The organism is Novosphingobium sp. BL-S-34, from assembly GCF_056857015.1.
Window position 1 is genome coordinate 1,361,200 of record NZ_CM166473.1, and the last position, 57,671, is coordinate 1,418,870.

Annotated in this window: 48 protein-coding genes, 1 pseudogene and 1 riboswitch (2 of these 50 only partly in view); of the genes and pseudogenes, 22 read left to right on the forward strand and 27 right to left on the reverse strand. The window is 65.4% G+C overall.

Annotated features, from left to right (window positions below; all coding sequences use genetic code 11):
• Positions 1–795 carry the 3' portion of a M28 family metallopeptidase gene (locus AC1VV3_RS19805; RefSeq protein ID WP_482962232.1) on the forward strand. 900 nt of this gene lie to the left of the window's left edge, so only the last 795 of its 1,695 coding nucleotides appear in the window; its start codon lies off the left edge, out of view; the stop codon is at positions 793–795.
• Between the two features lie 715 nt (positions 796–1,510).
• On the forward strand, positions 1,511–2,170 hold the full coding sequence (locus AC1VV3_RS19810) for a Crp/Fnr family transcriptional regulator (RefSeq protein ID WP_482962233.1): 660 nt from the start codon (positions 1,511–1,513) through the stop codon (positions 2,168–2,170).
• 18 nt (positions 2,171–2,188) lie between these two features.
• Here the strand turns inward: AC1VV3_RS19810 and AC1VV3_RS19815 are convergent, their stop codons facing one another.
• From AC1VV3_RS19815 to AC1VV3_RS19825, 3 genes are all read right to left on the reverse strand, one after another.
• Complete coding sequence (locus AC1VV3_RS19815) at positions 2,189–3,661, reverse strand: TRAFs-binding domain-containing protein (protein ID WP_482962234.1); 1,473 nt, start codon at positions 3,659–3,661, stop codon at positions 2,189–2,191.
• Between the two features lie 27 nt (positions 3,662–3,688).
• Positions 3,689–4,168 carry a nucleotide synthetase gene (locus AC1VV3_RS19820; protein ID WP_132269249.1) on the reverse strand — a complete coding sequence of 160 codons (480 nt, stop codon included), beginning with the start codon at positions 4,166–4,168 and terminating at the stop codon, positions 3,689–3,691.
• Between the two features lie 73 nt (positions 4,169–4,241).
• Entirely contained in the window at positions 4,242–5,828 is a 1,587-nt protein-coding gene (locus AC1VV3_RS19825) for a toll/interleukin-1 receptor domain-containing protein (protein ID WP_134093673.1), read from the reverse strand.
• Between the two features lie 263 nt (positions 5,829–6,091).
• On the opposite strand from AC1VV3_RS19825, the gene AC1VV3_RS19830 reads away from it, so the two are divergent.
• From AC1VV3_RS19830 to AC1VV3_RS19845, 4 genes are all read left to right on the forward strand, one after another.
• Positions 6,092–7,063, forward strand: a complete 972-nt coding sequence (locus AC1VV3_RS19830) for a GAF domain-containing protein (protein WP_431567712.1) — start codon at positions 6,092–6,094, stop codon at positions 7,061–7,063.
• Between the two features lie 166 nt (positions 7,064–7,229).
• A complete protein-coding gene (gene adh, locus AC1VV3_RS19835) occupies positions 7,230–8,750 on the forward strand; it encodes an aldehyde dehydrogenase (protein WP_132269244.1) in 1,521 nt (506 codons plus the stop codon).
• A gap of 97 nt (positions 8,751–8,847) precedes the next feature.
• Entirely contained in the window at positions 8,848–9,879 is a 1,032-nt protein-coding gene (adhP, locus tag AC1VV3_RS19840) for an alcohol dehydrogenase AdhP (RefSeq protein WP_482962235.1), read from the forward strand.
• Between the two features lie 57 nt (positions 9,880–9,936).
• Complete coding sequence (locus AC1VV3_RS19845; protein WP_134093670.1) at positions 9,937–10,317, forward strand: DUF779 domain-containing protein; 381 nt, start codon at positions 9,937–9,939, stop codon at positions 10,315–10,317.
• 170 nt (positions 10,318–10,487) lie between these two features.
• Here the strand turns inward: AC1VV3_RS19845 and AC1VV3_RS19850 are convergent, their stop codons facing one another.
• On the reverse strand, positions 10,488–13,637 hold the full coding sequence (locus AC1VV3_RS19850) for a glycoside hydrolase family 2 TIM barrel-domain containing protein (protein WP_482962236.1): 3,150 nt from the start codon (positions 13,635–13,637) through the stop codon (positions 10,488–10,490).
• Positions 13,638–13,704: 67 nt separating this feature from the next.
• Here AC1VV3_RS19850 and AC1VV3_RS19855 point away from each other — a divergent pair, with 67 nt between their 5' ends.
• Positions 13,705–14,211, forward strand: coding sequence for a VOC family protein (locus AC1VV3_RS19855; protein ID WP_482962237.1), 507 nt, complete (start codon positions 13,705–13,707; stop codon positions 14,209–14,211).
• A 54-nt stretch (positions 14,212–14,265) separates the two neighbouring features.
• On the opposite strand, the gene AC1VV3_RS19860 is transcribed toward AC1VV3_RS19855, so the two are convergent.
• From AC1VV3_RS19860 to cbiE, 10 genes are all read right to left on the reverse strand, one after another.
• Complete coding sequence (locus AC1VV3_RS19860) at positions 14,266–15,009, reverse strand: SDR family NAD(P)-dependent oxidoreductase (protein WP_482962238.1); 744 nt, start codon at positions 15,007–15,009, stop codon at positions 14,266–14,268.
• On the reverse strand, positions 15,006–15,758 hold the full coding sequence (gene yaaA / locus AC1VV3_RS19865) for a peroxide stress protein YaaA (RefSeq protein WP_134093667.1): 753 nt from the start codon (positions 15,756–15,758) through the stop codon (positions 15,006–15,008). Before yaaA ends, AC1VV3_RS19860 begins: the two co-directional genes overlap by 4 nt.
• 64 nt (positions 15,759–15,822) lie before the next feature.
• On the reverse strand, positions 15,823–16,245 hold the full coding sequence (locus AC1VV3_RS19870; RefSeq protein ID WP_134093666.1) for a hypothetical protein: 423 nt from the start codon (positions 16,243–16,245) through the stop codon (positions 15,823–15,825).
• 160 nt (positions 16,246–16,405) lie between these two features.
• Positions 16,406–18,646, reverse strand: coding sequence for a catalase (locus tag AC1VV3_RS19875; protein WP_482962239.1), 2,241 nt, complete (start codon positions 18,644–18,646; stop codon positions 16,406–16,408).
• Positions 18,647–18,793: 147 nt separating this feature from the next.
• Positions 18,794–19,594 (reverse strand): type I methionyl aminopeptidase, encoded by an 801-nt coding sequence (map, locus tag AC1VV3_RS19880; protein ID WP_482962240.1) that lies wholly within the window; start codon positions 19,592–19,594, stop codon positions 18,794–18,796.
• Positions 19,591–19,809 carry a ParD-like family protein gene (locus tag AC1VV3_RS19885; RefSeq protein ID WP_482962241.1) on the reverse strand — a complete coding sequence of 73 codons (219 nt, stop codon included), beginning with the start codon at positions 19,807–19,809 and terminating at the stop codon, positions 19,591–19,593. The genes map and AC1VV3_RS19885 overlap by 4 nt, the downstream gene beginning before the upstream one ends.
• Positions 19,810–19,900: 91 nt before the next feature.
• Positions 19,901–20,671, reverse strand: a complete 771-nt coding sequence (cobF, locus tag AC1VV3_RS19890; protein WP_132270065.1) for a precorrin-6A synthase (deacetylating) — start codon at positions 20,669–20,671, stop codon at positions 19,901–19,903.
• Entirely contained in the window at positions 20,668–21,477 is an 810-nt protein-coding gene (gene cobM, locus AC1VV3_RS19895; protein WP_482962242.1) for a precorrin-4 C(11)-methyltransferase, read from the reverse strand. Before cobM ends, cobF begins: the two co-directional genes overlap by 4 nt.
• Positions 21,474–21,854, reverse strand: a complete 381-nt coding sequence (locus tag AC1VV3_RS19900) for a cobalamin biosynthesis protein (RefSeq protein ID WP_431568230.1) — start codon at positions 21,852–21,854, stop codon at positions 21,474–21,476. Before AC1VV3_RS19900 ends, cobM begins: the two co-directional genes overlap by 4 nt.
• Positions 21,836–23,041 (reverse strand): precorrin-6y C5,15-methyltransferase (decarboxylating) subunit CbiE, encoded by a 1,206-nt coding sequence (gene cbiE / locus AC1VV3_RS19905; protein ID WP_482962243.1) that lies wholly within the window; start codon positions 23,039–23,041, stop codon positions 21,836–21,838. The genes AC1VV3_RS19900 and cbiE overlap by 19 nt, the downstream gene beginning before the upstream one ends.
• On the opposite strand from cbiE, the gene AC1VV3_RS19910 reads away from it, so the two are divergent.
• Entirely contained in the window at positions 23,040–23,789 is a 750-nt protein-coding gene (locus AC1VV3_RS19910) for a cobalt-precorrin-6A reductase (protein ID WP_482962244.1), read from the forward strand. The genes cbiE and AC1VV3_RS19910 overlap by 2 nt on opposite strands.
• On the opposite strand, the gene cobJ is transcribed toward AC1VV3_RS19910, so the two are convergent.
• The 5 genes from cobJ to AC1VV3_RS19935 form a co-directional block, all read right to left on the reverse strand.
• Entirely contained in the window at positions 23,765–24,514 is a 750-nt protein-coding gene (gene cobJ, locus AC1VV3_RS19915) for a precorrin-3B C(17)-methyltransferase (protein WP_482962245.1), read from the reverse strand. The two genes, AC1VV3_RS19910 and cobJ, sit on opposite strands and share 25 nt — an antisense overlap.
• The gene (cobI, locus tag AC1VV3_RS19920; protein ID WP_134093657.1) at positions 24,511–25,260 is read right to left on the reverse strand and encodes a precorrin-2 C(20)-methyltransferase; all 750 of its coding nucleotides are present in this window, start codon (positions 25,258–25,260) and stop codon (positions 24,511–24,513) included. Before cobI ends, cobJ begins: the two co-directional genes overlap by 4 nt.
• Positions 25,257–25,886, reverse strand: a complete 630-nt coding sequence (locus AC1VV3_RS19925) for a precorrin-8X methylmutase (RefSeq protein WP_431568233.1) — start codon at positions 25,884–25,886, stop codon at positions 25,257–25,259. Before AC1VV3_RS19925 ends, cobI begins: the two co-directional genes overlap by 4 nt.
• Positions 25,887–27,020 (reverse strand): cobalamin biosynthesis protein CobG, encoded by a 1,134-nt coding sequence (locus AC1VV3_RS19930; RefSeq protein WP_482962246.1) that lies wholly within the window; start codon positions 27,018–27,020, stop codon positions 25,887–25,889.
• A gap of 176 nt (positions 27,021–27,196) precedes the next feature.
• Positions 27,197–27,424, reverse strand: a riboswitch (cobalamin riboswitch).
• 122 nt (positions 27,425–27,546) lie between these two features.
• A complete protein-coding gene (locus AC1VV3_RS19935; protein ID WP_132270057.1) occupies positions 27,547–28,266 on the reverse strand; it encodes a DUF899 family protein in 720 nt (239 codons plus the stop codon).
• A gap of 286 nt (positions 28,267–28,552) precedes the next feature.
• Between AC1VV3_RS19935 and AC1VV3_RS19940 the strand changes: the two genes are divergently transcribed.
• From AC1VV3_RS19940 to AC1VV3_RS19960, 5 genes are all read left to right on the forward strand, one after another.
• Complete coding sequence (locus AC1VV3_RS19940) at positions 28,553–29,725, forward strand: glycerophosphodiester phosphodiesterase (RefSeq protein WP_482962247.1); 1,173 nt, start codon at positions 28,553–28,555, stop codon at positions 29,723–29,725.
• A gap of 94 nt (positions 29,726–29,819) precedes the next feature.
• Positions 29,820–30,488 (forward strand): glutathione S-transferase family protein, encoded by a 669-nt coding sequence (locus AC1VV3_RS19945; protein ID WP_465127178.1) that lies wholly within the window; start codon positions 29,820–29,822, stop codon positions 30,486–30,488.
• Between the two features lie 129 nt (positions 30,489–30,617).
• The gene (locus AC1VV3_RS19950; protein WP_482962248.1) at positions 30,618–31,229 is read left to right on the forward strand and encodes a GAF domain-containing protein; all 612 of its coding nucleotides are present in this window, start codon (positions 30,618–30,620) and stop codon (positions 31,227–31,229) included.
• A 5-nt stretch (positions 31,230–31,234) separates the two neighbouring features.
• Complete coding sequence (locus AC1VV3_RS19955) at positions 31,235–31,423, forward strand: hypothetical protein (RefSeq protein WP_482962249.1); 189 nt, start codon at positions 31,235–31,237, stop codon at positions 31,421–31,423.
• 206 nt (positions 31,424–31,629) lie between these two features.
• Positions 31,630–33,777, forward strand: coding sequence for a putative bifunctional diguanylate cyclase/phosphodiesterase (locus AC1VV3_RS19960; RefSeq protein ID WP_431568239.1), 2,148 nt, complete (start codon positions 31,630–31,632; stop codon positions 33,775–33,777).
• A gap of 572 nt (positions 33,778–34,349) precedes the next feature.
• Here AC1VV3_RS19960 and AC1VV3_RS19965 read toward each other — a convergent pair.
• Entirely contained in the window at positions 34,350–34,544 is a 195-nt protein-coding gene (locus AC1VV3_RS19965; RefSeq protein ID WP_431568240.1) for a sugar transferase, read from the reverse strand.
• A 43-nt stretch (positions 34,545–34,587) separates the two neighbouring features.
• On the opposite strand from AC1VV3_RS19965, the pseudogene AC1VV3_RS19970 reads away from it, so the two are divergent.
• Positions 34,588–34,848, forward strand: a pseudogene (locus AC1VV3_RS19970) (glycosyltransferase); the annotation flags it as partial.
• A gap of 73 nt (positions 34,849–34,921) precedes the next feature.
• On the opposite strand, the gene glgX reads toward AC1VV3_RS19970, so the two are convergent.
• Genes glgX through AC1VV3_RS19995 form a run of 5 tightly spaced genes read right to left on the reverse strand, consistent with a single transcriptional unit; the run spans position 34,922 to position 44,078 of the window.
• Positions 34,922–36,727, reverse strand: coding sequence for a glycogen debranching protein GlgX (glgX, locus tag AC1VV3_RS19975; RefSeq protein ID WP_482962250.1), 1,806 nt, complete (start codon positions 36,725–36,727; stop codon positions 34,922–34,924).
• A complete protein-coding gene (gene glgA / locus AC1VV3_RS19980; protein ID WP_482963163.1) occupies positions 36,724–38,187 on the reverse strand; it encodes a glycogen synthase GlgA in 1,464 nt (487 codons plus the stop codon). Before glgA ends, glgX begins: the two co-directional genes overlap by 4 nt.
• 46 nt (positions 38,188–38,233) lie before the next feature.
• The gene (gene glgC, locus AC1VV3_RS19985) at positions 38,234–39,496 is read right to left on the reverse strand and encodes a glucose-1-phosphate adenylyltransferase (protein WP_431568243.1); all 1,263 of its coding nucleotides are present in this window, start codon (positions 39,494–39,496) and stop codon (positions 38,234–38,236) included.
• A gap of 29 nt (positions 39,497–39,525) precedes the next feature.
• Positions 39,526–41,700 carry a 1,4-alpha-glucan branching protein GlgB gene (gene glgB / locus AC1VV3_RS19990; protein WP_132270044.1) on the reverse strand — a complete coding sequence of 725 codons (2,175 nt, stop codon included), beginning with the start codon at positions 41,698–41,700 and terminating at the stop codon, positions 39,526–39,528.
• A complete protein-coding gene (locus AC1VV3_RS19995) occupies positions 41,697–44,078 on the reverse strand; it encodes a glycogen/starch/alpha-glucan phosphorylase (RefSeq protein WP_482963164.1) in 2,382 nt (793 codons plus the stop codon). Before AC1VV3_RS19995 ends, glgB begins: the two co-directional genes overlap by 4 nt.
• 276 nt (positions 44,079–44,354) lie before the next feature.
• On the opposite strand from AC1VV3_RS19995, the gene AC1VV3_RS20000 reads away from it, so the two are divergent.
• Both AC1VV3_RS20000 and AC1VV3_RS20005 read left to right on the forward strand, forming a co-directional pair.
• The gene (locus AC1VV3_RS20000) at positions 44,355–46,046 is read left to right on the forward strand and encodes an alpha-amylase family glycosyl hydrolase (RefSeq protein WP_482962251.1); all 1,692 of its coding nucleotides are present in this window, start codon (positions 44,355–44,357) and stop codon (positions 46,044–46,046) included.
• Positions 46,047–46,140: 94 nt separating this feature from the next.
• Positions 46,141–46,710, forward strand: a complete 570-nt coding sequence (locus AC1VV3_RS20005; RefSeq protein ID WP_431568246.1) for a nucleoside 2-deoxyribosyltransferase domain-containing protein — start codon at positions 46,141–46,143, stop codon at positions 46,708–46,710.
• Between the two features lie 31 nt (positions 46,711–46,741).
• On the opposite strand, the gene AC1VV3_RS20010 is transcribed toward AC1VV3_RS20005, so the two are convergent.
• Positions 46,742–48,301 (reverse strand): GNAT family N-acetyltransferase, encoded by a 1,560-nt coding sequence (locus AC1VV3_RS20010; protein WP_482962252.1) that lies wholly within the window; start codon positions 48,299–48,301, stop codon positions 46,742–46,744.
• Positions 48,302–48,420: 119 nt separating this feature from the next.
• Between AC1VV3_RS20010 and AC1VV3_RS20015 the strand changes: the two genes are divergently transcribed.
• The gene (locus tag AC1VV3_RS20015) at positions 48,421–48,687 is read left to right on the forward strand and encodes a hypothetical protein (protein WP_132270035.1); all 267 of its coding nucleotides are present in this window, start codon (positions 48,421–48,423) and stop codon (positions 48,685–48,687) included.
• 157 nt (positions 48,688–48,844) lie between these two features.
• Here AC1VV3_RS20015 and queF read toward each other — a convergent pair whose 3' ends face one another.
• The gene (gene queF, locus AC1VV3_RS20020; protein WP_482962253.1) at positions 48,845–49,306 is read right to left on the reverse strand and encodes a preQ(1) synthase; all 462 of its coding nucleotides are present in this window, start codon (positions 49,304–49,306) and stop codon (positions 48,845–48,847) included.
• Positions 49,307–49,622: 316 nt separating this feature from the next.
• Between queF and AC1VV3_RS20025 the strand changes: the two genes are divergently transcribed.
• The 5 genes from AC1VV3_RS20025 to AC1VV3_RS20045 all read left to right on the forward strand — a co-directional run.
• On the forward strand, positions 49,623–50,960 hold the full coding sequence (locus AC1VV3_RS20025; RefSeq protein ID WP_482962254.1) for a hypothetical protein: 1,338 nt from the start codon (positions 49,623–49,625) through the stop codon (positions 50,958–50,960).
• Between the two features lie 156 nt (positions 50,961–51,116).
• On the forward strand, positions 51,117–52,343 hold the full coding sequence (metC, locus tag AC1VV3_RS20030; protein ID WP_482962255.1) for a cystathionine beta-lyase: 1,227 nt from the start codon (positions 51,117–51,119) through the stop codon (positions 52,341–52,343).
• On the forward strand, positions 52,340–53,428 hold the full coding sequence (locus tag AC1VV3_RS20035) for a mechanosensitive ion channel family protein (RefSeq protein WP_482962256.1): 1,089 nt from the start codon (positions 52,340–52,342) through the stop codon (positions 53,426–53,428). The genes metC and AC1VV3_RS20035 overlap by 4 nt, the downstream gene beginning before the upstream one ends.
• A gap of 127 nt (positions 53,429–53,555) precedes the next feature.
• Positions 53,556–54,848 carry a tyrosine-type recombinase/integrase gene (locus AC1VV3_RS20040; RefSeq protein WP_482962257.1) on the forward strand — a complete coding sequence of 431 codons (1,293 nt, stop codon included), beginning with the start codon at positions 53,556–53,558 and terminating at the stop codon, positions 54,846–54,848.
• 426 nt (positions 54,849–55,274) lie between these two features.
• On the forward strand, positions 55,275–57,671 hold the 5' portion of the coding sequence (locus AC1VV3_RS20045; RefSeq protein ID WP_482962258.1) for a hypothetical protein. The gene runs 429 nt beyond the window's last position; 2,397 of the gene's 2,826 nt are visible here — the first part of the coding sequence; its start codon is at positions 55,275–55,277; its stop codon lies off the right edge, out of view.

Here is a 57,671-nt window from a genome sequence, read left to right on the forward strand (position 1 = left end):
GCGGACTATGCGGTGAAGTCGGAGATCATCACCTCGCACAACGTGGCCGGGCTGGTGCGCGGCTCGAAGTATCCGGACGAAACCGTGATCTACTCTGCCCACTGGGACCACCTCGGCGTCGGCCTGCCCGATGCCAAGGGAGACCGCATCTACAACGGCGCGCGCGACAACGCCTCCGGCACGGCGGCGCTGCTCGAACTGGCGCGGACTTTCGCCAAGTCGAAGCCGGAACGCTCGGTGCTGTTCCTGGCCGTGACGGCGGAAGAAAAGGGCCTGCTCGGCTCGGAATACTATGCCGACAACCCGCTGCGCCCGCTGGCGACGACGGCCGGCGTCATCAACATGGACGGCCCGCTCTCGATCGAGAAGACCACCAACTTCAGCATCTCGGGCGCGGCCAAGCTCGATCTGCTGACCATGCTGACCGAAGAAGGCCAGAAGCTGGGCCGCCACTATACCCCCGATGCGCGCCCGGAAGCGGGCAGCTTCTACCGTTCGGACCACTTCCCGATGGCGAAGCGCGGCGTCCCGGCGATTTCGTTCAGCCCGGGCCGTGAACTCGTCAACGGCGGCGACGCCCGCGGCAAGGAACTGTCGGACATCTACACGCGCGACAAGTACCACCAGCCGGCCGACGAATACGATCCGAACTGGAACACGTCCGGCTGGAACAGCGACATGACGCTGCTCTACAGCGTCGGCAACCGCCTGGCGAACGGCCGCGACTGGCCTAACTGGTCGCAGGACAGCGAGTTCCGCGCGGCCCGCGACGCGACTTCCGCCTCGCGCAAGTAAGGCAGGCAAAGCCAGGTCGATGCATCGCCCCGGCGCCGGAAGACGGCGTCGGGGCCCTGGAGCCGGCCGGGCCAGCTGCCGCCGCGTTCAAGAAAGGACCGTTCCGGTCTACTCTGTCCGGAACCGTGCAAACCACGGCCCCGGATCCTTTTCTTCGAATGGAATGAAGGAGTTCCGCCAAGACCGGCACATTCGGTCAGGTGCAACGGCACCAGCAGACACTCCCGATGTCCTTCGAAATACTGCCTTTTTAACACCGCAATGACTTTTTTTTCACTTGTTCGGATGGCAGCTCTGCGGCAGCAATTCATTGCGATGAAACAAGAACTAGCCGCACTTCCAAACCCGTCCTCGGGTCGCACTTCGAAACGTTCGCACACTGATAAAGAGGCCGAAACAAGGCCCTTCCATACCGAAGCCTGAAACTGCATCGCCCGGCCGCGAAACTCGCAAAGGCGCTTCATAAAGCCCTCGACGAGCCCGTCGGCACATAAAAAATGGCCCGAAGGCCATAAAGACCTCCGGGCCAAGGAATAGGGCTGCTCTGTACGAGCCGCCTTCGGGTCGCGCCATTTGTGTACGCCTTGAATTGCCCCTGGCGCGTGACGGGGATCACGCCTCATCAGGAATCGACACCTAGCTTCTTCCCCTAACCCGCCTGGATGGGTTAAGCCCGATGCAGTCGTGCGGCGTTCACCGCATCGGCTAAGGGGCTGTGTCTTTGGATTTCGAAAGTCAGATCGAGGCTATCGGGGCGATTTTTCGGTGCGATCGGCAATCTGCCGAGTCCCTTGCCCGCGTCCTGATTCCGCAGCGCCTGGCCAACAAGGATATCCTGGCCCGCCAGGGCGAACCCTCGCACAATTGCTGGCTGGTCATCGACGGCGCACTGCGAGTCGAGACATATGGGCTGGAAGGGCAGCGCCAGCAGGTGGCGCAGCATGGGCCGGGCGAATTCTTCGGCGCCTATCCGGCCGCCACGGTGCACCGCGCCGAGATCAGCGCCTTGCTGGATTGCCAGCTACTCTGCGCCGAAGCCCCGAAAATCGCCGAACTCGTGGCCGGAAACGTCCAGATCGCTGCGGGTATGGCGCGCCTCCTCGCCCGCCAGCTCGACCGCGCGCTGGACCGCATGGTAACGCGCATGACCTATAGTGCCGCCGGGCGGGTCTATGCCGAACTGGTCGCTTTGGCCGACGGTCGCGACCGGATCGTGCCCTCGCCCCGGGTCACCACTCTGGCGCTCGGCGCCAACACCACTCGCGAAACCGCGTCGCGCGCCATCGCCGCCTTGATCCGCCGCGGGATCATCAGCCGCGACGACGAGCAACTCACCATCCATGCACCGCGCATGCTGGCCGAGTTGATCTGCTGAAAGCGATTCGCGCTGCGATCAGGCGGCAGTGAAGCGGCAGAACAACCCGATCGGCACGTCGCCAAGGCTCGTGACGATCTCTCCCGCCGATTCGAAGCGGTAGCGCGGCGCCAGGATATCCAGCGCGGCCACTTGCGGCCACGATGCGCAGATGCTGCCCGGCGGGGCCGCGCGGGCCAGCAGAACGGCCAGTTCGCCCGAGGCTTCCAGGGCTTCCTCCACCGCCACGGCCCGACTGTCGAGCCCCAGACGGACCTCCGGCGCGAGTCGCAGGGCCGCCTCCGCGTAGCTCATGGCCATCACCAGGTCTGCAAAGCCCAGGATTTCACCGCCTTCCCCATGCACCTGCGCGACGGGTTCATGACCGGCAATCGCGGGCAGCGGCTCCGCGGAAGCGACGATCGCCAGGTTCGAGGCCGGGTCCAGTGCCCCGCCCCGTGCGGGCAGCCAGTTTTCGAGGTTCACCTTGCAGACCGGCAGGTCCTGTGCGCGCCATTCCGTTTCGGCGAGCGCCGGATCGTCGGTCGGGCGCGAGACATGGAGCGCCAAGGCCCGTGTCGCCAGACTTCGTGCATGGCGCAGCGCCAGTCCCATGGCCACGCGCGCGCCGTTCAGGATCGCCGCCTCGGACAGGCCGGCATTGCCGCCCAGCACCTCGACGACGTCGGCCTTCTCGATCAGGCGATCGAACCGCTCGCCCCACTGGCTGTCGTATTGCGCGACCGAAATTTCCCGGAACCGTGCGATCGCCGTCGGCAGCACAACATGAAGCCTGGCGCCGCGCGCCAGCGCCATTTCCGCCACGAGGATGTCCGCACCGGCCGCCAATGCGCCGAAAACGGCGCCCGGCCGGATCTCGTCGAGCACGCTTTCCAGCTTCGCGCGCACTTCGGCCTCATCGTCCGGAAGACCGATGATCCCGTAGAAATAGAGGCTGGGCGGCGGCTGGAGATGATCGAACAGGTCAGGCGACCGGCCCAGCCGTTCGAGTATCTGCCGAAACTGCCGCAGCGTTACCGCGTGGTCTTCCCAAGCCTCCGGGGCCGCCTGCATGGCCCGTTCCAGCGCTTCGCGGCTCGCCTGCGGATCGTCCAGCAGCAGCAGCGCCTCGGCCTCGGTCGCGCCAAGCCAGTAGCGTGTCTCCGGCTCGTGTGCGCCGCTCGCCAGAATGTCCAGGATGCGGCCGGCGATGTCCCGCGCCTCCTTGGGACGGTCATTGAGGAAGGCGATGGTGGCTGCATTGATGAGCGGATAAGTCGCCGGGCGGCCGCCCGCGGCCTGTAGGTAGGCCTCCTGAGCCTGTTCGAGCAGGCTGGCCCGGTCGCCGCCCAGGCTGCGCAGCCCGCGATCCTTGAGCAGCCGGCCCTTGAGGCTGAGCGCATCGGGGGCGGAAGAGGCGCCGAGGCCTGTTTCCTCGAACATGCGCCAGGCCCGCAGGGTGTCGCCCGCACGCGCGATCTGCCTGATTCTGGCAAGGGCAGGAAGAGTCACGGGCGCACCCCTTGGAGGATTGGAAAGTCAGAAGCGCTGCGGCGGCGGGTTCTTGATGTCGGGATCGATGGTAAGGCCGATCCAGCGGGGTTCGCAGCGGGTGCCCTGCAGCAGGTCGACGTTGATGTTGAACGGATGCTTGGTCCCGAACTTCCCGCCGCGATTGAAACGCGCCTGGAAGCGGACGACCTTGTAGCGATCGAGTTCCTCGTCGTATTTGCTGTATTCAAGGCCGCCATAGAATGAGGAGAGCGCTTCCTTGGTGGTGATGGCATCCCACTGCTTCGAGAAATAGAGCTGGTCGCCTACCAGTTCGATCTCCACCTTGCTGTCGCAAGTGATGGGAATGTAGTCCAGATCCTTGCCGTCCACCACTTCGTAATGCAGCGAAATCTGCTCATCCACGACTTCGAGCGTCACGCGGAACGGCACGACAGTGGCATCGTCCGAGAGGCCGAGATCGAAGGACGGCGAAAGGCCGTACTGGGTATAATTGAGCGTAGACATGCGTTTTCCCCTAAACTTCTGAAAAGCCTCCCTTCAAAAGCCGCCGGCTTCTGGCGCGAGGCCCGGATTCGGATCAGTCTTCCAACGGACGGGCCAGCTTCATCTGCCAGAGCCGCCAGTCGTTGTTTTCCGGATCGGATGCGATGAGCCGGGCGACATCGTCCCGCGCTTCGTCCCGCAACTGTTCCGCACGCCCCTTCTCGCCGAGACTATAGAGCAATTGCGCATTCGAATAGCGCGCCAGCATCCAGTCCTGCTGATAGGTGGCGTTCTTGGGATCTTCCCGCACCAGGCGCTGCACGATGGCCGCCTGCTTCGCCCGCTCCCCAAGCGCTTCCACGTCGCGCCCCTGCGCCCGCAGGGCGTCCGCCATCCAGGCGTGACGGTTGGCGATATCGGCATCGAGGCTGCGGTCCTGCGGCTCCATCCGGGCCACGCGCTCCATCGTGCGAAGTGCATTGCCGCATTCGGCGAGCTGCTCTTCCGGCCCCTTCCGGGTGACGGCGATCGTGCAGATATTGCCTTCCGCATAGGCCAGTTCGCGCCAGTAGGCCTGGTTGCCGGGCACCAGGCGCACGAGGTGTTCCGCCAGCGCCCGATAGGCCAGGAACCGCGGCAGGGCCTTGTCGTAGCGCTTGGCGATGAAGTCCACGTAGCCGAGCCAGAATTCGCTCTGGGCATGGGCGAAGATGCGCGAAGGATCGCGCGGATCGGCTGCCAGCAAAGTGCCGGTGACGCGGTGCGCCTCGCTGAACTTGGCCAGGGCGCCGGCATGGTCGCCGCGCTTGTGGTCGTCTTCCCCCATTGCGTGGAGGATGCGGGCGCGGCGTTCCAGCGAGTCGGCCGGGAGGGCCTTGAGGTCCGACTGGTCGGCATAGAAATCGAGCGCGCGCTCGTTGACCGATTGCAGCACATCCAGGCGGCCCACGCCTTCCAGCCGCTGTCTGAGATCCGTCAACATGAACTCGATCAATCCTTCGGCCTGCTGTCGCTGATGTTCCGCCTCCATTTGCGCACGCAGCGCAAAGATCAGCATCAGGGCCATGGATAAAGTAAGCAGCACCGTAAGGAGCGTGATGGCAATCACACGGCGCAATTGACGTTGCGCATCGCGCTGGATGATCTGGTCCAGCGCGATGCCGGTAAGGCCCGCGACGATCTTGAGCCGGGCCAGCTTGCGCCCATCATGCTCGGCGCGGAAATCCGCCGCGATCGGTTCGTGGACCACGCCGTTCGCATCGGGGCCGACCAGCGAGACTGGGAAGCTGTCCTCCGGTTCTCCCTCCAGCAGCGCGGCGATCACCGGCCGGTCGGGATGGAGGCTGCGGAACAGCTCGATCTCGGCATCGACCCAGCGCGAATTGCGCGCCGCAGGGGAGCACAGCACCAGCAGCACATCGGATTGCGACAGCGCCTGGCGCACTTCCTGGTCGAGGCTGGAGGCCGCGGGCAGTTCGGCGCGATCCCGGAAGATCGGCGTGACGCGGCGCGGAACTTCCCCCGCGCGGGTGACGGTGCCGACCAGGCGCGCAGGGATGCGATAGGATTCCAGCCAGCGGTGCAACTGGCCGGCAAAGCGCTCGTCGGCATGGCTATAGCTCAGGAACGCGCGGTAGCGGCGCGTTCCCTCATTCCCCGCGATGTCCTGTTCCGCCGTCATCGGCAATAAACGACCATCTGCCAACGCCCCTGAAAGCCTTTGAATCGGCTCCATCCCTTATGGTTCAATAGCGGCCCGCCGCCTGTTCGTCGCCCCAAAGTCCCGCCGTCCTCTCCCCTACCAGATGGGCATGGCGGTGCAACGTTCGAAAAGCGCTGCGAAATTTCGCGCGTGGACCGGGATTTTCCCTGAGATCGCGCCGTTCCCAGAGGAGCCGTTTGACTTCATCGGTTGCAACCGTGATCCTGCGCGCAGGAGATGCGATGAGTCGGAACGGCCCCAGCCCCGAGCTGCGCCACATCGATGTGGTTATCGACGCGGTACGTTCGCCGAGCAGCGCCGGTGTTTCGGCCGTGACGGCGTCATGGTGCCGCTCTCTCCTCCACCATGGACTCGATCCCGGCACGGGCGCCAAGCGCGCCCGCGTGGACCTTGCCACCCTTGGCCATCGGCGCAGCGAACATGCCGCCCTGCTGGCCGTGGCAGGCCCGGTGCTTGACCAGATGTACCGTTCGGTCGGCAGATCGGGCTGCGGCGTGGTGCTCAGCGATCCGACCGGCATCGTGCTCGACCGCCGGGTGGGCGATGGCGACGCCGCCGAGTTCGACGCGGTGGGCCTTGTGGAAGGCGGCCGCTGGGGCGAGGCGGAGGAAGGCACCAACGGCATCGGCACCTGCCTCTTCGAGGACCAGCCCGTCGTCATTCACCGCGACCAGCACTTCGCCAGCCGCAATGTCGGCATAAGCTGCATGGACGCCCCGCTCCACGATCCGCACGGGCGGCTGGCGGGCGCGCTCGACGTCTCCAGCTACCGCCAGGACCATGGCCCCGCGATGGCGGAACTCGTCTCCGCCCTGGTGCGCGACGCGGCCCGCCGGATCGAGCGCGATTACTTCTGCCAGCATTTCGCCGGTTCGCGCATCGTGTTCCTGGCCGACGATCCGGTCCACGGCACGGCTCTCCTGGCCACCGACCGCGACGACCTGGTGATCGGCGCCAGCCGCGGCGCGCGTACGCGGCTGCGGCTCACGGACGCCATGCTCTGCCGCCCCCGTCCGCTTGACCAGGTGCTGGGCGCGGCGTCGTCCGGCCCTTCCTTCGAGGACGGCGACCGCACCGTCCTGCGCCAGGCGCTGGCGCAGGCCGGCGGCAACGCCAGTTCGGCGGCGCGCATCCTGGGCGTGGGCCGCGCCACCCTCTATCGCCGCATGGCCAAGGCCGGCCTTTCGCGCTAGCGCCATCGGGCTCAGGTCATCGGGCTCAGGAGAAATCCGCAAACTGTCTCGCGGGTGAGACACCAAGGCCGGCTCGCCCGCCCCCACCCGCTTTCGCAATCCTTTCCACTGCGCAACACTCATCCTCGACGAGACGCCACCAGGCGCCGCAAGAGAGGATATATCCGTGGACGCACTTGTTCAGGACCGGACCGCACTCCAGGCCCCCTTCGCAGAACGCTACGACAACTTCATCGGCGGTGCCTGGGTCGCGCCGAAGGCCGGTCGCTACTTCGACAATATCTCCCCGATCACCGGGCAGGTCGTGGGCCGGATCGCCCGCTCGGACGCTTCCGACATCGAGGCCGCGCTCGACGCCGCCCATGCCGCCAAGGACGCCTGGGGTAAGGCTTCCGTCGCCGAACGCGCGCGCGTGCTCAATCTCATCGCCGACCGCATGGAAGAGAACCTGCAGCGCCTCGCCACGGCCGAGACCTGGGACAACGGCAAGCCGATCCGCGAGACCCTGGCCGCCGACGTACCTCTCGCCATCGACCATTTCCGCTACTACGCCGGTGTGATCCGGGGTCAGGAAGGTTCGATCAGCGAGATCGACCAGGACACCGTCGCCTACCATTTCCACGAGCCGCTGGGCGTGGTCGGCCAGATCATTCCCTGGAACTTCCCGCTGCTGATGGCCGCCTGGAAGCTCGCCCCGGCCCTGGCGGCAGGCAATTGCGTGGTGCTCAAGCCCGCGGAGCAGACGCCGGCCTCGATCATGGTCTGGGCGGAGATCGTCGGCGACCTGCTGCCGCCGGGCGTGCTCAACATCGTCAACGGCTTCGGCCTGGAAGCGGGCAAGCCGCTCGCCTCGTCCAGCCGCATCGCCAAGATCGCCTTCACCGGCGAGACGACGACCGGCCGCCTCATCATGCAATACGCCAGCGAGAACCTCATCCCGGTGACGCTGGAGCTGGGCGGCAAGTCGCCCAACATCTTCTTCGAGGACGTGGCCGCCGCCGATGACGACTTCTTCGACAAGGCGATCGAGGGCTTCGTGATGTTCGCGCTGAACCAAGGCGAAGTCTGCACCTGCCCCAGCCGCGCGCTGATCCAGGAAAGCATCTACGATCGCTTCATGGAGCGCGCCCTGCAGCGCGTGGCCGCCATCGTCCAGGGCAACCCGCTCGATCCCGCGACGATGATCGGCGCGCAGGCATCCTCCGAACAGCGCGAGAAGATCCTCTCCTACTTCGACATCGGCCGCCAGGAAGGCGCCGAGATCCTGATCGGCGGCGAGGCGGCGCAGCTGGAAGGCGAACTGGCGGGCGGTTATTACGTCAAGCCGACCGTGTTCAAGGGCCATAACAAGATGCGGATCTTCCAGGAGGAGATCTTCGGCCCCGTGGTTTCGGTCACCACCTTCAAGGACGCGGACGAAGCGCTCTCCATCGCCAACGACACGCTTTACGGGCTCGGCGCGGGCGTGTGGAGCCGCGACGCCAACACCTGCTACCGCTTCGGCCGCGAGATCAAGGCCGGGCGCGTCTGGACCAACTGCTATCACGCCTACCCGGCCCATGCGGCCTTTGGCGGCTACAAGCAGTCGGGCATCGGGCGCGAGACCCACAAGATGATGCTGGACCACTACCAACAGACGAAGAACATGCTGGTCAGCTACAGCCCCCGGAAGCTCGGATTCTTCTGAGCTTCACCCCCGGCGCGCGCCGCACCGCTCTCTCCCGCTCGCGGCGCGCGCCCCCCACCCCCCGACCACCTGACTATCCCCCGAGAGGAGTGTTCCAATGGCCAAGACCATGAAGGCTGCCGTCGTGCGTGAATTCGGAAAACCGCTGACGATCGACGAAGTACCGGTTCCCGAAGTCGGCCCCGGCCAGATCCAGGTGGCCATCCAGGCCTCCGGCGTCTGCCACACCGACCTCCATGCCGCCGAGGGCGACTGGCCGGTGAAGCCCAACCCGCCGTTCATTCCGGGCCACGAAGGCGTAGGCTATGTCAGCCAGGTCGGCGCGGGCGTCACTCATGTGAAGGAGGGCGACCGGGTGGGCGTGCCCTGGCTCTACACCGCCTGCGGCCACTGCGTGCATTGCCTGGGCGGATGGGAAACCCTTTGCGAAACCCAGCTCAACACCGGCTACTCGGTCAACGGCGGCTTTGCGGACTATGTGGTCGCCGATCCCAACTATGTCGGCCATCTGCCCGGCAATATCAGCTTCACCGAGATCGCGCCGGTGCTCTGCGCTGGCGTCACGGTCTACAAGGGCCTGAAGATGACCGACACCAAGCCCGGCGACTACGTGGCGATCAGCGGCATCGGCGGGCTGGGCCACATGGCCGTGCAATATGCCGTTGCCATGGGCCTCAACGTCGCGGCGATCGACATCGATGACGGCAAGCTGGACCTTGCCCGCAGGCTGGGCGCGACGATCACGGTCAATGCCCGCAACGAGGATCCGGCCACGATCATCAAGCGCGAGACCGGCGGCGGGGTCAACGGCGTGCTGGTGACGGCGGTGAGCGAGAAAGCCTTCGAACAGGCCATCGGCGTGACCGCACGCGGCGGCACCGTGGCGCTCAACGGCCTGCCACCCGGCGACTTCCCGCTCAACATCTTCGGTATGGTGCTCAACGGCATCACCGTGCGCGGCTCGATCGTCGGCACCCGGCTGGACTTGCAGGAATCCATAGATTTCGCAGCGCAAGGCAAAGTCAGGGCAACGGTCGAGACCGCGAAGATCGAGGACATCAACACCATCTTCGATCGTATGCACAAGGGCCAGATCGAAGGGCGCGTCGTCCTCGACATGGCCGGATGAGGCTGCGGCAAGGCGGAAAGACGCAAGGTCGAACGAAGAGAACAGGAGTTCGCCGGGGTGACGAATGAGGTAAAACGGGTCGCCGCCACCCCGGCGGCACTTGAACTGGTCGCGGAACTGACCGCCGAATACGGTCCGGTGCTGTTCCACCAATCGGGCGGCTGCTGCGACGGGTCTTCCCCCATGTGCTACCCGCAAGGCGAGTTCCGCATCGGCGAAGGCGACATCCTGCTCGGCGAAGTGAGCGGCGCGCCCGTTTACATCGGCCGGGCGCAAGGCATGGCCTGGGCGCATACCCAGCTCATCCTGGACGTCGTTCCCGGCCGGGGCGGCATGTTCAGCCTGGACAACGGCCGCGAACGCCGCTTCCTGACGCGCGGCCGTGTCTTCACCGAGGACGAGTTGCGGCAGTTGGACAAGGGTTCGGGCTCGCCCTGAAGGCTGGCCCTGCCCGCTGCGCTGGCAACCGCGACGTCACCCATAGCGCCAGCAAGACCCCGAGCGCCGCAGCAGGCACGACAAGGAACCCTGAAACACGATCAGGATGCCGCTGCCGCCAAGAAACGAAGCGCCCTGCCAGACGGCACATGCGCGTTCCGCCGGCCGTTTCAGCGGGCCCCCGGCGCGCCGATGGTGAACGCATATGTCAGCGGCTTCAGCGCGATGCGATAGGGCATGTGCGCCCGGCCATCGAGGTTCCAGCCGGTGTCCCCGCCCACGCCAGCCTGCACCGCATCGATCAGCAGGGTGCCGTTGCCATGCGGGCGGATGTCGGCGCTATGCGCCTGCCCGGGCGGCTTCATGGCTAGGTCCGCATAAGGGAAAGCAAGCGCATTGACCGACAGCGGCTGCGCGCCGGTGACGCGAAGTCCGGTCCTGGCGCCTGTCAGTTCGATCCAGCGCACGTCGGTCTTGTTGCCCGATTCCTGCGGCCTTGCGTAATCGTGGAACTGGTCCGCCAGGGCGCCCTGCCACTGGGCGACGAGGCCGCCGGTCTTGCGATCGGCGTAAGTCTCCTGCGGACCGCGGCCGAACCAGCGAACCTGGTCGAGCACGGCGGGCGTCTCGAAAGCCAGGCCCAGGCGGAGCGGATCGGGCAGCGTGTCGCGCAGCGGCTCGAAATGGACAGTGACCCCCACCGAGCCGTCGGCGGCCATGGTCCAGCGCGTTTCGGTCTTCACCGAGCCCACACCCATGTCATGGCGCACGACCACGGCATTGCCGTCCCGCTCGACCGCCTCGACGCGGCGATGCTCGGAGAAATACTGCCACATGGCATGGCTCTTGGGTACGCCGGCGCCGACATCGTTGTCAGTGGGTGATCGCCAGAAATTGGGCGCTCCTCCCGTGAGCAGCAGCTTGCCGCCGCGGGCGTAGCGGGTGACGAGGCCGGTCGCCTTGTCGATCTCCAGCACCGCATCGCCCGAGGCGAGGCGCATGGCAGATGCGGTTTCACTGGGCGCGACCGTGCCTGCCGCCGCCGCGACGACGGCCGGCGCGGTCAAGGCGAACTGCTCCCAGCCCACCACATGCCCGGCGGGCTGCGTCGGCACGGCGCCGGCCTTGGCGCGGGCACGCAGCACGAGGATGCGCTCGGCCGAGCCGTCCCTGGCCGCCGGAACCGGCACCACCAGCGCAGCAGATCCCCCCGCGGCCACGTCCGGCGTCGCCAGAGCGCCGCTGGCGACATCCTTGCCATTCTCCATGACCGTCCAGTCGAGCGTGAAGCGCGAAAGGTCGATATGGTCGTGGCGATTGACCACGCGGTAGCCGTCCGCATCGTGGGTGAAGGCGATGGGCGCCTGGACCTTGGCGAGTTCGTAATATTCGGGATCGGGCGTCCGATCGGACTGGATCACACCGTCGCCCACCGGGCTGTCGTCGCCGTGCAGGCCCGCGTCCTTCGGATCGGGATCATAGTCCAGGCCCTGGCCCCAATAGGCCCGCCCGTCCTTGTCCTTCAGCTCCATGGTCTGGTCCACCCAGTCCCAGATGAAGCCGCCCTGCAGCTTGGGGTAGCGGCGCATCGTATCCCAGTAACCCTGGAGATCGCCCAGGCTGTTGCCCATCGAATGGGCATATTCGCACAGGATCAGGGGCTGGGTGAACGCCGGGTCCTGGGCGTAGTCGATCATCTTCGGCACGTCGTCGTACATCGGCGCGAAGATGTCGACATAGCTGTTCACCGGGTGGCGCCAGTTGCTCATGCTCCAGCCGAGGAAGTTGATCAGGCGGCTGGGATCGTTCGCCCGCACCCACTTGGCGGCGGCTTCGAAATTGGTGCCGATGCCGGTCTCGTTGCCCAGCGACCAGAAGATGATCGAGGGGTGGTTGCGGTCGCGCCGAACCATGCGCTCCACCCGGTCGAGATGGGCGGCCTGCCACTTGGGATCGTTGCCCAGCAGGTACTTGGGATCGTTGCCATGTTCCTGCGAGAGGCTGAGGTAGCCGTGGCTCTCGATATTGGCCTCGTCCATGACGTAGAGGCCATATTCGTCGGCAAGGTCGTACCAGCGCGGGTCGTTGGGGTAGTGCGACGTGCGCACGGCATTGACGTTCGCCGCCTTCATCAGTTCGATGTCGCGGCGCATCGTCTCCTCGGAGACGACGTGGAAGGTCTTCGGGTCGTGCTCGTGGCGATTCACGCCGCGGATCATCACGCGCTTGCCGTTCACGCGCACTTCGCCCTCGGCGATCTCCACGGTGCGGAAGCCGATGCGGCGGCTGGTGGCCTCCACCAGCTTGCCGTCGGCGTCGAGCAGTTCGACAAGCAATGTGTAGAGCTGCGGGTCCTCGGCCGACCATGTCCGCACCGCGGGCACGCCCGCCTCAAGGGACACCGTGCCCCCTTGCGCTGTGCCGCCGCGCGTCAGCACTTCCCGCTTGCCGTCGAGCAGCGTCGCGCGCAGGCGCATCGCCTCGGGCTGGCCAGCTAGGTCGACTTTCACGGTCAGCTTGCCGTCGCGATAGGCGTTCTCCAGCCCGGCATCGACCGTGAGATCGCGGATATGCGTGGCCGGCGCCGCGTAGAGCGTCACGCTCCGCTCGATCCCGTTGACGCGCCAGAAGTCCTGGTCTTCCAGATAGCTGCCATCGGCGAAGCGGTAGAGTTCGATGGCGACGGTGTTGCTGCCGGCATGGGCATAGCGGGTCACGTCGAACTCGGCGGGGAGCTTTGAATCCTCGGAGTAACCGACGCGCTGGCCGTTGACCCAGATGTAATAGGCCGCGCCCGCCGCGCCCACCGTCAGCAAGAGGCGGCGGCCGGACCAGTTCGCCGGCACCGTGAAGTCGCGGCGATAGGAGCCGACTTCATTGAGGCGATGGTCGATCCATGGCTGGTCGCGCGGGAAGGGATAGCCGCTGCCGACGAAAACCGGGCGGCCGTGCCCTTCGGCCTGGAGAATGCCCGGCACTTTCATGGTGCCCCAGCCGCTCACGTCGAAATCGGGCTTGAAGAATTCGGCCGGGCGGCTTTCCGGCGTGGGGGAGAGATGGAACTTCCAGTCCCCGTCCAGAGACAAGTGATAGCGCGATTTCGCCACGTCGCGCGAAAGGGCACCGGCGCGTGTCTCGAAGCCGTCGAACGTGGTGCGCATGGGCTCGGCGCCTTGCCGGACCACCTGGGGCTGTTCCCATTCTGCCGGGGCCGAACGATCGGCCGGAGACGCCGCGGCGGGCTGGGCCGTGGCGGCTTGCGCCAGCAGGAGCCCGGTCATGAGCCCGCCCACCGCGCAGCTGTTCAGGAAATGTCGCACCAATCCGCCCCTTGCCGACTCCCACCGGGCCGCCCCGCGCCGGAACGCCCCTCGCGGGAATGAAACCGTGAAAGCCGGATCGAGCCGGCCGTTTGATATATCGTATACTCAGCGAGGCGAATTGCAAGACAGCGGGCAGCGGCTTTCCTCTGCCGAGGAAGCATTCGCTGAGCGGCGCGGCCTGTGGTATGGCCCTGCCATTCGGATCGGGAGCACGGAAATGGGTGTGACGGGTATCGGCGGCTTCTTCTTCCGGGCGAAGGACCCGGAGGCGCTGAAGAATTGGTATGCCGAACATCTCGGCGTCGGCGCATCGCCGCATGGCGCCTGGGACACCCAGGCCGGCCCAAGCGTTTTCGCGCCCTTCCCCGCCGATAGCGATTATTTCGCGGCCGAAAAGGCGTGGATGCTGAACTTGCGGGTGGACGATCTCGACGCGCTTTGCGCGCGGCTGCTGGCCTCGGGCGTGGCCGTGGTGACCAATCCCGAATGGAACATGCCAGGCGTCGGCCGCTTCGCCCGCATCCATGACCCGGAAGGCAACCCGCTCGAACTGTGGCAACCTGACGACTAGGCCCGAAGTCCGGTTCCACATCCCTGCCGACCCCTCAGCCTGAGCCGGCCTGCCTCAGAACGCGATCTCCTTGCCTTCGAAATCGAAGAGCTTGCCGCTGTCAGTCACTTTCAGCTCCTCGATCACGTCCAGCAACTGCAGCGCCGCGCGTTCGGCATCGAACAGGCCGCCGGGCGGAACGTTGCCCTGGAACGGACGCGACAGGGCCGTGTCGACCGTGCCGGGATGGAGCGCCACCACGATCGTGCGCTCGCTGCGGCGCCGTTCCTCGATGGCGAGATTGCGCACCAGCATGTTGAGCGCCGCTTTCGACGCACGATAGCCGTGCCAGCCGCCCAGCCGGTTATCGCTGATCGAACCGACCCGGGCCGAGAGCGCCGCGAAGACCGATGGCGCCCCGCTGCCGGTTCCCGCCCCCGGTCCCGTCCGCGACTTGGGCATCAGCGGCAGGAAATGCTTCGCCACCAGCGCCGGCCCGATGGCATTGACCGCATAGAGCCGGGCCAGCCATGCAGGATCGAGATCGCGCAGCGCCTTCTCCGGGCCGTGGTCTTCCTCGTGGAGCAGCCCGGTGGCCACGATCACCAGCCCCGGCGGCGGCCCTGCGGCCACGCGAGCGGCGGCAGCGGCAATGCTGGCCTCGTCAAGCAGGTCGAGGTGATCCGCCCCGGTCCGCGATCGCGCGAAGCCATGGACGACCTCGTAAGCGCCTTCCTCGATCAGGGCCGCTTCGAACGCGGCGCCGATCCCGCCGGATGCGCCGATGACGACGGCGGAGGACCGGCCCGCGGCGCTCACGAGCGGGTGAACCGCCAGCGGTCGGCATCGCTCTCGGCGGCATCGAAGCGATAGCCGTCGCTGTCGAAACCGCGCATGGCGTCGATCTCGGTGACGTGATGTTCGCAAAGCCAGCGCGCCATCATGCCGCGTGCGCGCTTGGCGTTGAAGCTGACGAAGCGCGGGCCGTTCGGGCCGGGCTCACGGAATTCCACCTCGATCACCCGGACGCCCGGCAACTTTCCGGAGACGGCGGCGAAATACTCCTGGCTGGCCAGGTTGAGCACGGTTTCCGAACCCTCTTCCGCCAGCTGCTCCAGCAGGAACCCGGCGATGCGATCGCCCCACCAGTCGGTCAGGCTCTTGTGGCGCGGCGCCCAGCGCGTGCCCATTTCCAGTCGGTAGGGCCGGATCGCGTCGAGAGGGCGCAAGAGTCCGTAAAGGCCGGAAAGCATGCGAACATGATCCTGCGCGAAGGCGACCCCGGCCTCGTCCAGGGTATGCGCCTCGAAGCCGGTGTAGACATCGCCGGCAAAAGCGAAGAGCGCCTGCCGTTCGGGCAGTTCCGCGAAGTCGCGAAAGCGATCGGCGTTGAGCTTGGCGAGACGCGGCGAGATGTGCATCAGCTCGGAAAGCCGCTTCTGCGTCAGGTTCGCCGCAGACCGTGCCAGGCTGCCCGCCTCCTCAGCGAAATGCGGGGTGGTGACGGCAAGGGGCGGCAGGGCGCGCTCGAAATCGAGCGTTTTCGCGGGAGACAGGAGAGCGATCATCGATCGCGCGGTAGCGGGGGCGGACGACCACGTCAAACCGCCCCGCATGCCTCGGAAGCCCCGGTCAGCGGGGGCACTTCACCGGGTCGTTGCGCTTGCAGGCGGGATTGGCGCGTTCCCAGGTCGTGCGGGCCGCCTGGTAGTCCTGCACGGCCGCGTCGTGCTGGCGCACGGCTTCGGCATAGGCCGCCTGCTCGCGGTCCTGCCGCGCAGTCTCCGTGGCGATGGCGGCCTCACGCGCCTGTTCGCGCGCCACGTTGTCCTCGACTTGCGCCCGCGCCGCCTGCGCCTGCTGCTCGTTCAGTGCCTTGCGCCGCGCCTCTGCGTCGCCGGCCTCGGCGCCCTGGGGCAGACCCATCTCGGCCACGCTCTGCCCTGCAACCTTTTCACGAGGCGCGCCGGCAGTGGGCGCCGGTTGGGCCAGCACGCTGACAGGCACCAGAACGAGCGCGGAAGCCAGCAGGGACAGGTTGCGGATGCGTTTCATGAATGGATTCCTTCGGTAATCGTCGGGGTCGCTCGCGGATGACACTAGTCCGCAAACGGGAACGGCGTCGAGGCTGAGAAACGACCAGCGGCCCGGCCCGGTTCCAAACAGGGAAACCGAGACCGGGCCGCGCCGAAAACCGGCGTTTGCGCCAGCCCGATTACGCGTCGAGATCGACCGCCATTTCGCGCGGCCAGTGACGCAGCGCTCGGCAGGCCTTGAGGAAGGCGCCGGCATCCTTGGCACCGCCCAGTTTCAGGCAGGCCTCATCGAGATCACCGGCAATCCCGGCCTTGGCGAAGATCGCCTCCGCCGCGCCGGTGTAACCGATGAACTTGCAATGCGCGAAGGCGTCAGTGACGAAATCCTTCGCCGCCGCATCCATCGCGAGCAGCCCCGCGCCCTCCCCGGACACCACCAGAGCCACGGCATCGAACAGCACCGAAGGGCCGCCGTCGATCTTGTGCCTGGCGGCCAGACGGGTCCCGTCCGACAGCGTCACGCCGCCGACTTTGGGTGCAACCACCTCATAGACGGCGCCCTCGGCCTCCACCGCTTCGAGCAGGGCAGAGAGCACCGCCGCGTCGGCGCCGTCACTCACGAGGATGCCCAGCTTGCGGCCCTTGAAGTCCGCTGGACCGTTCTTGACGATGCTCAGCTTGTCCGAAGCGGGAAGGTTCGCGATCGGCTCGCGCGCCGCGACCGCGGGATCGGGCAACGGCAGGCCCAGCCCATCGGCCACGGTGCCTGCCAGCCCGGGGTCGATGCGGATCAGGTGGGAGACGGTACGCGCGCGAATGTCCGGGCGCTCCACTTTCGACAGCTCGAACACGAGGGCATCGGCAATGTGCTTCTGCTCGACGGGCGTCTGGCTCACGAAGAACTGCCGTGCCTGGCTATAGTGATCGGCGAAGGTTTCCGACCGCACCCGCTGCTTCGGGCCATCTGCCGTCTCGGCATAGCTGGTGAAACCGCGCACGGGATCCTCGCGCGGGCCGCCCTGCTCGGCGCCCCAGCTGTTCGGTTCGTAATTCGCCCGACCCTTGGGATTGCGCATGGCCATGTGCCCGTCCTGCTGGAAATGAGCCATGGGGCACTTGGGCGCGTTGATCGGAATATGCGTGAAGTTGGGTCCGCCCAGCCGCTTGATCTGGGTGTCGAGGTAGGAGAAATTGCGGCCCTGAAGCAGCGGGTCGTTCGAGAAATCGATCCCCGGGGGCACGTTCTGGGTGCAGAAGGCCACTTGCTCGGTCTCGGCGAAGAAGTTGTCCACCACCCGGTCGAGCACCAGGCGGCCGACGACGCGGATCGGCACGAGTTCCTCGGGGATGAGCTTGGTGGCGTCGAGCACGTCGAAGTCGAAGCTGTCGGCAAAGGCATCGTCGAACAACTGGACGCCCAGTTCCCATTCGGGGAAGTCACCCGCGTTGATGGCGTCCCACAAGTCGCGGCGATGGAAGTCCGGATCTGCGCCGTTGATCTTGACCGCCTCGTTCCAGACCACCGATTGCAGCCCCTGCTTCGGCTTCCAGTGGAACTTGACGAACGTGGACTTGCCCTCGGCGTCCAGCAACCGGAAGGTGTGCACGCCGAAGCCTTCCATGGTGCGGAAAGAGCGCGGAATGGCGCGGTCCGACATGGTCCACATGATCATGTGGAAGCTTTCCGGCGTCAGGCTGACGAAGTCCCAGAAATTGTCGTGCGCGGTCTGGGCCTGCGGGAAATTGCGATCCGGTTCGGGCTTGGCGGCATGGACGAGATCGGGGAACTTCATCGCGTCCTGGATGAAGAAGACCGGGATGTTGTTGCCTACCAGGTCCCAGTTGCCCTCCTGGGTGTAGATCTTGACCGCAAAGCCGCGCACGTCCCGCGCGAGGTCGAACGAACCCTTCGATCCGGCCACGGTAGAAAAGCGGACGAAGGCGGGCGTGCGCTCGCCGACGCGCTGGAACACGTCGGCCCGGCTGACATCGGCCAGGCTATCCGTCAATTCGAAGTAGCCGTGAGCGCCGTAGCCGCGCGCGTGGACGACACGCTCGGGGATGCGCTCATGGTCGAAGTGGAAGATCTTCTCGCGGAAATGGAAGTCTTCCAGAAGCGTCGGCCCGCGCGCGCCCTGCTTCAGGCTGTTCTGGTCGTCCGAAACCGGCACGCCCTGCTGGGTCGTCAGCGCCGCAACGCCCTCCCCGGCGCTCTGGCGGGTTTCTCCGCCGGATCCTTGCGTCTCGGCGTAGCTATGGGAGATCGCGGCGTCAGCCGGAACCGGGTCGGCCTTGGCGGGCGTTTCGCCGCCGATATCGGCGGCGGTGACGTCGGATGGGGCCTTCTTCGATGGCGTCTTCGACGGGCTCTTCTGGGCAGGTGCACGCTTCGCGGAAGCTTTCGTGGGGGTCTTGGCCATGGGCTATCCTCGCTGGGATGAGATGGCACCGATGCTCTCGCAGGCCGCCGCTTCGGCATACCTGCATGCTCGGTGTCTGTGCCCGATAACCCCGCCCGCGAAGGGGAGTTGCCGCCGATCCGCCGAAATTAACCTAGGTCATCGCGATTATGCCCGGGCCGGGCGCAAGGCGGTCTTCCCGCGCGACGGAAGCCTCTCCTCGGGCCGCAGGGTGAGGACGCGCACGCCATTCCGGGTGACTGCCACCGTGTGCTCGAACTGGGCGGACAGCTTGCCGTCCACCGTCACCACCGTCCAACCGTCATCCTCTGTGCGGACCAGGCGCCGTCCCTGGTTCAGCATCGGCTCGATCGTGAAGACCATGCCTTCTTCCAGTCTCACGCCGGTACCCGGCCGGCCGAAATGGAGCACTTCGGGCTTCTCGTGCATTTCCCGGCCGATGCCGTGTCCGCAATATTCCCGTACGATCGAATAGCCGGCTTTCTTGGCGTGATATTCGATGGCGTGGCCGACATCGCCCAGCCGCGCACCGGGCCGAACCGCCTGGATGCCTTTCCACATGGCCTCATATGTCGTCTTCACCAGACGCGCGGCCGCAGGCGCGATCTCGCCGACGGCATAAGTCTTGCTGGAATCGGCAATGAAGCCGTTCTTTTCAAGGGTGATGTCGAAATTGACGATGTCTCCCGCCCGCAACGTCTCGGTCTCGGAAGGGACCCCGTGGCACACGACATCATTGCGGGAGCAGTTCAGCACATAGCCATAGCCGTACTGCCCCTTGCTGGCGGGCCGCGCCGCCAGTTGGTGGACGATCATGTGCTCCACCAGGTCGTTGATCTCCATCGTCGTCCGCCCGGCGAGCGGCTGTCCGTCAAGGAACGTGAACACCGATGCCAGAAGACGGCCGGATTCGGCCATGAGTTCGATTTCCTCGGGCGTCTTGATCATGGCACGCGCGCTCCGCAGGCCAGATCGTCAGGGTCGACCCCCGCCTCCCTGAGTTCGCGAATGACGAGCTGCTGGAACGTGAGCTGTGGGTTCAACTCGCAGAGCATGCCGATCCTGATCCAGAAAGCCGCCTGCGCGTTGATCGAACGATAGGACGCCTTGCTGGCCTTGCGGAGCTGGTCGTGCAGCTCATCCTCGATATTGACGATACCCATGCAACCGGCCTTTACCATATGAAACATATACGAATCATAAATGGTTCATATGCAAGCCGACGAGTTCGGGCAAGGGGCAGCTTCTTCCGGGCTAGGCGTCTGAACCGGACTTTCGCAGCAAGTAGACATCCATGATCCAGCCATGCTCCGCACGAAGCGCGGCACGGCGACGCACGATCTGCGGGCCGATTTGCGTTAGGTCGCCCGCGATCAGGCATTGTTGCGGCATGCCGAGGTAAGCGCCCCACCAGATCGACAGGCCCTCCGGCGGCAGCGCGGCGAAGGCGCAAGTGCCGTCGAGCATGACCACCAGGGTTTCCGCGTCGGCTGGCCATCCGCCGTCGCGCAGGCGCCGTCCCGTCGTGATCGTCACGGGCGCTCCCAGACCGTTCAGCGCAATGCCGTGAGCCGCCGTGAGGACCTGGATGCTGGTGATGCCCGGCACGACATGAACCCTCAGCGCCCGCCCCCCGCGCTGCAGCCGCTCCGCGATCCGAAGGGTGCTGTCGTATAGCGAGGGGTCGCCCCAGACCAGCAGCGCCAGCGTGCCGCCTTCCGGCAGGTGCCGGTCGATCTGACTCGCCCAGACCTCGGCAATCGCGGCGTGCCAGGCATCCACGGCTTCGAGGTAGGGCGGGTTTTCCGAACGGACGGGGAGATCGAACTCCACGACCCGCGTCTCTTCCGTCAGCACGCTGTCGCAGATCGACCGGCGCAGATCGAGCAGATCGGACTTCGCCTCGCCCTTGCGGGGCAGCAGGATCAGGTCCGCCCCGTTCATCGCGCGGATGGCCGCAAGCGTCAGGTGGTCCGTGTTGCCGGTGCCGATGCCGATCAGGTGAAGATCCACCGTGCCGGTCATGGCTCCAGCTCCCCGGCCAAGCCCGAGGAAGCGAAAGGCGATTGCGCCGATTGCGGCCGGAAGCGGCGATCGTAGTCGGGGGCATAGAGGCTGCTTTCCGCCGCCACGCCCTCTTCCACGTCCAGAGCCCGTCCCACCAGGATGAGGGCGGTGCGCTCCATCGTTCCCGCCACGGCTTGCTCCACACCGTCCAGCCGCGCCCGCACGACTTTCTCGTCCGGCCAGCTCGCCCGCCAGACCACCGCCACCGGGCAATCCGCGCCGTAGTGTGGCACGAGATCCGCGACCACCGCGGCAAGGTTGTGGATCGAAAGGTGGATCGCCAGAGTGCTGCCGGTCGCGGCGAAGGCGGAAAGGCTTTCGCGCTCCGGCATCGCGCTGGCCCGGCCCGGTGTCCGCGTCAGCACCAGCGACTGCGCCAGACGCGGCACCGTCAACTCGGTCTCCAGCGCCGCCGCAGCGGCGGCGAAGGCCGGTACGCCCGGCGTCACGCTGATGGGGATGCGCAGCGCGCGAAGGCGGCGGATCTGCTCGCCCATGGCGGACCAGATCGAGGGGTCGCCGGAATGGAGACGGGCCACGTCATGGCCCTCGACATGGGCCTGCGCGATCTCCGCGAGGATCGCGTCGAGATCCAGGGACGCGGTGTTCACGATCCGCGCGCCGGGCGGGCAATGCTCCAGCACGGCAGCGGGCACCAGCGAGCCCGCATAGAGGCACACCGGGCTCGACGCGATCAGGTCGCGGCCGCGCAAGGTCAGCAGGTCTGGCGCGCCCGGACCGGCGCCGATGAAGTGTACGGTCATGAACTGGCTCCCTGGGCCATGGCGCAAGTGGCCATGCGATCGGACGAGATATGGCGGGCCGTCAGCAACCGGGCGCCGGGACCGGCCGCCGCCAGGGCCGAGGCTTCGGCAACGCTGCCGGTACGGCGAGCGGCAAGGCTGGCGGCGGACAGAGTCACCGTCGCCGCCGCTTCCAGCGCTTCGCCAGCGACGGGGACTGCCGGAACCTGTCGCTCCTGAGCAAGCAAGCGCAGCGGCGCGATCTTGTCGGCAGGCGCGGTCAGAACGTCCGGTTCGGCGCCATCCGCGCAGGCCCGCGCCAGAGCGTCACGCAAGGAGGAGAGGGATGCGCCTGCGCGAAATCCGAAGCCGGCCACGATCACAAGGTCACGCTCCATTGTACGACGGGATAGTGGGCTTTCCAGCCGCGCCGCGTGCCCAGCGGCGCGGCCTGCGCCAGTTCGATGCGCAGCAGCGTGCCGCCCACCTCGCCATGGACCCTGGCCAGCAGAGCCTCGCTTTCCAGCGTGACGGCATGGGCCACCAGCCGGGTGCCAGCGGGGAGACCGCAGAGCCGCTCCAGCAGGGGCGTCCCCAGCCCGCCGCCCACGAAGACGGCATCCGGCAGGGGCTGGTTTTCCAGCACCTCAGGGGCGCGTCCTTCCACCACGCGCAGATGATCGACGCCCAGCGCCAGGGCATTGCCCCGCGCCCGCGCCGCGCGCTCGCGATCGACCTCGAAGCCCACGGCCCGCATGTCGCGGTGAGTGAGCAGCCATTCTATCGCGATCGAGCCCGATCCCGTGCCGATGTCCCAAAGCATCTCGCCGGGCCGGGGCGCGAGCGCCGAGAGCGCCAGGGCGCGCAGCGGGCGCTTGCTGATCTGCCCGTCGTTCGCGAACCAGTCATCGCCGCGTCCGGACGTCCGGGGCAGGACGCGGCCTTCCCCCGCACAGAGCACGCCCACGGCGACGGGATGAGCCACGTCGGTCAGATCGAAGCCCTCGGCCGCCGCCTGCCGGATCCGTTCGCGCGGGCCGCCCAGCGCTTCGAGCACCGTGAGCTGCGATGCCCCGAACCCTTCCGCCGCGAGATAATCGGCCAGTTCCGCGGCAGCCGCCCCCTCGCGCAACAGCACCAAGGCCCGCTGCCCCGGCGCAAGGTGCGGACGCAACCGCGACAGCGGCGCCGCGTGGAGCCCCAGACACGGTGTCGCCTCGACCGGCCAGCCCAGCCGCGAGGCCGCGAGGGCGAAAGTCGAGGGCACCGGGTGCGCGGTCCATTCCCAGCGGTCGAGCGCCCGTGTCACCACCGAACCCGCGCCGAACCAGAACGGATCGCCGGAAGCCAGCATGACCACCTGCCGCCCCCGCAGCGCCAGCAGCGCGGCCAGCCCGCTCTCGAACGGCACTGGCCATGTCCGACATTCCGCACTAAGCCCCGCCAGCAGGCCGAGGTGGCGGGCGGCGCCGGTCACCACTTCGGCCGCCGCAAGGGCGGCGCGCGCCGCCTCGCCGAGGCCGGACAGACCGTCCTCGCTGATACCGACGATCGTCAGCCATGGCTTTTGGGGAGCTTCAGACATGACCCGCGTCCTCATTCTGGGCGGCACCACCGAGGCGAGCGCCCTCGCCGCGGCATTGGCCGAGCGCGAGATCGAAGCCGTGCTGAGCTATGCCGGACGGGTGGCCAGCCCGCGAAGCCAGCCGGTGCCGGTCCGCGTGGGCGGCTTCGGCGGCATTGCCGGGCTGGAGCGCTATCTGCGCGAAACCGCCGTCACCCATCTGGTCGACGCTACCCATCCCTTCGCGGCCACGATGAGCGCTCATGCCATTGTCGCCGCCAAGGCCGCCGGCATTGCGCTGGCGGCGCTGACGCGGGCGCCCTGGGCACCGCGCGGCGGGGATTGCTGGCACCGGGTCCCAGACCTTGCCGCCGCCGTCGCCAGCCTGGCGGGTCCGCCGCGCCGGGTGATGCTGGCGCTCGGCCGGATGCACGTCGAGGCTTTCGCGGCCCAGCCCCAGCACCGCTATCTGCTGCGCTTCGTGGATGCACCCACCGAAGCGCCGTCCCTGCCGCATCACGACCTCGTGATCGACCGCGGACCCTTCACGCCGGAGCGCGACACGGACTTGCTCCGTGCGCACCGGATCGACCTGCTGGTCTGCAAGAACGCGGGCGGCTCCGGCGCGTCGGCCAAGCTCGATGCCGCGCGGGAGCTGGGGCTTGCCGTGACGATGATAGACCGCCCCGCGATCCCGCCCCGCCGCGCGCTGGAACGGGTGGAGCAAGTGCTGGACTGGCTCGCTCATTCCGCCCACCGCGGCGTGTAGAGCACCGGGCCCCGGTCTCGCGCCACCAGCCGGGTGCGGCTCGATCCGACGATGACCATGGTGCGCATGTCCGCCATCTCCGCCCGCGCCTCGGCCAGCGGCACGAAGGTCAGGACTTCCTCGGGCGTGGAGACGGCGCGGGCGAAAAGGATCGGGCGCTCTGGCCCGCAAGCCTCGCGCAGGATCTCAAGGACGCGCGCGAAACCTTCCGGCCGCGCCTTCGAGCGCGGGTTGTAGAAGGCCATGGCGAAGTCCGCCTCCGCCGCCAGCCGCAATCGGCGCTCAATGAGTGCCCAGGGCTTGAGATTATCGGAAAGGTTGATGGCGCAGAAGTCATGGCCCAGCGGCGCGCCCGCCCGCGCGCTCGCCGCCAGCATGGCGGTGATGCCCGGCAAGACCCGGATATCGAGTTCGCGCCAGTCGGCAGGGCCCTGCTCCCAGGCCTCGTACACGGCCGCCGCCATGGCGAAGACGCCCGGATCCCCGGAGGAGACCACCACCACGCGCTGCCCCTCGGCCGCGAGCGAAAGCGCATGGGCCGCGCGCTCCAATTCGACGCGGTTGTCGCTGGCATGGAAGCGCAGGCCCGCGCGCGGCGCCACCCGGGCGACATAAGGGCCGTAGCCGATCACGTCGGTGGCGGCATCCAGGGCCGCAGAGGCCTCGGGCGTGACGAGCGCCTCGTCGCCCGGCCCCAGCCCGGCGATGGCGAGCCAGCCGCTCATGGCCGGCGCCCCTGTCCGTGGATCAGCAGGATCGAGAAGTAGGGCGTCACGGCTTCCGCCTCGGCGAGCGGCGTCACCCGCTGCTCGGCCATCGCGGCATGCTCCACCAGCCAGGCCTCCCCCTCGCGCCCGGCAGCGATGACGGCGCGGCGCAGCTTGGCCAGGTTGCGGCCGATCTTCATGACCACGAGCGCGTCGGTATCGCGAATGCGCCGCGCCAGATCTGCCTCCGGTAGCGTGGCGGTGAGGACGGTGAGGACATCGTCGCCCCAGGTCATCGGCGCGCCGCATGCCGTCCAGGCGCCCGACATTCCGGTGATCCCCGGCACGACGGCGACCGGCACCGGTGCCGGCCCTGCATGGCCCCCTGCTTCGGCCAGGCGGGTATAGAGGTGCATGAACGAGCCGTAGAAGAAGGGGTCGCCCTCGCAGAGCACCACGACATCCTCGCCCTCGCGGACGAGCTTCGCCAGTTGCTCGGTCCAGCTTGCGTAGAAGCGGGAAAGGCAGGCGTTGTAGCGCGGGTCTCCCAGCGGAATCTCCGTGGTCACCGGATATTCCATCGCATGCTCGACGACATCGGCGCGGAGCATGCCCTCGACGATCCGCCGCGCCTGACCGGGCCGGCCGGCCTTGCGGAAATAGGCGACATGCCTGGCTCCGCGCACCAATCGGTCGGCGCGAACGCTCAGCAGGTCCTGCGCGCCGGGGCCCAGTCCGACGCCGTGTACGGTTCCCACGCTCATTCCGCGCTGCTCGCGATGGCGTTGACCGCGGCCACGGTGATCGCGCTGCCGCCCAGCCTTCCTTCGACGATGCAGCAGGGCACCGGGCAGGCATCCCAGAGGGCGGCCTTGGACTCGGCCGCCCCCACGAAGCCGACGGGACAGCCAATGATCGCTGCCGGGCGCGGGCAATCGGGGTCCTCCAGCATGTCGAGCAAGTGGAACAGCGCGGTGGGCGCATTGCCGATGGCCACCACGGCCCCGCCAAGGTGCGGCGGCCAGAGTTCGAGCGCCGCCGCCGAGCGGGTATTGGCCATCGCCTGCGCCATTTGCGGGACTTGCGGATCCTGGAGCGTGCAGATCACCGCATTGTCCGCGGGAAGCCGGGCGCGAGTGATCCCTTCGCCCACCATGCGCGCATCGCACAGGATCGGCGCACCCGCCTCCAGCGCCGCCATCGCCGCGCGGGCGAATCCGGGCGAGAAGCGGATGTGCCGCGCCAGCTCCACCAGCCCCGAGGCGTGGATCATGCGGACCGCGATGCGCTCCTCGTCAGCGGGAAAGGCGGCGAGGTCCGCCTCGGCGCGGATCGTCGCAAACGACTGGCGATAGATGGCCGCGCCATCCTTTTCGTAGATATGCGCCATTCATGAGGCTCCGAAATGAGCAAGGACATGGTCGGGAGAAAGGCCGCCCAGCGTCGGCGGGTCGCCCGCGCGGCCACGGAGGGCGAGGTCGAAGACGCCGTCGCGCCCGGTCAGGACCACGTCGCTCGGTCGTGCGCGCGCGCAGCCTTTCGCGCAGCCGGAAACGTGCAGGCGCCCGGACACATGCGGCGCCAACCGGCGCGCCAGTTCGCGCGTTTCGACCGTCGCCTGCGGGCATGTCGGCGCGCCCGGACAGGCATCGGCGCGCAGCAGCGGGTCGCCGGGATCGCGAATGAAGCCGTCCACCGGCTCTCGCACCTCGGATTCGGCCAGAAGCTGCCGCCAAGACGTAACGCGAAGCGCCGCAGCGCCGGTCGCTGCCATCAGCCGCACCATTGCCTCCCCCTCGATCCGCCCGAACGGCACCCCGTAGCCATGCGGCGCAGCGGCTCCGACGGCGGGACGGCCATCCCCCCGCGCCCATTGTGGAAGAGCGGCCGTGTGGCGCCAGGCCCGGCGGGCAGCGGCGCCGCCTGTCTCCACGAACCAGTGCGCGAGCGCGATCAGGCGGTCTGTGGCCTCTTCCGGCAGGATGGAAACCCCGCTCTCGCGCCCGTCGAGGCGGAGCAGCAGGCCGCCGGCTTCCGCGCGCTCGATGCGGAAATCCGCAGGGCTGTCCAGCAGCGTGGCGACGGGGCCGGCATCGACCGCGATGCCCATCTTTCCGGGCAATTCGGGCAACTCGCCCAGACGGCCCAGGAGTTCTTCCGCGATCCGCGCGGTATCGTCCCCGCGATCCCAGCCGGGTGCGACAAGGAGGTTGCGCCGCCCCTCCAGAGCAGCGTCGGAATCGACCAGGCCCCGGTCGACCAGGGCGCGCAGCAGATCCTGCCAGCCCTGCTCGCGGACACCGCGGATCTGGAGATTGGCGCGATTGGTGATGTCTATCGCACCGCTGCCGAAACGGCGCGCCAGATCAGCAAGCACCGCGATCTCGGCCGCGGTCAGGCGCGCCAGCCGGGGCTTCACGCGCACGATCAGCCCGTCTCCGGCCATCATCGGACGCCAGGCATCCGGGCACCATCCGCGCAAGGCGAAGCCTGTCATCGGGACGCGCGTTTCATCCTGCCCCACGGCATCATCCTCTCGCGCGCAGCGACGATGACCGGGGCTTGCCGACGGGCGTCGGTCCGCACGCAACGACGGGCGGGCGCGATGAACGCCCGTCCTGCGCGCCGATGCAGCCCCAGCCGCACGGCTTCGTCGCTCACGCGGAGTACCGAGCCTTGGCCTATCCCTGGGCCAGGGCAAGAGCGACCGATGCGCCGGCAGGTCTCCTGGCTTGCGGGTCAAAGCGCGATGCTCGGCCTTCCCGGTCCGTGGCGCCGGGCGCCCGCGATCCAGTGGCCGGCTCCCCGGGGGAAGCCACGGCATCTTGCTCACCGCTCACAGTTGCAGGGACAGCCGCGGATTCGAGGGACGAACCCTCTCACCGCGTTCCCTATTAAGCCTCGTTCGAGGCACCGGCGCGATCTTGCCCGCCGATCCTGACGGATCGGGCGGGCACCGGGGCGCTAACGCAGGAAATGCCGATCCGCAAGTCTCATGGAGCCACGTCCAAACAGGGACGCGCGCCGGGAACGTGGTTAGAGACCCCCGGTCAGCGGTAGCTCAGCTTCGGGAAGAAATCTCCGCGCCCCTCGGGCAGCAGGTCCAGCAAGCCCCAGACCGGGTCCAAAGCATCCAGCGAGCGATGGTGCTGGTCCGGCTCCTCCGGGGCGTAGAGCAGTTCGCCGCCCCAAAAATGCCGAACCTCGCCGCCGTCCTTACGGAAGACATTGATCATCGGCTCGTCCCAGTCCTTTCCGTCCTCGTACCCGCGCTCCTGGCGCATGGCGGGGGTTACGCCGGCCGTGTTGCCGAAATAGTCCCGTGTGTAGCTGCTGCCTTCGGCCGAGAGGAACCGGAGATGCGGCCAGCGGCGCTCACGCGCCCAGGCCACCAGACGGGCCAAAGGCGAACGGGCGACGACGTAGAACGCCGCAGCCTGCGGGACATGCCGTGCGGCCCCGTCCAGCCCGTCGAGCAGATGCGTGCAACCGGTGCAAGGCTCGTCGCGCTCGGGACCGAACATGTAGCTGTAGAGGATCAGGCTGGGCTTCCCCGCGAACAATTCCGACAGCCGCACCTGCTCCGGGCGCTGATGATCCCCGACGCGTTCGAAGACGTAGTCCTCCTTGATCGTCCCGCCGGGGGGCAGCGCCCGGCGCATCGCCGCAACCGTTTCCGTCTGGCGGCGCAGGTCCATTTCGGCATCGAGCAGTTCGTTGCGCGCGCGGCGGTATTCGGCGCTTTCGTTGGGAAAACTGAGATGTTCCATGATCGGGCTCCTCCCTCCGGTTGCTCCCCTGACGCTCGCAGCCTGAACGCCCGAACGAAGGCATGAGTTCACGCAAAGGAGCGGCAAATCGCCGCCCCCTTCCGGCAACGCGGCAAGCCCCTGACGCAAGGCGATATTCCGACCCCGTGCTGTCATGATCCGGGGCTAGTCGCGCAAGGGACACACCCTGCCGCCCCGCCAGGAGGCGGGATCATGGCCGCAGCGCCGCGCTTCTGCACGGGGTACGCTGCCCGCGATCCCTGCCTTAAGCCCGGAGATTACCGCGATGAACCACCACCCGGCCGAAACCACCCTGTCCCGCCGCGGCATGCTCCTTGCCGGCGCTGGGGCAGGCGCCGCCACGCTTCTCGGCCAGGGCCCCGCACTGGCGGCGCCGCAGAATTCGGTCGCGCATACTGGAGGCGCGCGCAAGAAGCCGCTGGTGATCGGCCACCGCGGCTGCTCGGCGCTGCGGCCAGAGCACACCCTGGCGTCCTACGCCAAGGCCATCGACCAGGGCGCGGACTTCGTGGAGCCGGATCTCGTCTCGACCAAGGACGGTGCCCTGATCGCCCGGCATGAGAACAACATCGCCGAAACTACCAATGTCGCGGAGCATCCCGAATTCGCCCAGCGCCGCACGACCAAGGTGATCGACGGGGAAAAGGTCACCGGCTGGTTCACCGAGGATTTCACCCTCGCAGAGATCAAGACCCTGCGCGCAGTCGAACGGCTCGGCGCCATGCGCCCCGAAAGCAAGAGCTACGACGGCCAGTTCCAACTGCTCACGCTTGAGGAAATCGCGGACTTCGTGGCCGCGGAATCCGCCGCACGCGGCCGCAAGATCGGCCTCATTCCCGAGATCAAGCACTCCACCTATTTCGCCGGGATCGGCCTGCCGCAAGAACAGCGCTTCCTCGACCGCGTGGCCGCTAGCCATTATCTCTCGACCGCCCCGGTGATCGTCCAGAGCTTCGAGGTGGCCAATCTCAAGTGGCTGCGCCCGCGCATCGCAACCTATCGCAGCCTGCAACTCCTGCAACTGACCGTGCCTCTGGACATGCACCCCGCCGATGTCGCCGCCTCCGGGGGCAGCCTCACGTTCAAGCAGATGCTCACGCCCGCCGGTCTGGCCGAAGTCAGGACTTATGCCGACTGGATCGCCCCCGTGCTCCAGGGGATCATCCCCTTCGGCGATGCCACGGGCAAGTCCGGCCCGCTGGGCAAGCCGAGCACGCTGGTGCGCGATGCCCATGCGGCCGGCCTGCTCGTCTCGACCTGGACGGTGCGGCCGGAAAACAGCTTCCTGCCCACGGACTTCCGCGGCCCGGGCGGCGATTCGGCGCGTCAGGACAAGGCCTGCATCGAATTCATGCGCCGCTTCATCGCGGCGGGTGTCGATTCCTTCTTCACCGACGATCCGGGCCTCGGACGTGCGGCCGTGGACGGCACGGCCTGACACAGCACTCTTCGGCAACCCGCCCGCCCACACGAACCCGGATCGCCTGTCGCTTCGCTGCATGGTAGGATCCCGCATTGCCGGGAGCCTCGCCATGACGATCACCATCACCGCTTTCGAAAACTCGCCCGACCGGGGGCGGGGCCTCGCGCGGGACATGCGGGTACGCTGGGCGCTGGAGGAACTGGGCCTGCCTTACGAAGTGCGGTTGCTTTCGTTCGAAGCGCTCAAGAGGCCCGAACATCTCGCGCACCAGCCCTTCGGGCAGATCCCCAGCCTGGAAGACGGCGATCTCGTGCTGTTCGAATCCGGCGCCATCGTCCTCCACCTCGCCGGCACACACCCCGGTCTCCTGCCCGAGGATGCCGATGCCCGTGCCCGCGCCGTCGCCTGGCTCGTCGCGGCGCTCAACACGGTGGAGCCACCCATCGTCGAATGCACCATGGCGATGATATTCGAGCGGGAGCAGGCCTGGTTCGCAGCGCGGCAGCCGATGCTCGAAAAGCGCGTGCAGGCCCGCCTCCAGCAACTGACCGCCTCGCTTGGGAGCGCCGAATGGCTAGACGGTGCCTTCAGCGCGGGAGACCTAATGATGGTGACCGTGCTGCGCCGACTGGTCAGTTCCAACCTCCTCGACGCCTGGCCCCCACTGCTGGCCTATATCGCCCGCGCCGAAGCACGCCCCGCCTACCAACGCGCCTTTGCCGACCAGCGCGCGGTATTCGAAGCCGCATCCTGCGCCGGCCCCGAAGCACCGGCCTGAACGCCTGCCCCTGACCGCGCCTTTCCGGCACCCCCGAAAGAATACATATCGCCGGGTTAGGCTTGCGGAAGGTTTCGCGCGCTAGACCCGCGTGCGGTGCAGTCACGATCGAAACCGAAGGCGCTTGCCATGGACGCCACCCTGTTTTCTCCCCCCAGTGCCCCGGGATCGCCCGCCGAGCCCTCGTCGTGGTACATTTCGGCCATGGAGCGCCTCGTCGCCGCGGTGCAGGACTTGTCCCACGCGCGCGATCTGGACGCCGTCACCGCCATCGTCCGGGACGCCGCGCGCAACCTGACCGGAGCTGATGGCGCCACGTTCGTCCTGCGGGACGGCGACATGTGCTACTACGCGGAGGAGAACGCCATAGCGCCCTTGTGGAAGGGCCGCCGCTTCCCGATGAGCACATGTGTCAGCGGCTGGGTGATGATCAACGCACAGAGCGCGGTGATCGAGGATATCTACGCCGATCCGCGCGTCCCGGTCGAAGCCTATCGCCCCACATTCGTGAAGAGCATGGCGATGGTGCCGATCCGCCGCACCTCGCCCATCGGCGCCATCGGCAACTACTGGTCGTCCCGCCGCGCGACGACGGCCGAGGAACTGGCCATTCTCCAGGCCTTGGCCGACACCACCTCGGTCGCGCTGGAAAACGCCGAACTCTACACCCGCCTCCAGGGCGTGGTGCATCGCCTCCAGGAACAGCAGCGGCGCATCAGCGAGCAACAGACAAGCGATTGAGGGACATGCTGGTCATCATGTGCAGCGTCTCCGACTATGGGCCGGACCAGCGGCGCTCGGTCGAACTCGGCGCGGCGGGATATCTGCTCAAGCCGCCCCGTTTCTCAAGCTTCCGGGACATCGTCGCCGGCCAGCCGGGGCTTCGCCTGATCGAAGATGAGAGCGGCCTGACCCTGCTCCGCGCCTGCGCCTGAATTTTTCGCCTATAATAGGAAAAAGGGCGCGCGGGGCGAGACAGCCGCTGTCCCAGGGTAGCGAAGATATTTCCGGCACCCGACTGTCTGGTTGCGATTTGTTGACGAAAGCAGGTTAATGCAATCGCTTCGAAGGACCCAGAAAGTCGGGGACCAAGTAGGGATCGCGAATGCTTAACGGCCATAAATTAGCGGGTCACCGGGGGGTGGCAGCGATCGTTGGTCTTCTCGGGCTGACGCTTGGCGGTTCGGCGGCACTTTTCGTGACCTCGCAGTCCATGGACCGAATCGCGGCAAACCGACAGCAGCAGCAAGTCGAAAAGACCATCGCGCGCACACTTTCCGGTGCTGCAGCCCAGGCCGCGGCCACCAGCGCACGCATGGAACCTGCGCAGCGAATCGCAGCGCTCGGCCCGGACGAAGCCGCCAACTGGCTGGACAATGAGCTGGGACGGCCGACCGTCAGCGCTGAAACCACCCGGACCGTGGCCATCCTCTCCCGTTCCGGCGCGATCTACGGCTATACCCGCGGCGGCCGGGCCGACGAGGCCGATCTGGAGGAAATCCAGGACACGGCCAAGGATCTCGCCAGCTCGCTCCACGCATCGCCTGCCTCGGAAGGAACAGCCGCCAAGGCAGCGCCGGATGCCAAGGCTGATCTCGCCTCGGTTCGCGGCGTTCCCGTCGTCGTCGCTGCGTCCCGCATTCCCGCGGCGGGAGAGCCTTTGTCGCTGGTGACCATCACGTACCTCGACGATCCCCTGCTCAATCGTTGGTCCAGCACGCTAATGCTGGATGGGTTCACGGCCCTTGGCCCGCGCACCGCTGCGCCGTCCAACATGCGAAGCGTCCAGTTGTCAGCCTCGGACGGCACCTCGCTGGGCCGCCTCGCATGGCGGCCGGCCATGCCGGGGGAAGCAATCCGAGAATACGTTATCCCGGCCACCCTGGCGATCGGCGCAGCCGTGCTCGGCCTGTTCCTCATGGTAGCCTATCGTGCGAGCAACCTGAAGGACGAGGCCGAAACGAACTCGCAGCGCGCGCGCTATCTCGAACTTTTCGACCCCATCACGGGGCTGGTGAACCGCACGACGTTCATCAAGCAGCTTGAGCAGATCGCCGGCTCTCAGGCCTGCCAGCTCATCCTGCTGGACATCGACGATTTCAGCGCCATCAACGAAGAACTGGGCCATCGCGCCGGGGATCAAGTCATCCTCGACTTCGGCAAGCAGTTGCTCAAGGAATTCCAGGGTTCCCAGTGCCTCGTCTCGCGGCTCGACGGGGATGAGTTCGCCGTGCTGATCGTCGGCAATTCGGACATCTTCACGCTCGGCCCCCGTGCCACCGGCATCGCCATCACACGCGAAACGCGCGACGGAACAACCGTCGCCGTCACGATCTCAGCGGGCATCGCCGCTGCTCCGGAACATGGTCATACCGCCAGCGACCTGATGCGCCATGCCGACATCGCCCTCGGCGCTGCCAAGACGGCAGGACCGGAACGCCACGTCGTCTACGATCCCGCACTTGGGGAGGCCTTCAAGAGCCGCAAGGGCCTGGAAGCGCGGATGAAGAAGGCCATCGAGGACGAAGGCTTCGAGCTGTTCTATCAGCCGATCATCAGCCTGCGCACCATGAAGCCAGCCGGGGTGGAGGCGCTGTTGCGGCTGAAGCGCGGCGCCAAGGACACGCCCGCCGTTTTCGTCCCGGTGATCGAAAAGCTCGGTCTCATGCCGCAACTCGGCGCTTGGATCATCCAGCAAGCCTTCCGCGATAGCCGTCGCTGGCCGGACCTGCGGACCTCGATCAATCTCTCCCCGCTCCAGCTCGAGAACCCGGCGCTGCTCGATCAGATCGACTTCAACCGCGCCCGGTTCGACGTTTCCCCAAAATCGATCGGATTCGAGATCACCGAAGGCGTCCTCCTGAACAAGTCGCCCACCGTTCACGACAACCTCCAGGGTCTGCGCGACCGCGGTTACGTGATCGCTCTTGATGACTTCGGCACGGGATACTCATCACTCAGCTACCTCTCCGAATTCGAAATTCACCGACTGAAACTGGACCAGAGCTTCGTTCGCGGCGGCCGCCTGATCGAGATGCGCAGCGCCACGCTGATCCAGGGCGTGATCGACATCTGCCACAAGCTGAATATCGACGTTGTCGCAGAGGGCATCGAGGAAATCGCGGAAGCCGCCACCCTGCGCCAATGGGGATGCGATTTCGCCCAGGGCTATCAGTTCGGCAAGCCCGCCCCCGCCAGGATCGCCGCGCAAAACCTCATCACCCTCCAGAACAACGCCGCCGCGATCGTCGATTACCGCACGGGCGAGCCGATCCTGGGCGTGCTCTAACTGAGACCGGGCACCAGATTGTTGGCCTCCTAACTTCGCCGTCCACTCGCTTGATCGTCCCTACAACATAGCCACCGACGGCGCCTGTCATTGGCGTTCAACAGCAAAACGGCTAGCAATCGCGGTACGTAGAAATCACAAGCACCGCTGGCCTTGCAGCTATGGCAATGCCCGCAATCACGGATATCGCGCCCGAAGTGCATCAGAAGCGCACATGCCATTTTTATCACACCACGACCCGCGCCGGACTTAGCGTCAAGCAGCTGGGGGGAAATGGCAGCGCCAAGATTTGCGTGCGCCGCCACTTCCGCACCCTCGACGCAGATACAGAGTGCTCACATAAGTCGCAATGATCCCATATCGACACGATACTTATAAATATCCATTCGTTCCCCGCCCGATCACGTACAAACGCTGCCAAAATCGTACCAAGTAATTTCGCCCTCTGCCACCTACGATGCGGCTGCAAATTCACGGCCAGCGCAACCGTGTTTATTCTTTCAATAAGACCCCTTCGCCGCCAGAACCCCTGGCAACGTCTTGGCCATCAACCACGAGCGAACGCCACTCTTTTACTGCTCACGTAAGCCACATCCATGGTGACGCGTTGCTGATAGGAAGTGTCGCTTCTGCCACTGGTAAATGCCCGTGAGACTGGGCCTGACGCGGCAATAATGCTTGAAATAGGACCTGTATTTCTGGATTTCCTGCCCGACGATCGGCCTGGGTCCTGCCAGGCTCACTTCACCCGACAGAACATTGAGCAATTGCAGAAATGCATATTACTAAGGGTTAGCGCTCGCCGCGAGGCACGACATTCACCGGTTCGTGTCCGATGCGGAGCTACGCGCGCTCTACGAAGCCGAGGCCATTTTCGTTTTTCCATCCTTGTCCGAGGGCTTCGGTCTTCTCCCGATCGAAGCCATGCATTGCGGCGCGCCGGTTGTCGCGGCGCGGGCAGGCGCCATGCCGGAAGTTTGCGGGGATGCCGCCCTTCTCGTCGATGCTGACTCGGCCGGTTCATTCAAAGAGGCGATCCTGGCCGTTCTGGAAGGTCCCGCCTTAGGCTAGGCACTCTCCTTACACGGGCGTATCCGCGCCGGCCAATTGACATGGGACCATGCCGGCGAGCGGCTTCACACGATCATCTCGAGCATACTTCGGGAAGAACCTCCGTCTGAACGTCGCGGCCGGCCCGGTTCACCGTGACTCGCAAGTCGTCTGCCTGCCAGGCCAGCCAGTCTGCGCCCGGCGCCTCCCAATCCTGCAGGGACATCTCGGCGTCCTGTGCGTTCAGCCACCGCAGGTTCGGGGCGAGACGAGCGAACTGCCCCGGACGGGCGGCTCGAATGGCGGAAAGTTCGGCGACGTGATCTTCCAGCTCCCGGTCGCGGCTTTCCCAGTCAACCCAGCCGATGGCATTATCCTGGCAATAGGCATTGTTGTTGCCTTGCTGGGTTCGGCCGAATTCATCGCCGGCGGTCAACATGATGGTGCCTGTGGAGGCGAAAAGCGTGCCGAGCATTGCCTTCATGTCTGCGCGGCGTGCCGCCACTACACCGGGCACGGATGTCGCACCCTCCGCACCGTTGTTCCAGCTGAAATTCTCACCGTGCCCGTCGCGGTTTTGCTCGCCATTGGCCCAGTTGTGGCGTTCCAGGTAAGATACCGTATCGGCCAACGTGAAGCCGTCATGAGCGGCCAGGAAATTGATCGAACGGCAGCTATCTTCCATCGGTCCGAACAGATCGGACGAGCCTGCAAGCCGCGTCGCCAGTTTTCCAATGCCCTCCTCATGCTTCCAGAAACGGCGTACGTCGTCACGGAACCGATCGTTCCATTCCAGCCAGTTTGGCGGGAACTGACCGAGTTGGTAACCGGAAGGCCCGATGTCCCAAGGCTCTGCGATCATGACACGGGTGGACAGGATCGGATCGGCCGCAAACTCCGCAAAGATCGGCGCTGCAGGATCGAAACCAGGGCCACGCGCGAGGATGGGGGCAAGGTCGAAGCGGAACCCGTCGACGCCGCAGGTTCCCGCGAAGTGCCGCATGGCATCGCGGGTCAGGCGACGCACCGCCGGATTGGCGAAATCGAGAGTATTGCCGCAGCCGGTGTCGTTGATCAGCGATCCGTCCGGCGCATGGGCATAAGCTGCATTGTCGAGGCCGCGCAGGGACAGGACGCCGCCCTCCACGTCGCTTTCGCCGCTATGGTTGAACACCAGGTCCAGCAGGACACCGATGCCTTCAGCGTGGAGGGCCGCTACCGTCGATTGCAGTTCGGCAGTTCCGCCGGGGCAAAGGCCGGGATCGAGCGCCATCATCGCCACCGGATTATAGCCCCAGGCGTTGACGAGCCCGAGCGGCGGCAGGTGGCGCTCGTCGATCCAGGCGACGATCGGCATGAGTTCGACGGCCGTGACGTGCAGCTTCTTCAAATGCGCGATCACGGCGGGATGAGCGAGCGCTGCTACGGTTCCACGCAAGGGTGCGGGCACTTCGGGATGCAGACGCGTGAAAGCCCGGACGTTGAGTTCGTAAACCAGTCCGCCGACGACGAAACGCGGGGGCTCAACCAACGCGGGTTCGACGAGGGGAGGCACGAGCGCGCGCGGGACGATATCGGCGGTATCGTCGCCGAATGTAGCGAGCCTGGGGCTTTGGACGAAGCGGCGGTCCAGTTCCACGGCGTAGGGATCGACGAGCAGTTTTGCGGGATCGAACCAGAGCCCGCGATCGGGCGCCCATTCCCCCTCCGCCCGATAGCCATAGCGCGCGCCGGTGAGGTCGCCCGGCATTTCCAGCACCCAGTTCGGGCCGTTTCGCACCATGGCGTAACGTCGTTCCCCCTCGCCGTCGAAGAGGCAGAGCCAGACTGCCGACGCAAGGGGACTGCGCAAGGCGAAACGGGTCATGCCTTCGTAGACCGACACGCCGAGCGGAATCATGCTGTCAGGGCGCGGTAGAGGTCGGCATAGGCCTGGCCGCTGGCCTTCCATGAGAAGTCGCACTTCATCGCGTTCTTCTGGATCGTGCGCCACTGCTCAGCGCGGTTATAGAGGTCCACCGTACGGGTCAGTGCGGCTGCAAAAGCATCGTAATGGATGCCGTCGAATTGGACGCCAGTGGCCACGCCCGCGGCCAAAGCCGCCGGATTGGCATCGACCACGGTATCGGCCAGGCCGCCCGTGCGCGCCACCACCGGCACACAGCCATAAGCGAGACCATAGAGCTGCGTCAGGCCGCAGGGCTCGAACCGCGATGGCACCAGGATGGCGTCGCCGCCGCCCTGCATTCGGTGCGAGAGCGCTTCGTCGTAGCCGATCCGCACAGCGATGCGCCCGGGATGACGCGCGGCGGCCTGATGCAGGGCCTGTTCGATGGCGCTGTCGCCCGAACCCAGCAGGGCCAGGCGTCCGCCAAGGCCGACGAGGTGGTCGAGCACTTCCAGCAGGACGTCCATGCCCTTCTGCCAGGTCAGCCGGGTGACAACGATGAACAGCGGCCCCTCGTCGATCTCCAGGCCGAATTCAGCTTCCAGCGCGCGTTTGTTGGCCGTGCGCCGCTCCAGCTTCTTCGCCTCGTAAGGGGCGGCCAAAGTCGGGTCACGCGACGGGTCCCAGAGGCCGGTGTCGATGCCGTTGAGAATGCCGGACACTGCCCGGCCCCGCGCTACGATCAGGCCTTCCAGCCCCATGCCGAAAGCAGCGGAGCGGATTTCGCGGGCGTAAGTGGGGCTGACCGTCGTCACGGCATCGGCGCAAGCGAGACCGGCTTTCAGCATGCCGAGGCCGCCGTGATACTCGACCCCGTCGATCGACCAGGCCTCGCGCGGGAGGTCAAGGCGCGGGAAGACTTCAGCGCCGAACCAGCCCTGGAACGCCATGTTGTGGATGGTCACGATCGAGGGCACGCGGCCCGCCTCGCCGCCGAAAGGTGCGAAGTGGAGATAGGCCGGCGCCATGGCGGCCTGCCAGTCATGCGCATGGACGAGATCGAAGCGCCGGGGCTTGCCGCGGGCCACCATGGCCCCGCCGGCAATATCGGCAGCGGCGCGGCCCAGCGCCGAAAAACGCTGCCAGTTATCGCCCCAGTCCTGCCCGGCAACATCGGCATAGGGCGCACCGTCACGGGCATAGAGCGCGGGAGCATCGAGGACGAGCAAAGGATATCCGTCGATCTTGCCCGACAGCAGCCGCGCGGGAACGCCAAGCAGCAAATCCCAGGCATGTACGGAACGGGCGCGGCCGATCGCCTTCAGCACTGAGGGGTAGCCCGGCAGAAGCGTCGTCATTTCCACCCCGTGGCCCGCCAGCGCGGCGGGGAGTGCGCCGACGACATCCGCGAGACCGCCGGTCTTAACCAGCGGCACGGCCTCGGAAGCTACGGACAGGACTTTCAAGTGGATTCCCCGCAGGCCGCGATCGCAGACATGACCCTCACAGACATCACTTTCACAGATTCAGGCGATCGATCATGGGCTTGGTAATGAGGCAGACGCCATTGTCCGTCCGGCGGAAGCGGCGGCCGTCGAGTTCAGGATCCTCGCCCACCACCAGTCCTTCCGGGATGCGCACTCCGGAATCGATCACCACGCGCGAAAGGCGGGCATGGCGGCCGATGTTGCAATAGGGCAGGATCACCGCCTCGTTCACCGAGGAAAAGCTCCCCATCTTCACGCCTGTGAACAGCAGCGAGCGCCGCGCGAGCGAGCCGGAGACGATGCAATCCTGGCTAATCAGCGAGGAAATCGCCTGGCCGCGCCGTCCTTCCTCGTCATGGACGAACTTGGCGGGGGCGGCCACGACGGTATCGGTCCAGATCGGCCAATCGCGGTCGTACATGTCGAGCTTGGGCACGGTGTCGGTCAGGTCGAGATTGGCCTCGAAATAGGCGTCGACGGTGCCGACGTCGCGCCAATATTCCTCGATTTCCTCACTAGCGCGGATGCAGGAATTGGTGAAGCGGTGCGCCTGCGCCTTTCCGTGCTTGACGATGTAGGGAATGATGTCCCCGCCGAAATCGCGCTTGGAATCCGGGTCGGCAGCGTCGCGGCGCAATTGCTCGAACAGGAACTCGGTGTCGAACACGTAGATGCCCATGGATGCCAGGGCGTGGGCGGGATCGCCCGGAATCGAGGGGGGATCCTTGGGCTTTTCCAGGAACGAGGTGATCACGTCGTTCTCGTCGACATGCATCACGCCAAAAGCCCTCGCATCCTTGCGCGGCACCACCAGGCAGCCCACCGTCACGTCCGCGCCCGAATTGACGTGCTGCTGCAGCATCAATTCGTAATCCATCTTGTAGATGTGATCGCCGGCCAGGATGACCATGTACTTCGGCGTGTAGGAGGCGATGATGTCGATGTTCTGGAACACCGCGTCAGCCGTGCCTTCGTACCAGAGCAGCTCGGATATACGCTGGCTGGCGGGCAGGATGTCGAAGCTTTCGTTGCGTTCGGGCCGCATGAAGTTCCAGGCGCGGTTCATGTGCCGGATCAGGCTATGCGCCTTGTACTGCGTGGCCACGCCGATGCGGCGAATGCCGGAATTGATCGCGTTCGACAGGGCAAAGTCGATGATGCGGCTCATTCCCCCGAAATAGACCGCAGGCTTGGCGCGGTTGTCGGTCAATTCCGCAAGTCGGCTGCCTCGCCCCCCTGCCAGCACATAGGCCATGGCATCGCGCGCGAGTGGCGATCCGGTCGGCGTCCTCATTGCACTCACTCTCCTTCGTGTCGCCGTTTTCAACCGGCGTATTCGAGCATAATGGTTGCCAACGGCGGCAGTGTGACCAAGGCATGACCGTCTGCGGCTTCGACTTGGCCCAGGTTACCCTTGCCGGTTCCCCCGTAATGGGGAGAATCGCTGTTCAAGATCTCGTTCCATGTGCCGCCGCAAGGCAGCGGCAGTCTATAATCCGTGTGCATGGCCGGGGTCATATTCGAGATGATCGCGATCGGCGGCGCACCGGGCGCCTTGCGCAGCCAGGCGAAGACAGAATTGGCCGCATCGTCGACCACCAGCCATTCGAAGCCGTCGCCATCGCAATCGCCGCAGTGAAGCGCGGGCTTGTCGCGGTAGAGGTGGTTGAGGTCCTTCACCAGGTTGCGGATGCCTTCATGTGCAGGGGCGTCGCGCAAGTCCCAGTCGAGCGCGCGTTCCTCGCTCCATTCGCGGCGCTGGGCGAACTCCTGGCCCATGAACAGCAGCTTCTTGCCCGGATAGCCCCACATCATGCCGTAATAGGCGCGCAAGTTGGCGAATTTCTGCCAATCGTCCCCGCTCATCTTGTTCAGCAGCGAGCCCTTGCCATGGACCACTTCGTCATGGCTGAGCGGCAGGACGTAATTTTCGGAAAACGCGTAGACCAGGCCGAAAGTGATGTCGTTGTGGTGATAGCGCCGGTGCACCGGATCACGGGCCATGTAGCGCAGCGTGTCGTGCATGAAGCCCATGTTCCACTTGAAGCCGAAGCCCAGCGCGGAAGCATGCTCGCCTTCCGACACGTCATAGGCCGGCTGGGTGACGCCGGGCCATGCGGTCGATTCCTCGGCGATGGTGAAGACTCCGGGATACTGGCCATAAAGCGCGCGGTTGGTGGCGCGCAGGAAATCCACCGCTTCCCAGTTCTCGCGCCCACCCTGCTCGTTCGGGATCCACTCGCCGGCCTTGCGCGAATAATCGCGGTAGAGCATCGAGGCGACGGCATCAACGCGCAGCCCGTCGACGTGATAGCGATCGGCCCAGAACAGCGCGTTGTTGACGAGGAAGCTCTGCACCTCGCGCCGCCCGAAGTTGTAGATCAGGGTGTTCCAGTCCGGTTGGAAGCCCAGCCGCGGGTCCTGGTGCTCGTAGAGTGCGGTGCCGTCGAAGCGGACCAACCCGTGATCGTCTTTGGGAAAATGCGCCGGCACCCAGTCCAGGATGACACCGATCCCCGCCCGATGCGCGCCGTCCACGAAACGCGCAAACCCCGCGGGTTCGCCGAAGCGGGCACTGGGGGCATAGAGCCCGGTCGTCTGGTAGCCCCAGGACGGATCGTAGGGGTGCTCGCTGATGGGCAGGAATTCGATATGGGTGAAGCCCATCTCCACGACATAGGGGATGAGCTTGTCCGCCATGTCGTCCCAATTGAGGAACCAGTTGAAGCGGTCGCGCTGCCAGGACCCGGCGTGGACCTCGTAGATCGAGACCGGCACCTTGCGCGGATCGACCGATTCCCAGTGATCGCGATGGGCCTCGTCACCCCATTCGAGCTTGGCGGGGTGAGCGGTCATCGACGCGGTGGCCGGACGGATTTCCGACATGAAGGCGAATGGATCGGCCTTGAGCGGTTGCACGCTGCCGTCCGCGCCGACGATATGATACTTGTAGGCACGGTAATCAGCGATGTCGGGGATGAATATCTCCCAGACCCCGATGTCCTTGCGGCTGCGCATGAGGTGGCGGCGGTGATCCCAGTCGTTGAAATCACCCACCACGCTCACTAGGCGGGCGTTGGGTGCCCAGACGGCGAAATGGACCCCGTTGGCGCCCTCGTGCCGCATGATATGCGCGCCGAGCTTATCGAACAGGCGAAAATGCGTGCCCTGCGCGATCAGCAGGTCGTCGATGGGGCCCAGCACCGGCCCGAACGTGTAGGGATCGGTGACCAGCCAGTCGCTGTCGCCGGCGGTGCAGCGATAGCGGACAGGCTGCGGATTGCCGAGCAGCTTGCCCTCGAACAGGAAGCGGTCGTCCACTTTGCCCAGCATGCCGAGCCGGCGGCCGTCCAGGCTGAAGGCCTCGACCGTCTCCGCGCCAGGCAGGATGGCGCGTGCGTAACACCCGTCAGGCCCGGGATGGAGGCCGAGAAGCGAGAACGGGTCGGCGTGGACGCCTTGCAGCAGGGACTCGATAGCGCTTTCGGGTGGCTTCACAGGACCTTCCAGATGTCTTTGGCATACTCGGAGATAGTCCGATCCGAGGAGAACCAACCGACATTGGCGATGTTCCTGATAGTTGCCGAATGCCAGCCCGCCATGTCTTCCCACCGGGCGTCGATCGAGCGCTGGGCGGCGGCATAGCTGTCGAAATCGGCAGCGCACATGAACCAGTCGTGGTCGTAGATGCCGCCGATGAGGTCCTTGTAGCGATCCGGGTCGTCGGGCGAGAACACGCCCGAGGAAATCGCCGAGAGCGCCTGGCGCAGTTCGCGCGATCCGTCGATCACTTCGCGCGGGTTGTAGCCGCTCGCGCGCTTGGCTGCCACTTCTTCCGCCGTGAGGCCGAAGATAACAATATTGTCGCCTCCCACATGGTCCTTGATCTCGACATTGGCGCCGTCGAGCGTGCCGATGGTGAGAGCGCCGTTGAGCGCAAACTTCATGTTGCCGGTGCCGGAAGCTTCCATGCCCGCGGTCGAGATCTGTTCGGACAAGTCAGCCGCCGGGAAGATGCGCTCCCCCAGGCTGACGTTGTAATTGGGCACGAAGACCACTTTCAGCAGCCCGCCGACCGAGGGATCGGCATTAACGCGCCGGGCGATGTCATTGGCCAGTTTGATGACCAGCTTGGCGTTGTGGTAGCTCGGCGCGGCCTTGCCCGCGAAGATCTTCACGCGCGGCACCCAGTCCCGTTCGGGATGGCTGCGGATCTGGTCATAGAGCGCCACCGTCTCGATCAGGTTCAGCAGCTGGCGCTTGTATTCGTGGATGCGCTTGATCTGCACGTCGAACAGAGCGTCGGGATCGAGCCGGATGCCCATCGTCTTCTTGATGTAGTCCGACAGCGCCATCTTGTTGGCGCGCTTCACGTCGGCCACCCGCGCGCCGAACTGCGCATCGGCCGCGAAAGCGTTGAGGTCGGAGAGCTTTTCCGCATCGTCGAGGAAGCCGTCCCCGATCGCCTCGCGGATCACCGAGGTCAGCCCCGGATTGCACTGCTGCAGCCAGCGGCGCGGCGTGACGCCGTTGGTCTTGTTGTTGATCCTGTCGGGATAGAGCTTGTGAAGGTCCGCGAAGACCGTCTTCTTCATCAGGTCGGTATGAAGCGCGGCCACGCCGTTGACCGAATGGGCTCCCACGAAGGCCAGGTTGGCCATGCGTACGCGGCGCTCTCCGTTCTCGTCGATCAGCGAGATCGCCGAGATTTCGGCATCGCTGCAGCCGGCCTTGCGTGCTTCGCGCAGGACGCGGCTGTTGATCGCGTAGATGATCTGCATGTGGCGCGGCAGCAAGCGCTCGAACAGCGGCAGCGGCCAGGATTCCAGCGCCTCCGGCAGGAGCGTGTGATTGGTATAGGACACCGTGCGGCGGCAGATGTCCCAGGCTTCGTTGAATTCAAGGCCGTTTTCATCGACCAGCAGGCGCATCAGCTCGGCGACGGCCACCGAGGGATGGGTATCGTTGAGCTGTATCGCCGCCTGCTCCGGCAGGGTGCGGATATCGCCCAGGTACTGGACGTGACGGCGCACGATGTCCTGGATCGAGGCGGCGGTGAAGAAATACTCCTGCCGCAGCCGCAGTTCCTGTCCGGCCGGGCTGGAATCCGCGGGATAGAGCACCCGCACGAGGCTGTCGGCGCGGACCTGCTCGGCCAGGGCGCCGAAGTGGTCGCCGGCGTTGAAGGCGTCGAGCTTGATCGGATCGAGCGGGCTGGCGGTCCAGAGGCGCAGGGTGTTCACGCGCTTGCCACGCCAGCCGACCACCGGCGTGTCGATCGCCGTGGCCTCGACCTGCTCGGCCGGGTGCCAGAACACGCCGTCCCCTTCGGCCACGACCTCGCCGCCGAAACCGATGCGGTAAGTGCTCTCAAGCCGCTCGAACTCCCAGGGATTGCCGTGGGCCAGCCAGGTTTCCGGCAGCTCCACCTGCCAGCCGTCGTCCACGCGCTGGCGGAACATGCCGTTCACGTAGCGGATGCCATAGCCGTAAGCCGGAATATCCAGCGTGGCGAGGCTCTCCATGAAGCAGGCTGCCAGCCGGCCGAGACCGCCGTTGCCGAGCGCCGCATCGGGTTCCAGTTCCTCCAGAGCCGCAAGGTCAAGGCCGTGGGCCTTCAACGCGGCTTCGAACTCGCGGGTCATGCCCATGTTCGAGAGCGCGTCGCGCAGCAAGCGACCGATCAGGAACTCCATCGAGAGATAATAGACCCGCTTGCCCTGGGAATCGTAAGTGCGGCGGGTGGAATCGATCCACTTCTCGATGATTTCGTCGCGCAGAGCGAGGATCGAGGCGGTGTACCAGTCATGCTGCTTGGCCGCCCGCTCGTCCTTGCCGACGCGCTGGCGAAGCACCCTGACGATGTGCTTGTCCATTTCCGAGGGCGCTTCGGCCTTGCTGTTGGAAACAGGTTCGGTCGCCACGGGCACACTCCTGGTATTGGACGTGCAGGACCCTTTGAAAAATCCTGCAATTCGTATGGTTTAGCGTCAGGCAAGCAAAAGCGGACCGCTGCACTTTCCCGCGCTTCCCGATCATGGCTAGCACAGCGCCCGCTTGCGGCAAGGGGCATTGTGCAGTGCCGCAAAAAATTCGCGCCGGGCTGCCCCGCTGGTGATATGATCGCCCGCAAATACCCGCGAAAGGTGCTCATGAGCCTGATCGAATCCGACGTCGCCCCAACCCCTTTTATTCCTGGCGCCGCTTCCGGCCTTCCCTCCGCTTCTCCAGCCCTCGATTCGTCCCGTTCCCCCTGGTGGCAAGGCGCGGCGATCTACCAGATCTATCCGCGCAGCTTCCAGGACTCCAACGGCGACGGCGTGGGGGATCTTCCCGGCATCGCCCGCCGCCTGCACCATGTCGCCCGGCTGGGCGTGGACGCGATCTGGATTTCGCCCTTCTTCACTTCTCCGATGCGCGACTTCGGCTACGACGTTGCGGACTATTGCGGGATCGACCCGGTCTTCGGCACAATGGCCGATTTCGACGCGCTGGTTGCCCACGCTCACGACCTGGGCCTCAGGGTCATCATCGACCAGGTCTATGCCCATACCTCGGACCTCCATCTCTGGTTCGCAGAAAGCCGCTCGGACCGCGGTAATCCCAGGGCGGACTGGTACGTCTGGCACGATCCCCGCGAAGACGGCACCCCGCCCTGCAACTGGCAATCGGTGTTCGGCGGCCCGGCCTGGACCTGGGATGGCCGCCGCCGCCAATATTACATGCATACTTTCCTGAAGGAGCAGCCGCAGCTCAACATGCACAATCCCGCGGTGCAGGACGCGGTACTGCAGGCGGCCCGGTTCTGGCTGGAGCGCGGCGTGGACGGCTTCCGGCTGGACGCGCTCAACCATGCGATGCACGATCCGCTGCTGCGCGACAATCCTCCCGCCCCGGCCGACGGCCGCCTCCGCACCCGCCCCTTCGACTTCCAGCTCAAGACCTACAGCCAGTCCCACCCGGACATGATCGGCTTCGTCGAGCGGTTGCGGGCGGTCTGCGACGAATATGGCGTCATCCACACCGTGGCCGAGATCGGAGGAGACCATCCGCAGGCGGACCGGCGCGCCTATACCGCCGGGGAACACCGGCTGAACAGCGCCTATGGTTTCGATTTCCTCTACGCCCCCGCCCTCACCGCCCGCTTCGTGGCCGAGACCTTGCAGCGCTGGGAGCTTGCCCCGGACGAGAACGGCGGCTGGCCGAGCTGGGCCTTCGAGAATCACGATGCCCCCCGCGCCCTCTCCCGCTGGTGCGCGCCCGAACACCGGGGCATCTTCGCCCGGACGAAGATGGCTCTGCTCATGGCCCTGCGCGGCAATGTGATCCTCTACCAGGGCGAGGAGCTGGGGCTGCTTCAGGACGAGATCGCCTTCGAACAGTTGCAGGACCCCGAAGCCATCGCCAACTGGCCGCTGACCCTCTCGCGCGACGGTGCCCGCACGCCGCTGCCCTGGGAGGACCTCCCCCTCGGCGGCTTCACGCCGGTGTCGCCCTGGCTGCCGCTTTCCGCCGAGAATCTCACCCGCGCAGTCGCCATCCAGGAGAGCGATCCCGCCTCGCTGCTCCATTTCACGCGCAAGCTGCTGGCCCTGCGCCAGGCGAGCCCGGTGCTGCGGCACGGCGCGCTGGAGGATCTCGCCTGCGACGGCGAACTGCTGTCCTTCCTGCGCGTGGAAGGGGAGGAGCGCCTGCTCTGCCTGTTCAATCTCTCGCCCGAGCCGCTGGCGCCCAGCCCCGCACTCCAGGCCCTTGCGGTGCAGGGCGATATCGTTCTTGCCATCAACGGGGCGACGCCGGCTGCCCTCCCGCCTTACGGCGTGCTCTGGGTGAAGGCCCGATAAGGGGCGCGAAGAACCGCCGCGGCCGCCCTTCCTGGCACGCGCCGACCAACGATTTCGCTGGCTGGCACGGCTGCGCATTGTCTAGAGGGCCGGCATGATCAAAGCGCCTTCCCTTGCCCTGCTGCTCTCCGCGCTCCTGCTTTCCGCGGCTCCCGCTGCAGCCCTGGCGGAAACCGCCGTGGTGACTTCGCCCGAGCCGCTTCCGCCCCGGCACGATCGCCCGCGGGTGTTCCTGGGAGGCAGCATCGACATGGGCTCCGCGCCGGACTGGCAGAAGCAGGTGATCGAGGCGCTTCGCGGCGAGGACGTGGTCCTGCTCAATCCGCGCCGCCCGGACTGGAACCCAGCCTGGAAGCCCGAGGCCAGCGAGCCGGAGTTCCGCCGCCAGGTCGAATGGGAACTGGCCGCGCTCGACAGTGCCGACGTGATCGTGCTCTACCTCGCGCCCGGATCGCAAAGCCCGGTGAGCCTGCTGGAACTGGGGCTGCATGCACGCTCCGGCAATGTCGTGCTGCTCTGCCCGCCGGGTTTCTGGCGCAAGGGCAATGTCGACATCACCGGCGCGCGATACGGCGTGAAGCAGGTGACCAGCCTCGACGAACTGATCGCCGAGACGCGCCTGCGCGTGGCGGCGGCAGCGCAGGGCCTCAAGCCCCGGAAATGACCCGCGCCGCCCGATCCCGCGCTTCCGTTGTCTACTGCTGCGTCCACTCCACCCGGTAGAGGTCGAAGCGCCGGTCCTTCAGGTTCTGCACCGCGCCTGACTGACGGGCCGTCAGCAGCGCATCCAGGCTGAGGTCGGCGATGGCGATCGTCTCGGTATTGGCCGCGGTGTCCGCCGCCACTCCGTCGCGCGCAAAGGGGAAATCGGACGGCGTAAGGATCGCGCTTTCCGCGTAGTGGACGTCCATGTTCTCCACGTTGGGCAGGTTGCCGACCACGCCCGAGGTCACGACGTAGCACTGGTTCTCCACCGCGCGGGCCTGGCAGCAATACCGCACGCGCAGGAAGCCGCGGCGCTCGTCGGTGCAGAACGGCACGAACAGCATCAGCGCCCCCTGGTTCACGAGGTGGCGGGAAAGCTCGGGGAACTCGCTGTCATAGCAGATCATCACGCCGATCGGGCCGCAATCGGTGGGGATCACGTTGGCGCCGTAGCCGCCCTTGATGTTCCACCAGCGCCGCTCGGACGGGGTGGGATGCAGCTTCTGCGTCTCGTGCACCGCACCGTCGCGCAGGAAGGTATAGGCGATATTGCGGATCTCGCTCTTGCCCTGGCCCAGCTTGACGCGGGTGGGATGCGAACCGCCGATGATGTTGATGTTGTAGCTCACCGCCATGCGCTGCATGAATTCCACGAAACGCTCGGTGTAGTCCGCGATCTTCTCGATCGCAGCCGCGGGTTCCAGCTTGGTCTCTTCGATCGACAGCAGCTCCAGCGTGAACAGCTCGGGGAAGACCACGAAATCGCTCTCGTAATCGGCGGCCACGTCGATCCAGTATTCCACCTGCTCCTCGAACTGGTCGATCTGTTCGATCTTGCGCATCATGAACTGGACGGTGGCCACCCGCACGGTCGAAGGCACGCGCTCCTTGAAGCCGGGCACCGCCTTGCCCGTATCGCGCGGGGCGAGCGGGTTGGTCCAGTACATCAGGACCGCGTTGCCGCCGCTTTCCTTGTCGTTCGGGATGTAGTCCGGCAGAATTTCGCGCGGCTCGTAACCCTCGTTCATCTGGAACTGGATCACCTGGTCGCGCACTTTCTTGTCGCGCACGGCCTGGAGGTAGTCGGCCGGGTCGGGATATCGGCGCATGCGCCGCGAATAGCCCGGCATGCGCCCGGCGAAGGCGATGCCCTTCAGCTCGAAATACTGGCAGACTTCCTTGCGCTTGCGATAGAGCCGCTGGCCGATGCGCAGGCGGCGGTAATCGGGGTCCACGCAAACCTCGAAACCGTAGAGCACGTCGCCATCGTCCGACGGCGGACGGCCATAACCGCCGTTGCTGATCTCCTCCCAGGTATGCGGGCGGAAGGCCTGGGCGGCGGTGACGATCATCGTCGCGCAGTGGCCGACGACCTTGCCGTCATATTCGGCAACGAACTGTCCTTCCGGAAAATTGATGACCTGGCCCCGGATCTCGGCGCGGGTGAAGGCATCGGCCTTGCCGTAGACTTTCACCGAGAGCCGCGCGATCGCGGGTGCATCGGCTACAGTGGCGGGGCGGATGATGAGCTTGGCTTTTGTCTGGTCCATGAAGGCGTTTCCTACGCATGAGACCGGCAGAGGTTCCAGCCTCGAAAATGACTCTTTTCCCGTCGCTTGCGGGATATTTTCGGCCGGGCGCCCGTTATCCCCTTCGAAAGGAGAGACGAATGAGCGCTACACTCATTGCCCTCGCCCTGTTTGGCTGCAGCGATGACGGATCAGCTTGCGAGAGGCTATCGACGCCTGTGCAAACTTACGAATCGCGCGCCGAATGTACCGCACGCCTCGATGACGCCCTGGCTACGGAAGCCGCGTTGAAGGCGGAAGCGCCCACGGTTTACGCCCAGTGCCTGAGCAACCGCCAGATGGCCTCGCTTGGCAAGGGAACTGTCGATCTCAGGCGCGTGAACGGCGTCCAGTTTGCCGCCAGATAGCGTTACGTAACCCGGCACGGACCTTGGGAAGCGAGGGGGCAACTTCTCGCGAAACCTTGAGGGGAAGCTCGGGGCATAGGGGCGTCGGCACAAGCCGGTGCCCCTGCTCATCATACCGGAACCAAAAACCGGTGCCCGGCATGGGCTGACAGAGCCGTCAGCCGCGACCGCGGTAGCCCTGCACGCCCTGGTCGGGAACCCAGAGCCCTTCCGGCGCCGCGCCGGATTGCCAGAACACGTCGATGGGAATGCCGCCGCGCGGATACCAGTAGCCGCCGATGCGCAGCCAATGGGGCTTCATCTCGTCGAACAGGCGCTGGCCGATACCGACAGTGACGTCCTCGTGGAAGCCGTTGTGGTTGCGGAACGCGCCGAGGAACAGCTTGAAGCTCTTGGATTCGACGATGGTTTCCCCCGGTGCATAGTCGATCACCAGGTGCGCGAAATCGGGCTGGCCGGTAACCGGGCAGAGCGAGGTGAATTCCGGCGCGGCGAAGCGCACCAGATAGAGGCTGCCCTGGCGCGGGTTCGGCACGTAGTCCAGCACGGCGTCTTCGGGAGACGTCGGCAGCGCACTGTTCTGGCCCAGATGCAGCGGGGTCATGGTGGTGTCAGTCATGATGCCATTGATAGGTGCCCCGGCGCTGCGCTTCAAGCCATTCGACCGAGACGGCGACGGGGACCGGGACCGGAACCGTGACGGACATCCGACCCTGCAATGTGGGCCGCCGCAAGTGCGGCGGGGAAATGCGCCAAGGGCGCGATTGCCCGCGCGCCCCGCATTGGGCTATGATCGCTCACGTCTCGCCGCGCTGGAGCGGAGCATTAACCGCGGGTTCAGCGCATGGTCTAATGTGGGGCTGGGAGTTTGATGCGGGGCCGATGTGACTAATTTCGCGACACCACTTTCACGCGCGGCACTTGCGCTCGGCCTCATGGCGGGACCGACGACGGCTTTCGCGCAATCGACCTGGAGCTTGCCGCCCGGCCAGCAGGAAGGCCAGGGCGCGCCGCGCCCGCAAGGTCCGGTGGACCCGCAGAACCCCACCGTCACTCCGCGCGACACCGCTCCCGATGTACCGGCCGCAGCGCCCACTTCGCGGCCGACACCGGTGCCGACCATCGCCGCCCCGCCGCCGCCCGCCGCGCGCGCCAGCGACCGCCCGCAGCCGCGTGCGACCCAGCCAGCCGCCACGGCCACGCCCGCTCGTCCGGCGGAGCCATCGCGCACGGAACCCGCCGCCGCCGCGCCCTCACCCGCCGTCACCCCCTCGGCCCAGTTGCCGGCCCAGCCGCTGGCACCCGCCCCCACGCCGACAGCGAGCGAAAGCGCCGCTCTGCCGGCCCAGCCTTCCGCCGCGCCGGAAGCGGATCTCGCAGGCCCGCCCGCAGCCACGCCGCATTGGCCGGAGTGGTGGCTGGCCATCCCCGCTGCCTTGGTCGCGGCCGGGGTCGGCGTCTTCCTGCTCCTTCGCCGCCGCCGCGCACCTGCCACGGCCTGGGAAGAAGCCGGTCTCGAACCTGAAGCCGAGCCCGAGGACGAAATCGTCCAGGAGACGGCCGATGCCCCCGTCGCAGCCGCCGCCATCGCCGCGCTCGACCCCGTAGCCCCCGTTTCGCCGGCCCTCCGCGTACAGCCGCTGCGCAATCCCGGGCCGCAATCGCCGTCGCAGCCGGCACCAGCTGCGATACCGACCCCTAATCCGGCGCCGGCAAGGGCCCCGGCGCCGTCCGGTCCGGGCGTGATCGCAGTCGATTTCGAACCGGTGACGCTGCGCCTGTCGCTCGTCTACGCCACGCTGCAATATCGCCTGACCTTGGCCGCGCCGGAAAGCGGCCTTGCCGAGCCCTGGCGCGTGCTAGGCGACATGATCTCCGCCCACGCCTCGCTATCGCAAGTAGAGCAGCTCGCGCCCGAACCTGCCGCCTTGCCGCTGCGCCACACCCTCGAAGCGCTCTCCCCCGGCGAAACGCGCACGTTCAAGGGCGAACTGCAATTGCCGCTCAACGCGATTCGCGTGATGCGCCAGGGACAGGCCAGCCTCTTCGTGCCGCTCGTGCGCCTGTGCCTCGTGGACGAGCATGGCCATGCCGAGCGCCGCGTGTTCTCGCTGGGCGTTCCGGGCGAAGGTCCGGATCCCGCGACTGTCCGGCTCGCCCCAATCCGCCTCGACACCGGCCCGCGCGACCATGCTACGATCGCCGCCCGTGAAGTCGAAGCCGCCCGCGACATGGGGCAGGATCCCGATTCCCCGATGCGCCGCCTCGCCTGATTCTCAGGCATGCCGGGGCCTGAGCGGGCCAATTACCGCTTCGGCCACCTGCCGCCATGAAGCAGCCGGCGCCATCACGGCGTCCGCTGGCCGTCTTGCCTCTCGACCCCCGCCCTGCGGGGCGGTAGTGCTGGAAGCGCAAGAGCGGAGAGCACTTTGAGCGATTTGGACAATTTCGACGACCTCGCCCCATTCACCAAGCTGGTCGGCGGAGGCCGCCGCAAGGAGTGGACCGGCGCCGTCGTCAACCCACCGGTCTGGCGCGCGAGCACGCATCTCTACGAAAACACCGCCGCACTCGCGGAAGGCCCGCGCCGGAACGAAGACGGCCGGTTCTTCTACGGTCGCCGCGGCGCTCCCACGCAATGGGCGCTTTGCGAGGCCCTGACCAAGATCGAGCCCGGCGCGCACGGTACGGTCATCTATCCCTCGGGCGTCGCCGCGATCGCCGGAGTCATGCTCGCGCTGCTCCGTCCGGGCGACGTCGTGCTCATCACTGACAATGCCTACGATCCCACCCGCTCGATGGGCACCGGCATGCTTGCCGACTTCGGGATCGAGACCCGTTTCTACGATCCGCTCAACATTCCCGCCTACAAAGACTTGTTCTGCGAACGGACCCGCGCCGTCCTGATCGAGGCGCCGGGCAGCCTGTCGATGGAAGTTTGCGACGTTCCCGAACTGGCCCGCATCGCGCGCGCGAAGGGCGCCGTCTCCGTTCTGGACAACACCTGGGCCAGCCCGCTCGGTTTTGCCGGACTGGAAAAGGGCGTGGACGTGACCGTCATGGCGCTCACCAAGCATGTCGGCGGCCATTCGGACCTGATGATGGGCAGCGCCAGCGCGGGCAAGGAACTCTATGAGAAGCTGCGCAAACGCGCACAGGATCTCGGCATCGTCGTCTCGCCCGACGACGCGGCACTGGCCCTTCGCGGGCTGCGCACCCTGGGCGTGCGTTTGCGCCAGGAAGCCGAATCCGCGCTGAAGATAGCGCGCTGGCTGGAAGCTCGCCCGGAAGTGGCGCAAGTGCTCTGTCCGATGCTGCCCAGCTCGCCCGGCCACGACATCTGGACGCGTGACTTCATTGGCGGCTGCGGCCTCTTCAGCTTCGTGTTCAACGGCGGCACCATGGCCGACCGCAACCGCTTCATCGACGCCCTGAACCTCTTCGCCATCGGCTATTCCTGGGGCGGATTCGAAAGCCTCGTCGTGCCGATCGAACCGACCCGGCACCGCGAGATCATGCCCTGGCCTCCAGGCCAGCACGAGACGTCCGACCACTACGGCGTTCGCCTCGCCGTCGGGCTGGAAGACACGGACGATCTCATTGCAGATCTAGAACAGGCGCTCGCGGCCATGAAGCGGACCGGCGCGGCGACATGACCAACCCGGTCGTCCGCATGGTGATGCCCAGCCCGACGCCATCGCCCAGCGGCACGGCTGAGGCTGCGGCCCATGCGGCAGGCCGCACGGGGGCAGACCAGCCACTTGCGGGAGCGGACGGCCTCAAGAACGCAGTCACCTTGCACGGCGGCTTTCTCAGCGATCTGGTGGACACGCTGGACCGACTGGCGGTGCAGGTCGGCTCCAGCAGGATTTCGGTCTGGGATCTCGTGGTACTGCTCTTCGTGCTGGGGCTGGTGATCTCCATTGCCTGGGGGGCAAGCCGCCTTTCCAACCGTGTGCTCCGCTCGGCAACGGGGCTCGACCAGACCCAGCGCCTGCTGGCGGAAAAGTTGGTCAGCCTGCTGATCTGGACGATCGCGATCCTCGTCGGCATTGACGTACTGGGCATAGACCTCACCGCACTGACGGTATTCTCCGGCGCCTTCGGCCTTGCCATCGGCTTTGGCCTGCAGAAGACGTTTGGCAATTTGATCGCCGGAATCATCCTCTTGATGGACAAGTCGATCAAGCCCGGCGACGTCATCACCATCACTGACGCCGCCGGTATGTCTACTTTCGGCCAGATCCGCCGCATCGGCATCCGCGCCGTCTCGCTGACCACGCGCGATCAGAAGGAGTACCTGATCCCGAACGAAAACCTGATGATCAATCAAGTCGAGAACTGGTCCTATTCGAGCAAGAACGTGCGTATCCAGGTTCCCGTGATCATGCCCTATGCCTGCGATATCGAACGCGTGGAACATCTCATGCTGGATGCCGCCAAGTCGGTAAAGCGTGTCCTGGCCGCCCCGCCGCCCACCGTCTGGCTCGACAGTTTCGCCGAGCGCGGCGTCAGCTTCGTGATCCACGTCTGGATCACCGATCCCGAGGAAGGCGTAGGAAATGTGCGGTCCGACGTCTTGAAAGCGCTTTGGCGCCTGATGCGCGAGCAAGGCATCGAAGTCCCCTACCCCCAGCGCGACCTCAACGTGCGCGACACCGAAACGATGCGCGATGTGATCAAAGCGCTGCGTGGAACACACCAGATGCATTCACCCATCGACCCTTCAGTTTCAACCTGATTTCGCCCCTTTCTTAGCGCGCTCTCTGTATCCTAATTTGCCCCTAATTGCCGGCAAAATCGAATTAGGATACAATTAGGATACACTTTCCTGAGATACAACGCGCTTAAATGAGAAGGAGCCACGCATGGCAAAGCCGAAAGCACCGTTGACCATCGGGCAGCTCCGAGCCGCTGATTCCGCGCGAGCAGTTGCTCGGCTCACAGACACCACTCGGGGATTGACGTTCTTGGTCGGTCCGCGGGGCGGAGTATGGCAATGGCAAGGGCGGGTGAATGGAACGCCGCGTAAGATCCATGGTGGGCGCTTCGAAGGGGGGCTGGGAGTGACGCTGGCCCAGGCTCGTACGTGGGCTGACGACATCAACGGAAGGCTTGCGAAGGGGCTCGAGGTTTACCCCGAGGCTGACGCCGACAGCGCTTCGAAGTCAGCGGCGAGCTCAATTGAGACTCCTGCCATGACTTGCCAGCAAGCATGGGATTTATATTTAGAGACACCCGAAGGAGGCGGCAGAAACGCCGCGCGTACCCTTACCGATAAACGTCAAACATGGATACGCTTGTTCGCAGATCAGATAGGCCATAAGCTTCTGACCGACGTTACCTACCGTGAGCTTGCAGCGATTGTCGAACCGCTGAGGACGAACGGAAAGATCGCAGCCTTCAACAATGCCGTTCGGTATATCAGGCGCTACTTTTCATGGGCAGAACAGGCGGAAGTTCGCACAGGCTTGTCGGATTCTCCAGCGCGAAAGCTCAAAGCAGATTCGCCTAGCAAGCGAGAGCGATACCTCAGCGAACGCGAGATTCGTTGGCTCTGGGAGGCTGTCGGAGAAATCGATGCGACCTCGAGAGCTTACATCCTCACGGTCCTACTGACCGGCCAGCGGCGTGACGAGCTGCGTGAACTTGTCCGAAGCGAATTGGACATGGCGCGCGCATCGATGGAACTCTCAGCCGATCGGATGAAGGGTGGTGCCCCACATCTCACACCCTTTGGCGACAAGGCGTGGCAAATAATCTGCGGTCGTATGGCAAGCCACAACTATTCCTATGTATTTCCGTCTCCGCGCTCTCACCTCTTAGAAGCCTCCTACCAAGTTTATGATCTTAGCAATTCGATAGAATTCCTGAACGCCTTGATGAAGGCGAAAGCGACAGCCGCCCAAGTTGGGTATGAGCGCTGGACTACTCACGATCTTCGACGAACCTTCGCCACTATCGCAAGCGGAATTCTAAGCGAGGACGAAAGCGCCGTCCTTTCCACTGATCACATCGAGCGCGTTCTTGCCCATAAAATATCAGGAGTGCGCGGGATATACAACAAACATGAATATTTTAAAGAGAAACGTCGAGTTCTTAGAGTTTGGGAAAATGAGATCGAAAGTATTGTTGGAGAGGAGCTCTTCAATAAATACTGATTTATGCTCCGGGTAAGCAACCACTCGACATAGATTAACCTTGCAAATGCCAGTTAATTGAATCAACGATTAATTGTGGCAACATAAGAAATGTAAGATTTTGGCGCTGTGCGCCCTTAAAATGCCGCGCGCGCCGACCTTCATTCAATCCCCTGCATTCTAGCCACTATTGCCTTCAGACTGAGTAGGAACCATTGACGCCAACAAGCCCGCCATTCAGTGCCCTCGAACCCGTCGTTGAAACTTGCCCTACATTTTTCAACTTGCGGGTGCGCCTGAACGACCGGGAGGGGGACATTCGCGACTGTACCTGCACACGGAACAGGGGCTGCGAGGTATTTTCTTGATTTTTTGTCCCCCTCCTGTCTCAAGCGCGCTAACAAATTCTTGTTTCAAACAGTCATCAAGTGACTGCTGGGGGATGACGTGCGGATTATTGATCTAAATCGAAGCGGTGCGGAACGGTTTGAAGATGCTAACAAGGTGCTTCAGAACGAAGCTTTCGCACATTTGGGGAAGGTCATCTCCGCTCAGCTCGACCGGTTGAATAATTCCCCTTTCACCCCCCCGTCAGGGAATGAGCTTAATTACCTCCGCCCTCACGAAGGCATCTTAATTCAGGGCGGGCGCGGCAGCGGAAAAACGACGTTTCTCCTGAACGCATTGCATGAGCTCAAGAGTGGCAAGCAAGAATGGGCCAAGGGCCTGTCTGAAGGGCTTCATGTATTGCCAGTGATCGATCCGACCCTGATCGAGACCAAGGAACACATCGTCATTGTCATCATTTCCCTCATCGACGCAGCCTTGGATGACCCGAAGGCGAACCCCGACGCGGACAGGGAGAAAGTGAACACCGCACGCGAGGCGATGGCGGAGGGGCTGGGGCTGCTCGACGGGATCGGAAAATCGCATCCCTATGGGGAAGAGTGGGAGGACGCGGCATGGATCATGAGCAGGGGACTGCGGAAGGCAGCCAAGGGACGCACCTTCGAAGCCAAGCTGCAAACATTTATCGATGAAGCGCTGAAGGTTCTCAAAAAGAAGGCGTTCGTGCTGGCGTTTGACGATGTCGACACGAACTTTCAGCATGGTCACGCCATTCTGGAAACCATTCGGAAATATTTGGCGTCGCCGCAACTTATTATCATGATTTCGGGCGATCTTGAACTCTATGGCCGTCTTGTCCGGCGCAACATCTATGACACGTTCGGCGAAGGGTTGATGAAGCACGACCCCGATGTGATTGGCGAAGGCAAGACAGGTTTGTCCGAAGCCGTTCTAGAACTGGAGGAACAATATCTTCTGAAAATTGTACCGCCGCAGAACCGCATCGCAATGCTGCCGCTCAGCGGCATACTTCAGGCAAGCGGCACCTCGGAATTGAGGGTCCTTCCCGTTGGGGGCGAAAAACCAGGTGCGGACGAAGAAGCAGGTGCGAGCAGGAAAGCCCACGAACTGGTTCCCTGGGCCAGCAAGAGAATCCGCGAGCAACTTCTGGAAAGCGATCCGCAAGACGGCAAGACGCCGCCGCCCCATCCGTTCTTTGAGGTGGTGTCGCGTGAACATTTGCGTCTGGTCATCGGCTATCTCCGCGCATTGGGAGAACCCGATAAGAACGCAGGCCGACGGGGCGTCTTTACGGTGTTTGAAACACGCCTCCGCTCTGCCGGGTTGCGATCGGAACAATTTGCCGACGCCACATTGGACGTTTCCCTGCAAAGCGCCTTCCGATGGCTGGTTCAGCAAGACAAACCCACCTCTCTCGTTCGCTTCGCGGTGCCGAGCGATACGGGACAGGCCGTCATCCTCCACTGTTTTGCCCTGTCCATCGCTGCAAAACTGGACAAGTCCCCCGCCTCATGCCTGCGCGCCCTGTTCACGCTCAACCTGCCCATTTCCATGATGCAGCGCGACCGTTTCACCATGCCAGATGTGCGCCAATCCATGTTCAACTTCATTTGGGAAGACGCTAGCCCCAACTTGTTGGATGTGGCCGGGCGGATTGGCTCCATCAGCCGTCTTGGCAAGGACGAAGCGGGACCGAATATTGGCAATTTGAAGGCAAGCTCTTTCGGCTCCGTAGGTACGATGCAGACCATTCGTGCAGCAAATCGTTTCATCCGACTGTTTGATTATGCGGCGGATGAAGCGAAGAATGCGGCAGCTGCCAAGAAGAAGTTAAGAGCTGGAGAGGTCGCTGGGGCAGTAAAAAATCAGCCCTCGACATTCTCCAATAAAAAGTGGCTTACCAGCTTTGAAAACGGGGAACTGGCTGACCTGAGTGCCGAAAAAGGAATAGTCTGGTTTTCTCTCGAGAATCTCGAATCCCGTACCGGGCAATTCGGGGATGTGCTCGGACTGGCGACTTACGACCGCTTCAGCAGCCGGGGAGAGCGGTTTCGCTCGATTTCGGCGCTCTCTCTCTTCGCAGCAATCGGGGAACTGCTGGCGCGCGATGACATCAGCGACTTGGGCAGTTTGAAGCCGACCTCCATCATTCCAGCCTTCATGCCGGACGCGGAGTTGGCCCGCGCCGGTTCCAAAGATGACACCTCCACGCCTGAGGACGAAGACCACGACGACAGTGACGAGGTGGAGGCCGTTAAGTCCGACGATAAATATTCTGAATTCGAAACGAGATTGCAGGATTGGCATGCTTTTGCGCGTGCGAATTCGAACAAGGCCGCGGTGTCCCCCGCAACGCTGGCGCGCATTTCCGAACGGATTCATGATCAACTGCTCGCTCTGGATGACGAGGTGGCTCTGGCATGGAAGACCGGCCATATCCTGCATCGCCAGATTACAAATATCTTGCATGCTCTT

What these genes read in the sequence shown, in the direction of transcription:
- AC1VV3_RS19820 (WP_132269249.1), bottom strand. Translation starts at nt 4,168, where the DNA reads ATGTCTACGCTCAATTATACCCAGTACGGCCTTTCGCCGTCCTTCGAT.
- AC1VV3_RS19825 (WP_134093673.1), bottom strand. Translation starts at nt 5,828, where the DNA reads ATGACGGCGGAACAGGACATCGCGGGGAATGAGGGAACGCGCCGCTAC.
- AC1VV3_RS19830 (WP_431567712.1), top strand. Translation starts at nt 6,092, where the DNA reads ATGAGTCGGAACGGCCCCAGCCCCGAGCTGCGCCACATCGATGTGGTT.
- adhP (WP_482962235.1), top strand. Translation starts at nt 8,848, where the DNA reads ATGGCCAAGACCATGAAGGCTGCCGTCGTGCGTGAATTCGGAAAACCG.
- yaaA (WP_134093667.1), bottom strand. Translation starts at nt 15,758, where the DNA reads ATGATCGCTCTCCTGTCTCCCGCGAAAACGCTCGATTTCGAGCGCGCC.
- AC1VV3_RS19870 (WP_134093666.1), bottom strand. Translation starts at nt 16,245, where the DNA reads ATGAAACGCATCCGCAACCTGTCCCTGCTGGCTTCCGCGCTCGTTCTG.
- AC1VV3_RS19875 (WP_482962239.1), bottom strand. Translation starts at nt 18,646, where the DNA reads ATGGCCAAGACCCCCACGAAAGCTTCCGCGAAGCGTGCACCTGCCCAG.
- map (WP_482962240.1), bottom strand. Translation starts at nt 19,594, where the DNA reads ATGATCAAGACGCCCGAGGAAATCGAACTCATGGCCGAATCCGGCCGT.
- AC1VV3_RS19885 (WP_482962241.1), bottom strand. Translation starts at nt 19,809, where the DNA reads ATGGGTATCGTCAATATCGAGGATGAGCTGCACGACCAGCTCCGCAAG.
- cobF (WP_132270065.1), bottom strand. Translation starts at nt 20,671, where the DNA reads ATGACCGGCACGGTGGATCTTCACCTGATCGGCATCGGCACCGGCAAC.
- cobM (WP_482962242.1), bottom strand. Translation starts at nt 21,477, where the DNA reads ATGACCGTACACTTCATCGGCGCCGGTCCGGGCGCGCCAGACCTGCTG.
- AC1VV3_RS19900 (WP_431568230.1), bottom strand. Translation starts at nt 21,854, where the DNA reads ATGGAGCGTGACCTTGTGATCGTGGCCGGCTTCGGATTTCGCGCAGGC.
- AC1VV3_RS19910 (WP_482962244.1), top strand. Translation starts at nt 23,040, where the DNA reads ATGACCCGCGTCCTCATTCTGGGCGGCACCACCGAGGCGAGCGCCCTC.
- cbiE (WP_482962243.1), bottom strand. Translation starts at nt 23,041, where the DNA reads ATGTCTGAAGCTCCCCAAAAGCCATGGCTGACGATCGTCGGTATCAGC.
- cobJ (WP_482962245.1), bottom strand. Translation starts at nt 24,514, where the DNA reads ATGAGCGGCTGGCTCGCCATCGCCGGGCTGGGGCCGGGCGACGAGGCG.
- cobI (WP_134093657.1), bottom strand. Translation starts at nt 25,260, where the DNA reads ATGAGCGTGGGAACCGTACACGGCGTCGGACTGGGCCCCGGCGCGCAG.
- AC1VV3_RS19925 (WP_431568233.1), bottom strand. Translation starts at nt 25,886, where the DNA reads ATGGCGCATATCTACGAAAAGGATGGCGCGGCCATCTATCGCCAGTCG.
- AC1VV3_RS19935 (WP_132270057.1), bottom strand. Translation starts at nt 28,266, where the DNA reads ATGGAACATCTCAGTTTTCCCAACGAAAGCGCCGAATACCGCCGCGCG.
- AC1VV3_RS19940 (WP_482962247.1), top strand. Translation starts at nt 28,553, where the DNA reads ATGAACCACCACCCGGCCGAAACCACCCTGTCCCGCCGCGGCATGCTC.
- AC1VV3_RS19945 (WP_465127178.1), top strand. Translation starts at nt 29,820, where the DNA reads ATGACGATCACCATCACCGCTTTCGAAAACTCGCCCGACCGGGGGCGG.
- AC1VV3_RS19950 (WP_482962248.1), top strand. Translation starts at nt 30,618, where the DNA reads ATGGACGCCACCCTGTTTTCTCCCCCCAGTGCCCCGGGATCGCCCGCC.
- AC1VV3_RS19955 (WP_482962249.1), top strand. Translation starts at nt 31,235, where the DNA reads ATGCTGGTCATCATGTGCAGCGTCTCCGACTATGGGCCGGACCAGCGG.
- glgX (WP_482962250.1), bottom strand. Translation starts at nt 36,727, where the DNA reads ATGATTCCGCTCGGCGTGTCGGTCTACGAAGGCATGACCCGTTTCGCC.
- glgC (WP_431568243.1), bottom strand. Translation starts at nt 39,496, where the DNA reads ATGAGGACGCCGACCGGATCGCCACTCGCGCGCGATGCCATGGCCTAT.
- AC1VV3_RS19995 (WP_482963164.1), bottom strand. Translation starts at nt 44,078, where the DNA reads ATGGACAAGCACATCGTCAGGGTGCTTCGCCAGCGCGTCGGCAAGGAC.
- AC1VV3_RS20000 (WP_482962251.1), top strand. Translation starts at nt 44,355, where the DNA reads ATGAGCCTGATCGAATCCGACGTCGCCCCAACCCCTTTTATTCCTGGC.
- AC1VV3_RS20005 (WP_431568246.1), top strand. Translation starts at nt 46,141, where the DNA reads ATGATCAAAGCGCCTTCCCTTGCCCTGCTGCTCTCCGCGCTCCTGCTT.
- AC1VV3_RS20010 (WP_482962252.1), bottom strand. Translation starts at nt 48,301, where the DNA reads ATGGACCAGACAAAAGCCAAGCTCATCATCCGCCCCGCCACTGTAGCC.
- AC1VV3_RS20015 (WP_132270035.1), top strand. Translation starts at nt 48,421, where the DNA reads ATGAGCGCTACACTCATTGCCCTCGCCCTGTTTGGCTGCAGCGATGAC.
- queF (WP_482962253.1), bottom strand. Translation starts at nt 49,306, where the DNA reads ATGACTGACACCACCATGACCCCGCTGCATCTGGGCCAGAACAGTGCG.
- AC1VV3_RS20025 (WP_482962254.1), top strand. Translation starts at nt 49,623, where the DNA reads ATGGCGGGACCGACGACGGCTTTCGCGCAATCGACCTGGAGCTTGCCG.
- AC1VV3_RS20035 (WP_482962256.1), top strand. Translation starts at nt 52,340, where the DNA reads ATGACCAACCCGGTCGTCCGCATGGTGATGCCCAGCCCGACGCCATCG.
- AC1VV3_RS20040 (WP_482962257.1), top strand. Translation starts at nt 53,556, where the DNA reads ATGGCAAAGCCGAAAGCACCGTTGACCATCGGGCAGCTCCGAGCCGCT.